Here is a 56,644-nt window from a genome sequence, read left to right on the forward strand (position 1 = left end):
GACATCCGCGATTACCTGCACCTCGGCTGGGGCATGCTGGCCGTGATGCACCCGCCCTGCACCCGGCTCTGCAACAGCGGCGTCCGCTGGCTGCACGAGCCGCCGAAGAACCCGCCCGCTGATGCGAGTGCCGAGGAGCGCGCGGACTGGCCGACCCTCTCGTCAGAGGCGCGCCGCGCGATCATGTGGCGACTGCTGGACGAGGGTGCCGCGCTCTTCACCGCCTGCTGGCAAGCCCCCATCCCGCGCGTCGCGATCGAGAACCCGGTGATGAACCCGCACGGCCGCGCCCGCTTGCCCGCTGACCTGCCGAAACCGCAGATCGTCCAGCCCTGGTGGTTCGGCGAGCCTGCCTTCAAGGCGACGGGCTTCTACCTGCGCGGCCTGCCGCAACTGGCAGCCACGCAGCGGCTGACGCCACCGAAGGCCGGCACGTCCGAGCACAAGGTCTGGAGCGCGATCCACCGCGCGCCGCCGGGCCCAGACCGCTGGAAGATCCGCAGCCGCACCTTCGAGGGCGTGGCCGAGGCCTGCGCCGAGCAATGGGCCGGCACCGTCACCGAAGCAGCCGAGGTGACGGCATGAGCGGCGGCGTCAGCACCGGAGACAGGATCGCCTGCGGATGTGTCGTGCACCAATGGTGTGGGCGGCATGGATGCGCGAAGGCGGCGGCGGCCTCTGCAAGTGTACAAGGACCGCCGGATCAGCACCAGGAGGAGCAATAGAGCATGCCAGCCGCACGCCCCTACACACCAGAAACCCTTGCCGCTCGCTGGGACGTCAGCGCAACGTCGATCCGCAACATGTGTCAGCGGGGCGATCTTAGTCATTTCCGGATCGGGAAGCTGTACCGGATTCCCGCCACAACGGTCGAGGAGGTTGAATGCCAGACATTAGTATTGGGCGGTTCCGGGGAGGCTTTTGCGTCTACTGGCGCGAGGGCGGAAGACGACGACGTCATCAGCTTGAGGCACGCACCCGAGCGGAGGCCGAGCCGGAGGCGCTAGACGTCTATCGCCGCGAGGCCTCCCGGCCAGGAGGCCTGACTGTATCCGAAATTTGGACAGCCTACTGCGACGACTTGGGCGACAAGCCGGCGGCGAAGACACTCGGCTATACTGGGAAGGCGGTCCTCGCGCACTTCGGCAGCTTCCGTCCAGACCAGGTGACGCGTGACCTTTGCCGCGCCTATGCGGTGAAACGCGAGGCCGCAGGACGTTCGCAAGGCACGATCCAGACCGAGCTAGGCCACCTTGCGATGGCTCTTAATTTTGGACGCGCCTCGCTGCGCCAAGCCTCGGCCGGCGACGTGTGGCGGCCGAACAAACCCGCTCCGAAGGATCGATGGCTGACGCATGAAGAGATCGACCGACTTCTGGCCGGGGCCGGCGCGCCGCACATCAGACTTGCGATTCACCTCTTGCTGTCTACCGCCGCTCGGGTTGGCGCCATCCTCGACCTGACGTGGGATCGAGTCGACCTCAACCGCGGCCAAATTGATCTGCGCCTACCTGACAGTCGGACACGGAAGGGCCGCGCCGTGGTTCCAATGAACTCTGGTCTTCGCACCGCTCTGACGGCTGCTCACGATGCCGCGCTATCCGACTTCGTGGTCGAGTATGCGGGCGGCCAGGTGAAGAGCATCCGAAAAGGCTTCGATGGCGCAGTCGAGCGAGCCCAGCTCAAGGATGTCACGATCCACACGCTCCGCCATACTGCCGCGGTGCATATGGCCGCCGCCGGTATCGACATGCGTCGGATCGCGCAGTTCCTCGGGCACACCAACACCGCGACGACCGAACGGGTCTACGCGAGGTTCGCCCCAGACCACCTGGCGGATGCCGCCGAGGTGCTGGACTTCGTGAAGCTGAAGAGGGTTCACTGACCGAACTCAGGTTCAATGAACCGAGGGACACTTTGTATTCAGCTACTTAAATGGCTGATATATTGCGGTAAAAGTGGTGGGTGATGAGGGATTTGAACCCCCGACATCTTCGATGTGAACGAAGCGCTCTACCACTGAGCTAATCACCCATCGGAGCGCCGTTTAGCGGGCGGCGCGGCCCGGCGCAAGCCCTTCACGCGTTGACGAAGCGTCCAATTTAAAGGCGGCCTGCCCGCTTTGACGGCGGAGGGCAGAAAGCCCCCTATTCTCTTGTTGCGAAAGCATTGACGCCAGAGGGGAAAGGGGACGCCATGCCACTTCCTCGACATCCGGAGAGACCGATGCGTTACGCCCTAGCCGCCCTGCCCCTCGCCACGCTTGCCCTGCCGCTGCAGGCCGCCGAACTTCTCGATCCCGAGCCGCGGATCGCGGTCATGTCCGCCTTCGCGCCCGAGTGGCAGGTGCTGCGCGGCGCGCTGGAGGATCCGCAGGATCACATGCTGCATGGCATGACCTTCGTCACCGGCAGCCTCTCCGGCCAGGAGGTCGTGGTGATGCTCTCGGGCGTCTCGATGGTGAACGCGGCGATGACGACCCAGATGGTGCTCGACCATTTCGACATCGAGGCGCTGGTCTTCTCCGGCATCGCCGGCGGTGTCGATCCCGAGCTGTCGATCGGCGATGTCATCGTGGCCGAACGCTGGGGCCAGTACCTCGACGCGGTCTTCGCGCGCGAAACATCTGACGGGGTCTTCGAGATGCCCGGCTGGATGACCTCGGACTTCGACAACTTCGGCATGATCTACACCCGCGACGTCAGCCTCGAGCAGATCGAGGATGGCGGAAAGCAGTTCTGGTTCGAAACGGATCCGACCCTGCTCGAGGCGGCGGCCCGCGCGGCCGAGGGGCTGACGCTCGAGGACTGCGACGCGGAAGAGACCTGCCTGCCCGACGCGCCCCAGATCACCATCGGCGGCAGCGGCGTCTCCGGCCCGGTCTTCGTCGACAACGCGGACTTCCGCCAGCATGCCGCCGATCAGTGGGGCGCCTCGGTGCTGGACATGGAAAGCGCGGCCGTTGCCCAGGTGGCGCAGGTGAACGCGGTGCCGTTCATCGCCTTCCGCTCGCTCAGCGACCTCGCCGGCGGCAGCGCCGAGCCGAACGAGATGGCGACCTTCATGGACCTCGCCGCCGGCAATTCCGCCGCGCTGGTGCAGGCCTTCCTCGCCGAGCTGGACTAAGCGCCCGCGGGCGCCGCATCCGCGGTCGCTGCCGAGTTCAGGGTCCGGGCCCACCGCTCCGTTTCCCGCCGGGTCAGGCGGGTGCGGACGGGGGCGCCGTAAGTGCCCACCGGATCGGCAGCAAGGCCGGGATGCAGCGCCTCGAGCGCGCGGCGCTGCGGCCCCGTCAGGAGGCGCAGCGCCGTCGGCCCCGGATAGAAGCTTTCGCTCGGCACGCCCTCGGCCAGCAGCAGCTGGTGCTGGTCGAGAAGAAGGGTGACATAGGTCACCTGCCGCAGGCCGCGCATGATGCGCACGCCGCGCAGCGCCGTCAGCCCCTTGGCCCGAACCAGCGCCCCCTCGCCCGCAGCGCCCGATGCACCGGGCCAGGCGATGCAATGCTGCGGCGAGATGGCAAGGTCGCGGCGCGGCAGCCCCTGCCCCATGGCGCCGGCACGGATCACGATGGGCCGATGCGCATCCTCCGCCTCCGCGAAGGTCATCTCGCGCCGCAGGATCAAGCGGATCGGCTGCGGGCCGGCATCGACCGTCGTGACCAGATCGCCAACGGAAAGATCCTCGATCGCCACCTCGCCCTGCGGCGTCATCAGCCGCGTCCCGGCGGCATGGCAGACGGGGGCGATGTTCTGGTTGCCGCTTGCCGTGATCTCGACATCGTTACCAGCGGGCGTGAAGTCGATGTCCAGCGTCTGGATCGAGGTGATGCCCTCGAGATCGCCGACCGAATCGTCGACGACCGCGAAGTAGCGCACCGGCCCACCGAAGAGCGGGGTCGCCTCTATGAACACGATCTCGCTGCTGCCGCCGTTGCCCGACAGGTCGCGCTGCGAGGCGCCTCCGTCGTATGTCACGGTGACCACGTCGCCCGAATTGTCCGGGACGGGAAGACGGATCGAATAGGTGATCCCGTCGATCTCGAGACTGCCGCTGTGGGTATTCGCCGTCTCGTTCAGCTCTCCGATGTAGCCGAGGGTGTTGGTCAGGTCCGTGTCGCTATAGGTCGCCGTATCCACCACGCCCAGAATGTCACCCGCGCCGCCGGACGCCGCCGTGTAGAGCGTGTTCGCGGAGATCGAGGACAGCTCGATCAGGTCGTAGATCGGCGTGTAAAAGGCAGGCATGCGACCCTCCGGCGGTGATGCGGAGCGTCAGTGTGGCGGCGGCGGATTGCGATTTCGCTAAGGCCCGGGTTGCCGGTGCGGGGCAAGCGAGCGGCAGGATCCCATAACGGAAAAGGGGGCGCGCCCTCACGGGCGCGCCCCCTCTAACGGTTAGGGCCTGTACTGCGGCGATCAGTGCGTGATCGCCCCGGTCACCGCGTTGCGAACCTCCAGCGCGCGGGCGGCGGCGGCGGCCTCTTCTGCCTCCTCGTCCCACTCGATCGCCTCGGGCTGGCGGATCAGCGCGCGCTTGAGCACCTCGGAGACGTGGGTGACGGGGATGATCTCCAGCCCCTCCTTCACGTTGTCCGGGATCTCGGTCAGATCCTTGACGTTCTCTTCGGGGATCAGGACCGTCTTGATCCCGCCCCGCAGCGCGGCGAGCAGCTTCTCCTTCAGCCCGCCGATCGGCATGGCATTGCCGCGCAGGCTGACCTCGCCGGTCATGGCGATGTCCTTGCGGACCGGGATCTGCGTCAGCACCGAGACCATGGAGGTCACCATGGCCAGACCGGCCGAGGGGCCGTCCTTGGGCGTCGCCCCGTCCGGCACGTGGACGTGGATGTCCGTCGTGTCGAACTTCGTCGGCTTCACCCCAAGGCTGGGGCTGACCGAGCGGACGTAGCTGCTGGCGGCGTCGATGGATTCCTTCATCACATCGCCGAGTGTCCCGGTGGTCTTCATCCGGCCCTTGCCCGGCAGGCGCAGCGCCTCGATCTGCAGAAGATCGCCGCCGACCTGCGTCCAGGCGAGGCCGGTGACCACCCCGATCTGGTCCTCCTTCTCGGCCAACCCGTAGCGATGCCGCTTCACGCCAAGCAGATCCTCGAGGTTATCGGCCGTGACCGTGACCTTCTCGGTCTCCTTCTTGATCAGCTTCGTCACCGCCTTGCGCGCGATCTTCGCCAGCTCGCGCTCGAGGTTCCGCACGCCCGCCTCGCGGGTATAGGTCCGGATCATCTCGGTCAGCGCGGCATCGTCGATCTCGAACTCCTTGGGCTTGAGACCGTGGTTCTTCATCACCTTGGGCAGAAGGTGCTGCCGGGCGATCTCGCGCTTCTCGTCCTCGGTGTAACCGGCGAGCGAAATGATCTCCATCCGGTCCAGAAGCGGGCCGGGCATGTTGTAGGAGTTCGCCGTGGTCAGGAACATCACGTTGGACAGGTCGTATTCGACCTCGAGGTAGTGATCGACGAAGGTGCCGTTCTGCTCGGGGTCGAGCACCTCGAGCATGGCCGAGGCCGGATCGCCGCGGAAGTCCTGCCCCATCTTGTCGATTTCATCGAGCAGGATGAGCGGGTTCGTGGTCTTCGCCTTCTTCAGCGCCTGGATGATCTTGCCGGGCATGGAGCCGATGTAGGTCCGGCGGTGGCCGCGGATCTCGCTCTCGTCGCGCACGCCGCCAAGGCTGATGCGGATGAACTCACGCCCCGTCGCCTTCGCGACGGACTTCCCGAGGGAGGTCTTGCCGACGCCCGGAGGGCCGACGAGGCACATGATCGGCCCCTTCAGCTGCTTGGAGCGCTGCTGCACGGCAAGATACTCGACGATCCGTTCCTTGACCTTGTCGAGGCCGTAGTGGTCGTCGTCGAGGATCTTCTCGGCGGCGCCAAGGTTCTTCTTGGTGCGCGACTTCACGCCCCACGGAATGGCCAGCATCCAGTCGAGGTAGTTGCGCACGACGGTCGCCTCGGCGGACATCGGCGACATGTTCTTGAGCTTCTTGATCTCGGCCTCGGCCTTCTCGCGGGCCTCGGTCGAGAGCTTCGTCTCGGAGATGCGCTTCTCCAGCTCGGCGACCTCGTTCTGGCCGTCCTCGCCGTCGCCCAGCTCCTTCTGAATGGCCTTCATCTGCTCATTCAGGTAGTACTCGCGCTGGGTCTTCTCCATCTGCGACTTGACGCGGGTCTTGATCTTCTTCTCGACCTGCAGGACCGACATCTCGCCCTGCATCAACCCGTAGACCTTCTCCAGCCGCTCCGCGACGGTCAGCGTCTCGAGCAGGTCCTGCTTCTGGCCGACATCGACGCCAAGGTGCCCGGCCACGAGGTCGGACAGCTTGGCAGGCTCGGTCGCCTCGGTGATCGCCGAGAGCGCCTCTTCGGGGATGTTCTTGCGGATCTTGGCATAGCGCTCGAACTCCTGCGCGACGGAGCCGGCAAGCGCACGCACGATCTCCTCGTCGCCCAGCGATTCCTCGAGCGCCTCGACGCGGGCCTGGAAGAAGTTCTCGTTCTCCTCGAAGCCGGCGATGCGCACGCGGCTCTTGCCCTCGACAAGGACCTTCACGGTGCCGTCGGGCAGCTTCAGAAGCTGCAGCACATTGGCGAGAACGCCGGTCTTGTAGATACCCTCGGCATCGGGATCGTCGACGCCGGGATCGACCTGGGACGACAGCAGGATCTGCTTGTCGTCGGCCATCACCTCCTCGAGCGCGCGGACGGATTTCTCGCGGCCGACGAAAAGCGGGACGACCATGTGCGGGAACACCACGATGTCCCGCAGCGGCAGCACCGGATAGGAGGGGCTCATTTGGTCTTCCATTTCGGATGTCCTTGTTCTTGGCAAGACGGCCTGGCCCCGAGGCATCAGCGACCTTGTGGCCGTCTCCTGTCTGGACCCACAATCTGGGGGGTGCGGGCCGGTGTTTCAAGCGGCGCATTGCCACCGCGGGCCGGTGCCTCGGCGCGGGTGCCCGCAACTGTCACGGAGCCCTGCGGTGGCTGTGACCTGCCGCCGCGATGCTGCCGCAGGCGCGGCGCAATGCCGCCTCAGTCGCAGTAGGCTGGGTCCCGCGTCCTGCGGGCCTGCCGCTGCTTGCGGCGCCCCGAGACGCGAAGGGCGGTCCCGAGGGGCCGCCCTTTTCCTGCCTCGAACGGGATCAGCGCCTATTCGGCGGCCTCGAGCGTCGGGTAGTCGGTCAGGCCCTCGCGCCCGCCGCCGTACATCGTCTCGGGGTTCGGCTGGTTCAGCGGCGCATCGCGGCGCAGCCGCTCCACGAGGTCGGGGTTGGCGATATAGGGCCGACCGAAGGCCACGACATCGGCAAAGCCGCTGGAGACGGCCTCGTCGGCCATCGCCTTGTCGTAGCCGTTGTTGGCCATGTAGGGGCCCTTCCACAGCGCGCGCAGCGCCTCGATGCTCTGGCCGTCGGGCAGCTCGCGCGGGCCGCCGGTCGCGCCTTCGACCATGTGCAGATAGGCCAGACCGTAGCGGTTCAGCTCTTCGACGACATAGCCGTAATGGGCCATCGGATCGCTGTCGATGCCGTCGTTCGCCGGGGTGAAGGGCGACAGGCGGATACCGGTGCGGCTGGCGCCGATCTCGGCGGTGACGGCGTCCAGCACCTCGAACAGGATGCGGGCGCGGTTCTCGATGCTGCCGCCATAGGCGTCGGTGCGGCGGTTGGAGCCGTCGCGCAGGAACTGCTCCAGCAGGTAGTTGTTCGCGGCGTGCACCTCGACGCCGTCAAAGCCCGCCTGCTTGGCGCAGCGCGTGGCATGGGCGAAATCCGCGACGAGACGCGGCATCTCGTTTTCCTCCAGCGCGCGCGGCTCGGAGGTTTCGACAAAGCCGCTCTCGACGAAGGTCTTGGCATCGGCGCGGATCGCCGAGGGGGCGACAGGCTGCTGCCCGTCCGGCTGCAGGCTGGTATGGCTGATCCGCCCGACGTGCCAGAGCTGCAGGACGATCTTGCCGCCCGCCTCGTGCACCGCGTCGGTGACCTTCTTCCAGGCCGCGACCTGGCCCTCGGTGTAGATACCGGGGGCAGAGAGGTAGCCCTTGCCCTCGGGGCTGATCTGCGTCGCCTCGGTGATGATCAGCCCGGCGCCGGCGCGCTGGCGGTAGTAGTCGACATGCATCTCGCCGACCTCGTCGGTGGCATTGTCGGCGCGGTTGCGGGTAAGCGGGGCCATGACCACGCGGTTGGCCAGGGCAATGTCGCCCAGGGTGGTGCTATCGAAAAGGGTCTTGGACATCTGTGGGCTCCTGATTGGGCACAGCGCCTCAGATGGGCTCGCGCTGCAGCGCAGCAAGCCCCGCCGCCCCGCGACGCGGCGGCACGGGCCCTCGGGCAGCCAGCGGTCCTGGCAGTCTCGGCTTTTCGCGACGGGTCAAGATGGCCGCCGACCGCTCGCCGCTACTGCCCCGAGAGCATCCGCGCGGTCGAGATGGCATAGCGGTCCGTCATGCCCGAGACGAAGTCCGCCAGCGCATGCAGCGCCGTCTCCGGCCCCGCGACGCCGCGCAGGTCCAGCGACAGGGCGCGCACGACCTGGGCATGATGATCGGGCAAGGCGCCCTTGTCCCAGCCCGCCCGGCCCAGCGCCTCGAGGACCGGCATCACGCCTTCCAGCACCTGGTGAATCACCCGCCGGCCCGACACCTCGAGCCGGGTCTTGCGCGGCGTGGTGAAGATCCGCTCCTGCGCCAGCGCCTCGATCCGGGCGAACTCCCCTGCCCGGTCCGAGGCTTCGATGAGCGAGCGCGAGAAGGTCCCCGCCATGATCGCGGCGTGATTGGCGCAGAAGGCCTCGACGCAGCCCGCGACCGCCGATCCGATCGCCATGGCGCGCAGCATGGCGATGACTTCGCCCGGGCTCTGCCCGGCGGTGTCGCGGTTGGGTCGCCCCGCCAGCTCGTAGAGCGGCTGGTAGACCGCGTCGTAGGGCAGATCGCCCGCGGTGAAGGCGTCTTCGAGATCGACGATGTTGTAGCAGATGTCGTCCGCCGCCTCGACGATGAAGACCAGCGGATGGCGCCGCCACCAGCCCGCCTCGGCCGGCAGGCCGCAACCCTGCGCCACCTCGGCCCAGAGGTCGGCCTCGGCGGCGAAGACGCCGAACTTCTTCAGCCCGGCATAGCCCTTGCGCACATCCTCCGGCAGCGCCGCCCGCGCCGCTGCGGTGACGGGGTACTTCATGAAGGCGCCGAGGGTCGCGTGGCTCAGACGCATGCCGCCGGAATCGCGGTACATCTCCAGCCGCGAGAGGATGCGGAAGCCCTGAGCATTGCCTTCGAAGGCCTCGAACTGCGCGCGCATCGCGGGGTCCAGATCCGCCGCCAGCCCCCTGCCCGAAGCAAAGCGCTCGGCGAACCAGCCGCCGATCGCCGCCTCGCCGGAGTGGCCGAAGGGCGGATTGCCGATGTCATGCGCCATGCAGGCGGCCTGCACGATGCCGGCCAGCGCATGCTCCTCGCCCGGCGCGATTGCGCCTTCGTCGATCAGCCACTGGCCGATCCGCATCGCCAGCGACCGGCCGACGCTGCCGACCTCGACCGAGTGGATCAGCCGGTGGTGGATGTGGTCATGATCGTAAAGCGGATGCACCTGCGTCTTGTTCGCCAGCCTTCGGAAGGGCGCGGAAAAGACGATGCGGTCGTGATCCTGCACGAAGATCGACCGCATCGGCCGCGCCTCGTAGCCGGCATCGCCCAGCCGCCGCGGGCTGAGGAGATCCGCCCAGCGCATGGTCATAGCCGCTCGATGTCCCCTTCGGCGCGCAGCGCGTGGAAGTCCGCTTCGAAGGCGGCAAAGCGCCCCTCGGCGATGGCGCCGCGCATCCCGGCCATGAGGTCCTGGTAGTACTGCAGATTATGCGCCGTCAGCAGCATGCCGGCGATCATCTCGCCGGCGCGCACGACGTGGTGCAGATAGGCGCGCGAATAGCCGCGGCAGGCCGGGCAGGTGCAACCCTCGTCGAGGGGACGCGGGTCCTCGGCATGGCGCGCGTTCCGAAGGTTGACCTGCCCGCGCCGGGTCCAGGCCTGCCCCGTCCGCCCCGAGCGGGTGGGCAGCACGCAGTCCATCATGTCCACGCCGCGCTTGACCGCGCCCAGAATGTCGTCGGGCTTGCCCACGCCCATCAGGTAGCGCGGGCGATCCTCGGGCAGCATGGCGGGGGCGTAGTCCAGAACGCCGAACATCGCCTCCTGCCCCTCGCCCACGGCGAGGCCGCCGATGGCATAGCCCTCGAAGCCGATGGATTTCAGCGCCTCGGCACTTTCCTCGCGCAGCGCGCGCGTCACGCCGCCCTGCTGGATCCCGAAAAGGGCATGGCCGGGCCGGTCGCCGAAGGCCTCGCGCGAGCGCTCGGCCCAGCGCATCGACAGGCGCATCGCCTCGGCCACCCGCTCTTCCGTCGCGGGCAGCGCCGGGCATTCGTCAAAGCACATCACGATGTCGGACCCCAGCAGCCGCTGGATCTCCATCGACCGTTCCGGGGTCAGCACGTGCTTGGAGCCGTCGACATGGCTGCGGAAAGTCACGCCCTCTTCCGTCAGCTTGCGCAGATCGGCAAGGCTCATCACCTGGAAGCCGCCGGAGTCGGTCAGGATCGGCCGATCCCAGTTCATGAAGCGGTGCAGCCCGCCCAGTCGCGCGACACGCTCGGCCCCGGGGCGCAGCATCAGGTGGTAGGTATTGCCCAGCAGGATGTCGGCGCCGGTCTCGGCGACCTGTTCGGGCAGCATCGCCTTGACCGTGGCGGCGGTGCCGACGGGCATGAAGGCGGGCGTGCGGATGGCCCCGCGGGGCGTGTCGATCCGCCCCGTGCGGGCCGCGCCATCGGTGGCGTCAAGCGTGAAGGAAAATCGCATGAGCGCGCTCTAGCCCCCTGCCCCGGCCAGCGCAACGGGCGAGGTTTGCGGCTGCCCCCCGGCGGGGGGCAGCGCCGGGCCGAGGGGGCTCGATGCCCCCGAGGGCCGGCTCCCCCCCCCAGCGGCTATTGCAGCTGCAGCACCACCTCGCGCCGCGCACCGTCCTTCTCCAGCCCCAGCGTCACCTCGTCCCCGACCCGGCGGCGGTCCAGGGCCGCCAGCAGCGCGTCGAGCGTGTCCACCGGCAGCCCGTCCAGCGTCTTGATCACGTCGCCCGGAATGATGCGCCCGTCGCGCGAGAGCTGTGCGTGCGTGATGCCCGCCCGCGCCGCATCGCTGTCCGGCATCACCTCCAGCACCAGCGCACCCTCCAGTCCCTGCCGGTTCACCGCCGCGTTTATCTGGCTGTCGAAGCCCAGCCCCAGCGAGGGCGGGCTGTAGCGCCCGGTCTCGATCAGCTGCGGCACGACCCGCAGCACGGCGCCGACCGGCACGGCAAAGCCGATGCCGGCATTGGCGCCCGAGGGCGAGTAGATCGCCGTCGTCACCCCCACCAGCCGCCCCGAGGCATCGAGAAGCGGCCCGCCGGAATTGCCCGGGTTGATCGCCGCATCGGTCTGGATCACGCCGCGGATGGTGCGCCCGCCCTCTTCCTGAAGATCGCGATCCAGCGCGCTGACGATGCCGGATGTCAGCGTCCAGTCGAGGCCGAAGGGATTGCCGATCGCCAGCACCGATTGCCCGACCTCCAGCCCGCCGGCCTCGGCCAGCGGCAGCGGCGCGGGCAGGTCCCCGGCCGCGATCCTCAGCACGGCAAGGTCATGGCCCGGCGCCGTGCCCACGACCTGCGCATCCAGGCTGCGCCCGTCCGCCAGCTGCACCACCGCGCGCGAGGCGCCGGCGATGACGTGGTTGTTCGTCACCACGTAGCCATCCGCGTTCCACAGGAAGCCAGAGCCGGAGCCGAGCGGACGTTCCCCCACCCGGCGCGAGAAGGGATCGCGCACCTGCGCCGAGGTGGTGATGGCCACGACCCCCTCGCGCGCGGCGCGGAAGACGGCGATGGTCCGCTCCTCCGGCAGGGCGAGCGGCGCCTCGGCGGCGGGCAGCGGCAGGGCCGAGGGGGCGCGCGGCGCGGCGGTCTCCGGGGCCAGTGCCAGCCCCAGCCCGATCCCGGCGGACAATGCCACCCCCAGCGCCAGACCGATCACGAAGACGAGGGAACGGGCAGGCATCGCCGAACTCCGGTTGGAGGCCCCCGCCGCGGCTGCTACCGTCCCGGCGGGGCACCAAAGGCTAGACGTCGATCAGGAGTTACGCTTTGCTTGCACAGCTTTCCACCCGTTTCCAGCGGGGCATCTTGCCCGCGCTCGCCGCTGCCGCGGCGCTCGTTGCCGCCCCGGCGCTGGCCGCGACCTGCGGCAACGACGCCGCCGGCTTCGCCCGCTGGAAGCAGGAGTTCGCGCCAGAGGCCGCCGCCGCCGGCATCGGTCAGGCGGGGCTCAGCGCGCTGGCCAATGCCAGCTACGCGACCCGCACCATCAATGCCGACCGCAACCAGACCGGCGTGAAATACGCGCTGGATGACTTCATCCGCATCCGCCTCGGATCGCTCGACAGCTTCGCCTCGCAGGCGCGGCAGCGGCTGAACCAGAACCCTGCCTTCTACCAGTCGCTGCAGCAGGCCTACGGCGTGCCGCCGGGGATCCTGCTGTCGATCCACGGGATGGAGACCGGCTGGGGCCGCAACATGGGCTCCGAGAACGTCATCAACTCTATCGTGACCATGGCCTACGATTGCCGGCGCAGCGATTTCTTCGTGCCGCATGCGCTGGCCGCGCTGTCGATGGTCGATCGCGGCATGCTCTCCACCGGGCAGATCGGCGCCTTCCACGGCGAGCTGGGGCATACCCAGTTCCTGCCCGGCAACGCCCTGCGCTATGGCCGCGACGGCAATGGCGACGGGCGGATCGATTTCTCGGACCAGTCCGACGCCCTCGCCTCGACGGCCTATTACCTGCAGCAGATGGGCTGGCAGGCCGGGCAACCCTATCAGGAGGGCACGGCCAACTTCCGCGTGCTGAACGAATGGAACGCGGCGACGGTCTACCAGCAGGCCATCGCGCTCAGCGCGCAGCGCATCGACGGCTGAAGCCCTCGGCCCCCTTCGCCCGCACCAAGGGGTGCGGGCGGAGGGGTCCCGCCGGGCCGGCGCGTCCTAGGCCAGGCGGTAGCATTTGCAGATGGCGCCATCTGCAATCCGGTAGGTGCGAAAGCCCATCTTCTCGTAATAGGCCTGCCCCTCGACGTTGGTGGCGCCGATGAAGGCCTCGATCGCCGGCAGCCGCGCCGCCTCTGCCGCCGCACGAGTCGCCTCGAACAAGCGCGATCCGACGCCCCTGCGGCCCGCCTCCGGCGCGACATGGGTGCCGATGAAGCCCCAGCCCTCGGGCGTGCCGTAGCGGTTGCCCGCACTGGTCCGCACCACCGACTGGAAGCCCAGCAGCCCGCCGCCCTCGTCCAGCGCGAGGACGCAGAGGATGCCCTCCGGGTTCTCGATATAGGTGGCGAGGACGAAATCCTCGTCCGCGCGAGAGGTCCGCTTGCCCGCGGAGACCAACGTTCCAAGCATCCTGCTTATGGCCTGCGCGTCGGCCGGCACTGCCTTGCGGATTTCCATGGGGACACCGTCCGAAGGGTCAGGCGTGGCGGGCGGCGCCTTGCGGGCGCCGCCCAGTCTGGTCAGGTCAGCTCAAGCCGCCCCGAGCGCCGCGTCGCAGCGGGCGCACGTGCCGGGATGGGAATGGGTGCCGACGTCGGGAAGCACCTTCCAGCAGCGCTGGCACTTCGTGCCATCGGCCTTCTCGAAGACCGCCGCCACATCCGCGACCTCCGGCAGGCGGAAGGCCTCGGCCGGGGCGGGATCGGTCGTCACCCGGACATCGCTGGTGATGCAGAGATCGGCGAAATCGACGCCGGTCATCGCGGCGGCGATCTCCTTGCTGACATGGACCACCGGCGCGGCCTCGAGGCTGGCGCCGATCACCTTCTCGCGGCGCTGAAGCTCCAGCGCGCCGGTCACGACGCGGCGGGCGCGGCGCAGCTTGCCCCACTTCTCGGCCAGCGCCTCGTTGCGCCAATCCGCCGGCGTGTCGGGGAAGTCCTGCAGGTGGACCGAGGATCCCTCGCCCGGGTTCCGCTCAAGCCAGACCTCTTCCATCGTGAAGACGAGGATCGGCGCCAGCCAGGTCGTCAGCCGCTGGTACAGCAGCTCAAGCACCCAGCGCGCGGCGCGGCGGCGCGGCGTGTCGCCGTCGCAATAGAGCGCGTCCTTGCGCACGTCGAAGTAGAAGGCCGACAGCTCCACCGTGGCGAAATCGAAGACCGCGCGCAGCACGCCTTGGAAATCGAAGGCGGCGTAGCCTTCGCGCACCTCGGCATCCAGCTCGGCCAGACGGTGCAGCACCCATTGCTCGAGCTCGGGCATCTCCTCGCGCGCGACCTCGGGCGTGCCGTCGACGGCGCTGCCGAGGATGAAGCGCAGGGTGTTGCGCAGCCGGCGATAACTGTCGGCGGTCCCTTTCAGGATCTCCGGCCCGATCCGCTGTTCCCCGGTATAGTCGGACTGCGCCACCCAGAGGCGCAGGATATCGGCGCCGTACTGCTTGGTCACATCGTCGGGGGCCACGGTATTGCCGATCGACTTGGACATCTTCATGCCCTTCTCGTCGAGCGTGAAGCCGTGCGTGATGACGTTCCGGTAGGGCGCGCGCCCCGTGGTGCCGACCGACTGCAGCAGGGAGGAGTGGAACCAGCCCCGGTGCTGGTCGGTCCCTTCCATGTAGACATCGGCGATGCCGTCCTCGGAGCCGTCCGCCCGGTCACGCAGCACGAAGGCATGGGTAGAGCCGCTGTCGAACCACACGTCGAGGATGTCGAAGACCTGCTCATAGGCCTCGGGGTCGGCGTCGGTGCCGAGGAAGCGCTCCTTCGCGCCCTCCTTGTACCAGGCATCCGCGCCCTCGGCCTCGAAGGCCTCGGTGATGCGGGCGTTCACCGCCTTGTTGCGCAGCAAGAAATCGGGATCGGTCGGCTTGGCGCCGCGCTTGACGAAGCAGGTCAGCGGCACGCCCCAGGCGCGCTGGCGCGAGAGCACCCAGTCGGGGCGGTTCTCCATCATCGAATGCAGCCGGTTGCGGCCCGATTTCGGGGTCCAGCCGACCTGGTCGATGCAGGTCAGCGCCCGCTCGCGGATGGTCTTGCCGTTCTGGTCCTGCCCGTCGCCCACCGCTTGGTCGATGGCGGCGAACCACTGCGGCGTGTTGCGGAAGATGACCGGCGCCTTGGAGCGCCAGCTATGCGGGTAGGAGTGCTTGATCCGCCCGCGCGCCAGCAGGCCGCCGGTTTCGACCAGCTTGTCGATGACGGCCTTGTTGGCGTCGCCCTCCCAGTCGCCCTTCTTCGCCTTGGCGGCGAGGATGCGCTTGCCGCCGAAGAACGGCAGGTCCTCGCGGTAGGCGCCGTCGTCCATCACGTTGTAGGTGATGACCTCGCTCAGCATGCCGAGGTCGCGGTACAGCTCGTATTCCTCCATCCCGTGGGAGGGGGCGCAATGGACGAAGCCGGTGCCCTCGGTATCGGTGACGAAATCGGCGGCGCGGAAATCGCGCGGCGCGTCCCATTCGCAGTTCGAATTTTCAGCACCGGCAAGCGGGTGGAGGAGCGAGAGACCTTCAAGTTCGGCTGCACCGACACCACGCAAACGCTTCCAATCACCATGGATCAGACGCGCTTTTGAGAAAACATCCTCCGCCAGTTTATCAGCCAAGAGATAGCGTTCGCCTACTTTGGCCCAACATTGTTCGGGTGTGTCTGTGACCTCATAAAGTCCGTAGGAAATGTGTTTACCATATACGACGGCCTTGTTGGACGGGATAGTCCAAGGAGTGGTCGTCCAGATAACTACGTAAGCATCCTCAAGATCGTCAGCTAATTCGAAGTCGTTAACCAGCGGCATGGCGTCGCCCTGCCTCGCTTCGGGAATGAAGATCGTTGGCTCAGCGACCTTGAACTTCACCCAGATCGTCGGGCTTTCCTTGTCGTGATACTCGACCTCGGCCTCGGCCAGCGCGGTCTCTTCGACCGGAGACCACATCACCGGCTTGGAGCCCTGGTAGAGCGTGCCGTTCATGAGGAATTTCATGAACTCCTCGGCGATGACGCGCTCGGCGTGAAAGTCCATGGTCAGGTAGGGATCGGCCCAATTGCCGGTGACGCCGAGGCGCTGGAATTCCTCGCGCTGCACATCCACCCAGTGCCGGGCGAAGTCGCGGCATTCGGCGCGGAACTCCAGCACCGGGACCTCGTCCTTGTCGCGGCCCTTGGCGCGGTACTGCTCCTCGATCTTCCACTCGATCGGCAGGCCGTGGCAGTCCCAGCCGGGGATGTAGCGCGCGTCGCGGCCCATCATCTGGTGGCTGCGCACGATCACGTCCTTGATCGTCTTGTTCAGCGCGTGGCCGATGTGCAGGTGCCCGTTGGCATAGGGCGGGCCATCGTGCAGCGTGAAGGGCCGGCGCCCCTCGGCTTTCTCGCGCAGGCGGTCGTAGACGCCGATCCGCGCCCAGCGCTCCAGCCAGCCGGGCTCGCGCTTGGGCAGGCCGGCGCGCATCGGAAACTCGGTCTGCGGCAGGTTCAGGGTATCGCGGTAATCGGGGGCATCGGCCGCGTCATCGGGCCGGACGGTATCGGAGCACATCGCGCGCTGGTCCTTCGGGTCGTGTCACACTGGAGGGGGCGGCGCGGAGGCTTCCATGCGCCTTGTCCCGGCAGCCCTGATCAGAGCGCCGGGCCCGTAATTCGGGCGATGATGGCGAAGGAACGCATCATGCGCGCCTTATAGGCACGGCATCAGGCCCCGTAAAGCAGCCCCGGCGGCGCCCTAGCGCGGCGTGCCGATCAGCGCGATCATGCGCTTGGCCCCCGCGCTGTCGCTGCGCAGCACCGCGCCCAGCGCCGTGGCATCCGGGTCCAGCAGACCCGCGGCATAGCCTTCGTCCGAGAGCCATGAGGCGGCGAAATCGGTCACGTCGGCTTCTGTCGGCTCCGCCCCGCAGCCGCCGCAGCTGGCCGAAAGCGTGGCAAGGCCGGTGAAGCCGCCCTGCGCCCCCTGCGGAAGGGCTGCAAAGGGATCGCCCAGCGGCGCCTCGATGGCCCCCTCGGGCAGCAGGGCCTCTGCCGAGCTCACCAGCGCCTCGTCCTCGGCAAGGGGCGGCAAATCCCGCTCGGCCCGCGCGGCATTCACCGGCTCCAGCAGCACCGGGGTCGCCCCGCCCTCGAGCGGCGCGCCCTCCGCCTGCCCCGGCCCGGAGAAGTCCTGCACGGCGTAAAGCGCGCCGTCCTCCTGCACGATGCCGAAGCCGAAGCTGGCAAGGCCGGGATCGAGGATGTTCTCGCGGTGCTCGGGGCTGTTCATCCAGCCCTCCTGCAGGGCCTCGATCCGGGCCGCGTCCGGGGCGCCGCAGCCCTCGCAGCGGGCGATGTTCTCGGCCACCAGCAGCATCTCCGATCCGCCGGCGGCGATGAACCTGTCCCGCGGCGTGGTGCCGTCCGGGGCGACATGGGCGTAAAAGCCCTGATCCAGCATCGCCTCGGCATGGTTCTGGGCGATCTCGTCCAGCGTCTCGCCCGCCTCCAAGGGATCCAGCCCCTGCGCCTGCCGGTCTTCGTTCACCAGCGTCAGCGCGTGCTCGCGCAGCCCTTCGAGATCGTCCTGCGCTGCGGCGGGTCCGGCGGCGAGGCAAAGGCAAAGAGCGGTCAGGCGGCGCAGCATGGGCGGGTCTCCTGTCGGGGCCATGACTGGCTGAACCCCGCCGCGGCCCACCCCGTTCCATCACGGGTGCGCAGGGTGCGGCGGCGGCCCTGCCCCGCGCCTAGGCGGGCACGCCGCCCCTTGCCTGCCCCTCGCGAAACACCCCGGCCAGAAGCGCGAGCGCGCCGAAGACCGCGACGGAGGGCCCTGCGCCCATACCCGCCAGGAGCATCCCGAACAGCGGCGCCCCGGCCGTCTGCCCCACGGCGATGGTCAGGAAGCCCACCATCAGCCCTGTCGCCGGACGCTCCGGCAGGGCGCGAAGGCCCCAGATCAGGTAGATCCCCGTCAGCATCACGTAGGCCGCGCCGAAGACCGCCCCGGCGATCAGCGTGACCCCCGGCCCGGGCCCCAGGCCGACGGCCAGGATGCTGACCGCGAGCAGGCCCAGAAAGGCGCGGTGCACCCGGTCGAGGCCGAAGCGGCCGGCCAGCGATCCGGCGAGCGCCCCGGCCAGCCCGCCGATGCCGATGCAGGTCCAGAGCAGCCCGGCCCCCGTCGGCCCCCAGCCAAGCTTGCCTGCCACGAGCTGCCCGCCGAAGGACCAGAGCGCCGTGCTCGCCGCGCCCATCAGGAAAGAGGCGCAGATAAGCCGCAGCACCGGCCCCGTCAGGGCCGGCAGGCCGCCCGCACCGCTGCCGGCCCGGGCAGCCGGAAGCGCGACGGCGGTGACCACCGCCAGCACCAGCGCGATGGCGGCAAAACCCGCGAAGGCCAGACGCCACTGGCCGGTGATTGCCAGGGCGATCGGCCCGGAAAGCGCCACGCCCGCGCTGACCCCGGCATTGATGACGGTATTCGTCAGATCCCGGCGGTCCTGTCGCACGGACCCGGCCACCGCCGCCGCCATCGGCGGTGAGGCGAGGCCCGTGCTCGATCCGGCCAGCACCACCGAAACGGCAAGAAACAGCGGCGATGGGGCCAGAGCGATGCCTGCCATTCCGGCCGCTGCGACGAGGGCGGCCGAGACCGCGACGGCCCTCGCGCCGATCCGCTCCGTCAGCACGGCCGAGGCGAGGATTGCGATGCAGTAGCCGGCGAAGGCACCGCCCGAGATCACGCCGCTCAGCGCCGGCCCGAGGCCGAGCTCACCGTCGATCTGCGGCAGGAATAGGCCGAAGGCGAAGCGGGCGAAGCCGTAGCAGACCGCGATCAGGGCAAAGCCGACAGAGCCGATGCGCAGCGCCGGGCTCATGCCCGCACCCCTTCGACCAGCAGGCCCGCCGCCGCCCGGGCCGCGGTCACGGCCTCGGCCCCGCGGTAGACCGCCGCATGCGTCGCCCCTTCGAAAAGGACCAGCACCTGCTCGGTCAGCGCGGAATCCTCCTGCCCGAGGTCCGCCGCCACGATCTCGCCGATCCGCCGGTGAAAGCGCGCTTTGTGCGCCGCGACCGCCTCCGCGATCTCGGGCGTCTCGCCCCCCGTCTCTGCCCGCGAGCGCAGGAACAGGCAGCCCCGCGTGCCCTCGGCCTGCATCCACGCCTCGAGCGCGGCGAACAGCGCATCGACGCTACGCACCTCGATCCCGGCCATGAAGCGCCTGTCACGCGCCTCCAGCACCTGCGCCATGAGCTGCGCCTTGCTCCCGGCGCGCTTGTAAAGCGTCCGGCTCGACATCTCCGCCGCCTCGGTCAGGCGGTCGATCCCGGTGGCTGTATAACCGTGCCGATCGAACAGATGCTCGGCGGCGGCGATCATCCTGGTGGTCGGGTCCATGGCCTGCGTCCTTCGCTGTGCAGGCCCACATGTAAACCGATCGTTTTACATTGCAAGCGGGCCGCGCCACCCCCCCACCGGTTCCCTGCGCCGCCCCGAGGCTTTAGAGAGGCGGCAGGAGAGCCGCCCATGACCCAGCCCCCAGAGCCGCCGCGCGGCACGCCGCCACCGCCCCGCTTCGATGTCACGCCCGAAGAGATCGCCCGCGTCGTCGCGTGCTTCTATGAAAGGGTGCGCGCCCATCCCGGCCTCGGGCCCGTCTTCGCGGCCCATGTCACCGACTGGCCCGCGCATGAGGCGAAGATCGCCGCCTTCTGGCGAAACGCCATCCTTTTCGAGCAGGGCTATTCCGGCAATCCGCTGGCAGTGCACCGGCGCGCCGGCGACGTGCGGCCGGGCATGTTCATGCCCTGGCTCGCGATGTTCGACGCCACCCTGGCGCAGGAACTCCCTCAGGAGACGGCGCAGGCCTGGTCCGCCCTCGCCCACCGCATCGGGCAGGGCCTGCGCTACGGCGTGACCGAGCGGCAGGTCCTGCCCGGCGGCGTGCCGAAGCTGTTCTAGCGGGTCAGGCTGCCGGCATCCGCGCCTCGACGATCCCGGCGTACCAGGAGCAGCCCGCCGGGATCACCTCGTCGTTGAAGTTGTACTCGGGGTGATGGACCGGCGCAGAGTCGCCGTTGCCGACGACGATATAGGCGCCGGGCCGCGCCTCGAGCATATAGGCGAAATCCTCGCCGCCCATGACCAGCGCCGCCTCCGCGCAGCCGCCCGAGACACCGCGTGCGACCTCGGCGGCGTACTCCGTCTGCTCTTCGGAATTGACCATGACGGGGTAGTTGTTGCGGTAGTCGATCTCGGCCTTGCCGCCCATCGCCTCGGTGATCCCGGCGACGAGGGCCTTGATCCGCCCCTCGGCCATGGCGCGCACACCCTTGTCATGGGTGCGCACCGTGCCGCGCAGCGTGACCTCCTGCGGGATCACGTTGAAGGCGGTCGAGGATGTGGTGAAGGAGGTGACCGAGACGACGATCTGCTCGACGGGGTCGAGATTGCGGCTCGCCACGGTCTGCAGCGCGGTCACCACATGGCTGGCGATCACCGTGGGATCGACGGTCTCGTGCGGCTTGGCGGCATGCCCGCCCTTGCCCCTGACCGCGATCTCGAACTCGTCGGTGCCGGCGAAGAAGGCGCCGGGCCGGATCGCGAACTGCCCCAGCGGCAGGCCGGGCCAGTTGTGCATGCCGTAGACCTCCTGGATGTTCCAGCGCTCCATCATGCCGTCGTCGCACATCACCTTGCCGCCGCCGCCGCCCTCCTCGGCGGGCTGGAAGATGACCACGGCGGTGCCGTCGAAGTTGCGCGTCTCTGCGAGGTACTGCGCCGCCCCCAGCAGCATCGCGGTATGGCCGTCGTGGCCGCAGGCATGCATCGCGCCCGGCGTCTCGCTGGCATAATCCAGCCCCGTCGCCTCGAGGATCGGCAGCGCGTCCATGTCGGCCCGAAGCCCGATGACCTTTCCGGCCGTATCGCTGCGCCCCTTGATCACGCCGACGACGCCGGTGCGGCCGATCCCCTCGACAACCTCGTCGCACCCCATCGCGCGCAGCGTCTCGGCGACGCTGGCGGCGGTGCGATGGGTGTCGAACAGCAGCTCGGGATTGCGGTGCAGGTCGCGCCGCCACTCGGTGATCTGCGGCAGAAGCTCGGCGAAACGGTTCTTGATCGGCATGGCGGCCTGTCCCTCTTGGTCCCTGTCGCCCGGCAGACTGCGCCGCCGCCCGGCCCCGCACAAGACGCCCCCTGTCTCTCAATGACAGCAGGATGTCCCACATACCCTTCCACGAGAAAAAGGTGTCAGCACTTTCCAATAAGGGACTTATCGACCGCAAGCGATACGCCATCTCTCTAGCTTGTGGGCCGCAAAACCCAGTGGATGTGGCGTATTCTTCTGTTGGTGAGTACCATATTGGCAAGGGCATCCTGATAACGATAGGCTACAGCATATTCGTTATCCGTAAGGATCAATCCAGCCTATCTGGCGGTACAGTTTCCTTGGGCCTTATGCTTGCAGTGGAAACTTGGGCTCAAGCGAGAGGTTCCTCTGAAGTGTTTCTTCATTTCACGTCCGGTGAAGAGGCTGATCTAGCCGAGCGCGTTATGATCCCATCGGGCACGCCCAGATAGCTGGAAGCTTCTCCAAGTGGACCAAGCAATTAATTTTTACGCGTGAAGGACATGTCGCTATGAAGCCCCCGCTACCGATTCTTGCCTTTGCACTTTGCGCCTCGTGCGCGGGAATTAAAAAAAAATTATTTCTTTCCCAGAAGCGACTACTTCCTAACCGAAGATGGCTTTACAGCCGATAAGGGGCTCGTAACCCAGGATGTGTCAGACTTCTTCTCTTCATCATGTCCGCCTGATCTTACCGATGATTCTATCGTACAGACGCTTGCTCCATATACGCTTTACCGAGGGGACAGCATCAACGGAGACCAAACCAACTATTATATAACGCTTGGGCGCCTTGTTTGCGTCGCTGCTTTTCCTCATGTGCGGGAACGGTACATTGGCGGGAACAATGCCGTGAGCTTGGGCGATCCAGAAATGTTTCGGTTAAGAGATCACGTTTACGAAATTGGAACTCGCGGCACGCCACCTACGGGCGACCCCGATATGATCCGGTTACGATTTCGCCCCGATCGCGTTAATCTCGATTATGATGTGATCGTAAGCCTCATTGGCGACAGCATCTTCTGGAATGGATCAAAGATCAGATGACCGATCTTTTTCCCAAATATCCCCGCCGGGGGCCCCGGCCCGGACCGGGGCGCGCCTGCCTGCATTTCAGGCCCCGCCGCGACGGCGGCGGCCGGCCGAGCGGGGGCTCGATGCCCCCCGAGGCCGGCCCCCTCAGGCCAGGCGGTCCAGCACCCGCTCGAGAAAGGCCTGCCCGGCCTCGAGCTCGGCGATCTCGATGTATTCGTCCGCCTTGTGCGCCCGGTCGATCTTGCCCGGCCCGCAGACCACCGTCGAATAGCCCGCCGCCTGAAAATGCCCGGCCTCGGTGCCGTAGCTGACGACATGGGTGCCGTTGTCGCCGGTGATCTGCCGCACGAAACGCTCGGCGGCGCCGTCCTCCTCGGGGGCCAGCGGCGGCAGGTCGTAGCGGCGGGCGAGGTCGATGCGGGCGTCGGGGTGCACCGACCTCATCGCCGCCTCCTGCTTGCGCACGGCCTCCTGCACGCGCGGCTCCCAGACCTCGACGCCGTTTCCGGGGACCGGGCGGAAGGTCAGCACGAAGTGGCAGTGCCCGGCGGTGATGTTATGCGCCGTGCCGCCCTCGATCATCCCGACATGCAGCGTCGTCCAGGGCGGCTCGAAAAGCGCGGCCATGCCCTCTGGCTCTTCGGCGGCGAGCCGGTCGTTCCAGAGGTTCGCCCAGTCGATCAACCGCGCCGCCTCCATCACAGCAGAGACGCCGGTATGCATGAGCGAGGAATGCACCTCGACCCCGCGCACATCCACGTCGAAGCCGAAACCGCCCTTGTGACCCGTCACGCAAAGCATCTCCGAGGGCTCTCCGACGATGGCGGCCGCGGCGCGCGGCAGCTCGGCGGCCATGCGCTGCGCCATGGGCGCGGCGCCGATACAGCCGACCTCCTCGTCGTAGGAGAGGGCCAGCTGCACGGGCCGCGCGGTGCCGCGCCGCTGCGCCTCGACGCAGGCCCAGATCGCCAGCGCGTCGAAGCCCTTCATGTCGACCGAGCCGCGCCCGTAAAGCCGCCCCTCGACTTCGGTCAGCACGAAGGGGTCGGTGCTCCAGGGCTGGCCGTCCACCGGCACGACATCGGTATGCCCCGACAGCAGAACGCCCCCTTCGGCTGCCGTGCCGCCCTGCGCGAATAGCGCCGCCTTGTCGCCGGCCTCGTTCGGGACCCGCTGCGCGGTGATGCCATGGCCGGCGAGGTAGCCCTCCACCCAGTCGATCAGCGGCAGGTTGCTGTCGCGGCTGACGGTGGGAAAGGCGACGAGGCGTTCGAGGATCGCGCGGGGGGAGAGGACGTCTGGCATGGGAGGGGCTCCTTTTCGCCCCCAGACTTCGATGCCCCCGCAGCCGCGGTCAAGCGCCGCGGCTCACTCGCGCCAGACCTCCTCGACCCAGGGGGCGGGGCGCAGGTAGTGCCGCAGGTGGCGCAGCGGCGGGTCGGGCCGGTCCTTGTCGAAGAGGCGCCTCAGGTGCTGGCCCGGGCTGCCGGGCTCGCGGTGCGGGTAATGCCCCGCGATGGCATGGCGCGGATGAAAGCCGCCCGGAAAGATCACCAGCCGCGCGTCGCGCGGCAGCTTCGGCGCCAGCGCGTAGTTCAGCGGAAAGGGCCTGCGGCAATGCTGGCGGAAATGGCGCACCCAGCGGGCCGGGAACAGCTTGATCCCGCCCGGCGCGTTGCGGGTGACGAAGCGCTGCTCGAACTCGTAGCGCTCGGCGATGCCCTGCGGATCGGCGGCATAGGCCTCCTGCATCGGCACCAGCTTGCCCACCGGAAAGCGAAAGCAGGAGGTCTGGCCCAGACGCTCGAAGGGCGTGTTCGGATTGCGCGAGAGGACCACGTCCTCCGGCCCGCCGAAGTCGAAGAAGGGATCAAGGCTGCCGGTCACCAGCACGTCGAGATCGAGGAACAGCACCGGCCCCGAAAGGCTGCCCAGCCGCGGCCCCCAGAGACGCGACTTCGGCCATTTGCCCTTGGTGCCGACCGGCATCGGGAAATCGACCTGCGGAAGATCCTCGCACAGCACCTCTGGGCGGACGCCTTCAGCGGTGTCGGTGAAACAGGTGAAGGTGAAGGGCCCCGTGATGTTGCGCGCCACCATGCCGTAAAGCCGGTTGATCCAGGGCGCCCCGTATCTGGTGCCCCAGTTGATGCAGATCACCTGCTTCACGTCCTGTGTCATCGCGCGGATGCCTCTCTTTGCGGCAGACAGGCCCGGACCTAGCCTGCCTCGGCGGCACATTCCAGCCGCGGCGACGCCGCAGCGCGGCAAGGATCGGCGCACTTGCCGGATTGAAGTGAGTCGTTAACGTGAAGGTCGGGACAGGGCCGGTGTCAGACCGAACCCGACAAAAACGCAGCCCCCGGCAGGCAAGGGAGGTTCGGCATGGCGACACAGGCTGAGGCACCGGTTCTGGACGTTCGGAACCTGACGACGGTTTTCCGCACCCGCCGCGGCGAGGTTCACGCCGTGAACGACGTCTCCTTCCACGTCGCCCCCGGAGAGCTTCTGGGCGTCGTCGGCGAAAGCGGCTCGGGCAAGTCGGTGACGATGATGTCGCTGATCGGCCTGCTGCCCACGCCCCCCGCCGAGGTGCGGCGCGGCTCGGTCCTGTTTCAGGGGCGCGACCTGCTGCGGATGCCCGCGCCCGAGCTGCGCCGCGTCCGCGGCGGCGAGATCGGCTTCGTCTTCCAGGACCCGATGACCTCGCTCAACCCGGTCTTCACCGTCGGCCAGCAGATCGCCGAGCCGCTGCGCAAGCATCGCGGCATGGACAAGCGCGCCGCCCGCGCCCGCGCGCAGGAGCTGCTGGAACTGGTCGGCATCCCCGATGCCCGGCGCCGCCTTTCGGATTACCCGCACCAGTTCTCGGGCGGCATGCGCCAGCGGGTGATGATCGCCATCGCGCTCGCCTGCGAGCCAAAGCTCCTGATCGCGGACGAGCCGACGACGGCCCTCGACGTCACGATCCAGGCGCAGATCATCGACCTGATGAAGCGCCTGCGCGAGGAGCTGGGCATGGCGGTGATCTGGATCACCCACGACCTTGGCGTCGTGGCCGGCATCGCCGACCGCGTCATGGTCATGTACGGCGGCGAGGTGGCCGAGCAGGCCCCCACCCGCGCGCTCTTCCGCGAGCCCGCGCATCCCTATACCCGCGCCCTTCTCAAGACCGTGCCGACGGTGCGCGGCGCGCGCGAGCGGCGGCTGACGGTGATCGACGGGCAGCCGCCGATCCTGACCGAACCGCCCAGCCGCTGCCCCTTCCGCGACCGCTGCGCGCAGGCCTGGGGCCGATGCCACCGCGCCGATCCACCCCTCTACCCGGTCTCCGAGGGGCACGACGCCGCCTGCTTCCTGCACGACCCGCAGGCGCAGGGCGCGCGGGAGGCGGCCCATGCTTGACGCCCAGCCGCAGGCGGAGGCGCCCAAGACCCGGATCGAGCGGCCGCTGGTCGAGGTGCACGATCTGACCATGCATTTCCCGATCCATTCGGGGCTGCTGCGCCGCCGCACCGGAGAGGTCCGCGCCGTCGACGGCATCAGCTTTTCGGTGATGGAGGGCGAGACCCTCGGCCTCGTCGGCGAATCGGGCTGCGGCAAATCCACCGCCGGCCGCGCGCTGCTGCGGCTTTACGACATCACCAGCGGCTCCATCAGGATCGAGGGCACCGAGATCGGCGATGCCAGCCAGTCCTACCTGCGCCGCTACCGGCCGAAGATGCAGATGGTCTTCCAGGATCCGCAGGCTTCGCTGAACCCGCGGATGACGGTGGCGGCGATCATCCAGGAGCCGCTGGACGAGCACACCAGCCTCTCGACCCGCGAGAAGCAGCACAAGGTGCTCGAGCTGATGGATGCCGTCGGGCTGAACCGCGCCTTTGCCGGGCGCTATCCGCATGCCTTTTCCGGCGGGCAGCGCCAGCGCATCGGCATCGCGCGGGCGCTCGCGCTCAATCCGAAGTTCATCGTCTGCGACGAGCCCATCGCTGCACTCGATGTCTCGATCCAGGCGCAGGTGGTCAACTTGCTGGAAGACCTGCAGGAACGCTTCGGCCTGACCTACCTCTTCATCAGCCACGACCTGTCGATGGTGCGCCACATCGCGACGCGCGTGGCTGTCATGTACCTCGGCCGGATCGTGGAGCTTGCCCCGCGCGAGCCGCTCTATGCCGAGCCGCTGCACCCCTATACCCGCGCGCTCCTGTCGGCGGTGCCCGAGGCCGACCCCGACGCGGTTCAGGCGCGGGTCATGCTGACCGGCGACGTCCCCTCGCCCGCGAACCCGCCAAAGGGCTGCAATTTCTGCACCCGCTGCCCGGAGGTCATGCCGGTCTGCCACAAGATCGACCCCGCCAGCCGCGAGGTCAGGCCCGGGCGCCACGTCGCCTGCCACCTCTACGATCCGGCGGTGATGGACGGCCCCGAGGATACCGCGCCCGAGCGGCCAGAGGCGGCACAGGCCGACGCCGGCCGGGCGCTTGCCGCCGCCGTGCGGCAGGAAACGACACGAGAAGACGCCGGTAAAGCGGCGCCCGACAATGACGCCGGCCAACCGGCGCAGACAGAGGCCGAGGGCCGATGACACACACCAGGGAGACGACTATGCGATTGAAGACCGCCCTTCTGGGCGCCGCCGCGCTGACCGCGCTGGCACCCGCCGCCATGGCGCAACCGACCGAGCGCGGCGCCTCGGGCCACCTGGGCCTGTTCTACTGGCAGGCGCCCTCCGTGCTGAACCCTTATCTGTCGGCCGGCACCAAGGATCTTGAAGCCTCGTCCCTGATGCTCGAGCCGCTGGCCCGCTACGACGAGAACGGGACCATGGTGCCCTACCTCGCCGCCGAGATCCCGACGGTCGAGAACGGCGGCGTGTCCGAGGATCTGACCTCGATCACCTGGACGCTGGCCGAGGGCGTCCTGTGGTCCGACGGCAGCCCGCTGACCGCCGAGGACGTGCGCTTCACCTGGGAATACTGCACCGCCGAGGGCGGCGGCTGCGCCCAGCTCGCCAAGTTCGAGGGCGTGACCGATGTCGAGGTCGTGGACGACCAGACCGTGACGGTGCGGTTCGACGGCCCGCAACCCAACCCCTACACCGCCTTCGTCGGCTACCAGGGCCCGATCCTGAATCACGAGCAATTCGCCGACTGCCTCGGCCCGGCGGCGCCGCAATGCACCGAGGCGAACTTCGGACCGATCGGCACCGGCCCCTATGTCGTCACCGACTTCCGGCCCAATGACGTCGTCCAGCTCGAGGCGAACGAGAATTATCGCGACGCCTCGAAGCCCTATTTCGCGACCGTGACGATGAAGGGCGGCGGCGATGCCACCGCCGCGGCGCGCGCCGTTCTGGAGACCGGCGAATACGACTACGCCTGGAACCTGCAGCTGGCGCCCGATGTCCTCGAGGGCATGGTCGAGGGCGGCACAGGCCAGCTGAACACCGCCTTCGGCGCCTCGGTCGAGCGGATCGAAGCGAACCTGACCGATGCCTCGCCCGACCTGCCCGAGGGCGAACGCTCTACCGTGGCGCATCCGCATCCCTTCCTCACCGATCCGGCGGTGCGCGAGGCGCTGTCGATGGCCATCGACCGGACGCTGCTGACCGAGATCGGCTATGGCGAGGCCGGCCGCCCGACCTGCGACCTGGTGCCGGCGCCGGAACTCTACGCCTCGGGGAACACCGACTGCATCGAGCAGGATCTCGAGGGCGCGATGCAGATGCTGGAAGAGGCCGGCTATACCGACACGAACGGCGACGGCGTGCGCGAGACCCCCGATGGCGAGCCGCTGGAGATGCTGTACCAGACCTCCACCAACGCCGTGCGCCAGGACTACCAGGCGCTGATCAAGGAGTGGTGGGAGCAGATCGGCTTCTCGGTCGAGCTGCGCAACATCGACAGCTCGGTCTTCTTCGGCGGCGATCCGGGCAGCCCGGACACCTTCCAGCGCTTCTACGCGGACGTCGAAATGTACACCAACACCTTCGACGGCACCGATCCGCAGGCTTATCTCTCGGCCTATACCTGCAACAAGATCCCCTCGCCCGACAGCGCCTGGGTCGGCGAGAACATCAACCGCTACTGCTCCGAGGACTACGACGCGCTGATCGCCGAGCTGGGCGAGACCGCCGATCTCGACGAGCGTGGGCGCATCGCCAAGCAGATGAACGACATGCTCACCAACCAGAGCCACATCATCATCCCGCTCACCGCCCGCGGCGAGCTGTCGGGGGTCGCCAATTCCCTTGGCGGGGTGAAGCTGAACGCCTGGGACAGCGAGCTGTGGAACATCGCCGACTGGTACCGGATCGAAGGCTGATCCTTGGGGCGGCGGGCCGACCGCCTGCCGCCCTGCCCCGTTCCGGGGCCCGCCCCGGTCCCGCCACGCCAGACACGACAAGGCGCAGCCCATGCTCACCTACACCATACGGCGGCTGATCCTGGCGATCCCGACGCTGCTCTTCATCGGCCTCGTGATCTTCCTGCTGCTCGACCTCGCGCCCGGCGATCCGATGGCGCAGATGCCGCTGTCGATCCCGCCCGAGGTGCGCGAGCAGATGCGCGAGGCGCTGGGAATGAACGAGCCCGTCTGGGTGCGCTTCTACCTCTGGCTCTACCAGTTCTTCGTGGTCGAGCCCCAGGTGATCTTCGACGCGATCTTCGGCACCGGCTTCGCCGAGGACAAGCTGAGGATCCTGTCCTGGCAGTTCCGCTCTCCGGTGATGGACATCATCGCCCAGCGGGTGCCGCAGACCCTTTGGGTCGTGGGTCTTGCCTATGTCGTCGGCGTCGTGATCGCCGTGCCGATCGGCATCGTCTCGGCGGTGCGGCAGTATTCCATTTTCGACAACATCGGCACATTCGTCTCGATGGTCGGCTTCTCGGTGCCGACCTTCTTCACCGGGGTGCTGCTGATCGTCATCTTCTCGGTCCAGCTGGGCTGGTTCCCCTCGATCTACGATACCACGCTGGTGGTGACCGGCTGGGACAGCTTCCTCGCGCAGCTGCGGCAGATGGTGATGCCGGTCTTCGTGCTGGCGCTGTACAATGCCGCGCAGATCAGCCGCTTCATGCGCGCCTCGATGCTGGACAACATGGACCAGGACTACGTCCGCACCGCCCGCGCCAAGGGCATGGACGAGCGCGTCGTGGTGCTGCGCCACGTGCTGCGCAACTCGATGATCCCGGTCATCACGGTGATCGCCCTCGGCGTGCCGCAGGTCTTCGGCGGCGCCATCATCACCGAGCAGGTGTTCAAGGTGAACGGTCTCGGCCAGCTGCTGATCACCGCGATCCAGGCGAACGATCTGCCGATGGTGCAGACGCTGACCTTCATGTTCGCCGTGCTGATCGTCCTGTTCAACCTGATCGCCGACGTCCTTTACGGCGTGCTCGACCCGAGGATCCGCTATGACTGACCGCCTCGATGCCGAACCCGCCCGCGGCGCCGACCACGGCACCGAAAGTCTGCACATGGTGCCCGCCGGGGCCGTGCCCGGCGGCATGGCCGCCGAGGGCGGCAGCCGCATCGTCACCCGCAGCCAGTGGTGGGACGTCTGGGACCAGTTCCGCCGCCACAGGGGCGCGATGATCGGCGCCGCCTTCCTGATCTTCATCACCCTCTTCGTGATCTTCGGCCCCTGGATCTGGCGGGTCGATCCCGGCGCGCTCGACATCCGCAACAAGGACTGGCGGCCCGTCTACTTCCTGCTCTGGAACGGCGAGGCGAAAGCCGGCTTCGCCCATCCCCTGGGCACCGACAACCTCGGGCGGGACACGCTGGCCAACCTGATCCAGGGCGGGCGCGTCAGCATGGCCGTCGGCTGGGCCGCGATGCTGCTGAGCCTGATCCTCGGCACCGCCATCGGGGTGCTCGCGGGCTACTTCCGGGCGCTGGACGGCCTTCTGATGCGGTTCACCGACCTCGTCCTCGCGCTGCCGATCCTGCCGCTGCTGCTGGTCATGATGCTGCTCTTCCGCGAGCCGCTGCGCGGCGCCTTCGGCCCCGAGGCGGGCATCTTCATCCTGATCGTGACGGTGATCGGCATCACCTCGTGGATGCAGGCGGCGCGCATCGTGCGCGGCGACGTGCTCGCGCTGAAGGAGCGGGAGTTCGTGCTGGCCTCGCGCTCCATCGGCACGCCCGCGCACCGGATGATCGGGCGGCACATCCTGCCCAACGTGATGTCGCCGATCATGGTCTCGGCCACGCTGGGTCTGGCCAATGCGATCATCACCGAAAGCGCGCTGTCCTTCCTCGGGCTCGGCTTTCCGTCGGACTTCCCGACCTGGGGCAAGCTGCTCTTCGACAGCGTCGACCGCATGGCGGACTACCCCGAGAGGGTGATCTGGCCCGGCCTCGCGATCTCGCTCACGGTGCTGAGCGTGAACTACATCGGTGACGGGCTGCGCGACGCGCTCGATCCGCGTATCCGCGGGCAGTAGCGGGGCCGGGCAGCACGCCGTGGAGGCGGCGGTGCTGCCGGCGCTCGCGGCCTAGGCCTGCTCGGCCGGCATCTGCACCACCAGCCCGTCGAGCGCATCCGTCACCTTGATCTGGCAGGTCAGGCGCGAGCGGGCGGGATCGGGCTCGTAGGCGAAATCGAGCATGTCCTCTTCCATCGCCTCGCGGGCGGGCAGCTTCTCGACCCAGTCCGGTGCCACGTAGACATGGCAGGTCGAACAGGCGCAGGCGCCACCGCAATCGGCCTCGATGCCGGGAATGCCGTTGTCGCGCGCGCCCTCCATCACGGTCAGGCCATTGGCGACCTCCACGACATGCTCCTTGCCGCCGTGCTCGATGTAGGTGATGCGTGCCATGCTGGGCCTCCTTCGCCGTGCGGTGCAACTGTTACGGGCCCGCCCCCGCCGCCGCAAGCGGGAGCCTGCGGGGTGGCGGCGACCTTGGGCGCTGAACGTCTCCCTTGAACGCGCACGTCCTGCCAAAGATCGGACTGGGACGATCGGCCACATCGAGCACGAGGTTTGCACGATTCCCGCGGATCGAATGAAGGGGCGGCAGGACGGCACTCTCATGCCAGCAACCGCGCCGAGGTCACGGGCTGAACCTGCAAACGAGCCACTGCGCAACAAGGTTTTCCGACGCGCTCGCGGGTGCTTTTTATCCCGGCGTCGCAGCGCTAGGATTCGCTCAGGTTGCATGCATACAGGCTGCCGGCGGCCGAACCTTTGACAAGGAGCAATCGAATGCTGAACCGACTTGGCCCCGTGGTCATAATCGTGGCATCGGCCCTGGCCGTGGGATGCGGGCTCTATGCCTACTTCGCACCGCTGACCGGCGTGACCGGCACCTGGGGGCCGCTTGCCGCGAGCTTCGGCGCGCTGTGCCTGCTGATCGCCGGGGCGCTGCTGCTGCGCCGCGGCCATCGCGGCCTGCGGGTGCTGCTGCTGGTGCTCATGGCGCTTGGCCTCGTGCTGACCGCCTTCGCCACCTTTCTTCTGCACCAGTGGGTGATGCTGGTTGCGCTGGGGCTCTGCGCCCTTGGCTGGCTCATCGCCCTGACCGGACCCAAAGGAGCCACGGCATGATCTCCCTCCTTCGCAGCACCGCCGTGCTGGCCCTTCTCGCGGCGCCCGCTGTCGCGCAGGACGCAGCGCCCGCGCCAGAGCAAGAGGCACCGTCCGACACCGCACCCCAGGCGCCCGTGACCTCCGAGGATGCCGCACCCGAGGATGCGGCCGAGGCGCCGGCCGCGCGCCAGCCCTCGGACGCCCGCGTGCCGCCTGCGGGCACCGACTGGACGAGCTTCCACGGCCAGGTTTCGGGGGCGAAATACTCGCCCCTCGACCAGATCACGCCGGAGAACGTCTCCGGGCTGGAGCTTGCCTGGCGGATGCATACCGGCGACGTCTCGGACGGGTCGGGCGATCTGCCCGCCACCGTCTGGTCGGCCACGCCGATCTACGCCAACGACATGCTCTATATCGGAACGCCCTTCTACCGGGTGCTGGCGCTCGATCCCGCGACGGGCGAGGAGATCTGGTCCTTCGACACCCAGTCGACGCTCAAGGCGCTGACCCAGCCCGCGCTGAAGAACCGCGGCGTCGCCTACTGGGAGGCGGAGGCCCCGCAGGAGGGCGAGGCCTGCCAGAAGATCGTCTATCTCGGCACGATGGACGCGCGCCTCTTCGCGGTGGACGCCGACACCGGCGCGCCCTGCGAGGGCTTCGCCGATGGCGGCGTTCTGGACGTGAACCAGTGGAACACCGTCAACGACCGCTGGCCCCTGTCGCTGCTGCAACCGCCGACCATCGTCGGCGATCACGTGGTGATCGGCTGGGCCGGAAATGACTGGGACTGGGCCGAGGCGCCTCCGGGCTCCGTCTTCTCGGTGAACGCCCAGACGGGCGAGCTGGAGTGGACCTTCGACACCATCCCCGCGGATATCCGCGCGCAGACCGGCACCGCCAACGTCTGGACCGCGATGAGCGCCGACGAAGAGCGCGGCATCGTCTACCTGCCGGTCGCCTCGCCCTCGCCCAACTACTGGGGCGGCAACCGCACGGAATCGATCCCCTACGCCACCTCGACCACCGCGCTGGACGTCGAGACCGGCGAGGTGATCTGGTCGCGGCAATGGGTGCATCACGACATCTGGGATTACGACATCAACTCGGCGCCGACGCTGATGGACATCACCGTCGACGGGGAGGATATCCCGGCGCTGATGCAGGCCACCAAGATGGGCTTCCTCTTCGTGGTGAACCGCGAGACCGGAGAGGACGTCTGGCCGATCGAGGAACGCCCCGTTCCCGCCGGCGATGTCGAGGGCGAGGTCTACTCCCCGACGCAGCCCTTCCCGACCGTCCCCGCGCCGCTGATCGACCAGTCGACCCTGCCGCCCGTCTGGGCGCTGGCCGACATCGCGTCCCTCGGCGCCTGCTCCGACCTCTGGGACCGCATGGTCTACGAGGGCATGTACCAGCCGCCGACCACCGAAGGCGCCGGGGCCGGCGCCTATCCCAACAGCGCGGGCGTCGTGCAATGGGGCGGCGTGGGCTTCGATCCGGAGCAGCAGATCGCCGTCGTGAACCTCAGCCACGTGGTCCAGCACATCAAGCTCTGGCCGCGCGCGGAATACGAGGCGCAGCAGGGCGAGGCCGGCACGGGCGAAAGCGGGTTCCACCCGCAGACCGGCGCGCCCTTCGGCATGTCCCTGCAGAACGCGATCAACGGCCTCGGGATGCCCTGCTGGGAGCCGCCTTTCGGAGAGCTGATGGCCATCGACATGACCACCGGCGAGACGATCTGGCGCGAGCCCTTCGGCATGTCCCAGCGCTACGGCTTCTACATGCCGGAACGCTGGGGTTCTCCGACGATCGGCGGCCCGGCCCTGACGGCCGGCGGGCTGATCTTCATCGGCGCGACGATGGACGGCATGGTCCGGGCCTACGACCTGGCAAGCGGGCAGGAGCTCTGGAGCGACCTGACCGAGGCGCCCTCGGTCTCGAACCCGGCGATCTACGAGCACGAGGGCCGGCAGTACGTGGCCTTCATCTCCGGCGGCAACTCGATCCTGAAGCCTTCCGTGGGCGACATGGTCTCCGTCTACAGCCTGCCGGATTGACCGTCCAAGGGCGCGCGTCACTGCGCGCCCAACCCTCCAACCCGGTCTTCAGGTCGGACGGAGCAGAGCTAGCTGCCTCAACTTCTGGCATTTCCAATCGAAAGGGGCCCGAGACGGACCAGTCGTAGCGCAGAAGACGCGCCGCCTGGCGAGCAGCCGCGCCTGTCGGCCCTGACGCGATTCCGTCGTCGACCGTCCAGTCCGACAGGACCTTTAGATCTGTCGTTCAGCCACAGCGCGGCATCGAACGCGTCCAGCCCGCGACGACCTTGCGGCACCCTACCCCGCCGCAGCCGCTATCGGCCCTTAGCAGCCATTCGCCGGTCGGTACATCGCTGCAGCGCAGCTTCACCAATCCGCACGTTCGCGCAGCGCGCAGCATCTCCATCACCCCAATGAACGCTTTGCGGACGAAGCCGCCGTTCGTACACGTGCCCGACCCGCTTAGTGAGCATTCGACCCGGGTATCTGCGTCGATCTATTTGGAAGGATGGGTACCGAGCTGCGTCGGAGATTACGGTGCTTCGCCAAGGTCCTCAGTCATCCAGCGGGCTTCCTCCATCGCGCTTCGCCCAAAGTGTCTTCGGAAGTCGCGACTGAACTGGGAGGCACTCTGGTAGCCGACCTTCGTCGCAACACTGGCAACGGAGCCGTGGTTGCGCGTGATCATCAGCCGTGCCTCGTGCAGGCGCATTGCCTTGATATAGCGGACCGGCGAGGTGCCTGTCAGCTGCTTGAAGTGAGCGTGATAGCAGGGAATGCTCATCCCGGCCGCGGCGGCCAGATCGGGCACCGAGAGGCTGGTGGTGAAGCTTTGCCGGATCCGCCCCAAGCTTTCGACTATGCGTCCGGAGGGCCCACCTTGGCGCAGAGCAGCCCGAAGGGCACCGCCCTGCGGCCCGACGAGCACGCGGTAATGCAGCTCCCGCAGCAGCCCCGGGCCCAGGATCTCCCCTTCCTGCGGATCCGCAAGCGCGGCTAGGACCCTGCCCAGAAGCTCATGCATCCGAGCGTCCATGCGGCTCGAAACGAGGCTCCGGGCCTGCGCTGGCACCGTCTTTCCCACGGCGTCAAGCGCGACGGCGATTTCGGCGGCAAGTTGCAGATCGAACTCGAGATAGAGCGCCAGCAAGGGCCGATCGGGATCAGCCTGGGAGGCCATGCGGAACGGCACGGGAACCGAGACGGCAAGATAGTGATCGGCATCGTAGCGATAGACATTCCCGTCCAGAAAGCCCTGCTTGGCGCCCTGCAGCACAAAGACCGCGCCGGGCCGGTAGAGGACCGGGACGTCCTCGAGGACGGTTTCCGAGCGCAGAATGCGCAGGCCGGGCAATGCCGTTCGGTTGTACCCCGCGCTAGGCGCGAGCTCTGATGCCTGGGCGAGGAAAGTGCTGTTTTTCATAGGATCGGGCAAACCTGCGAGAGGATCAGCCGTGTTCGGCATGGTCGATCCAGACAATCTGTCAATTCACCAAACCACGCAAGCGAGGGCCTCTTCATGTCAGGCAAGACTTTCTTCATTACCGGCGCCAATTCGGGGTTCGGATATGCAATCGCCCGCGCGGCTTTGAAAGCCGGACACAAAGTGATCGGCACGGTCCGCTCCGATGCAGCGCGGGCCTCGCTCCTCGAACGCCTTCCCGACGTTCATCCGATTCTTTGCGACGTCACCGATTTTGATCGTATCGACGCGGTGGTCAGCCGAACGGAGGCAGACTTCGGCCCGGTCGATGTCCTCGTGAACAATGCCGGTTATGGGCACGAGGGTGTGCTGGAGGAATCCACCCTGTCCGAGTTGCAGCGAAAGTTGGACGTCAACGTCTTCGGAGCGGTCGCGGTGGCCAAGGCCTTTCTGCCCCGGTTTCGCCAGCGCCGAGCCGGTTTGATCCTTAACGTCACTTCGATGGGAGGTCTGATCACAATGCCCGGGATCGCCTATTACTGTGGTAGCAAGTTCGCCTTGCAGGGCATCTCCGAGGTCATGCGCAGCGAGATGGCGCCATTCGGGGTGCATGTAACGGCACTCTGCCCCGGCTCCTTCCGCACCGACTGGGCAGGTCGATCCATGGTTCGGAGCGAACGCTCCATCAGCGATTACGACAGCATCTTCGACCCGATCCGCCAAGCGCGGCGGAAAAAGCACGGTGCTCAGCTCGGCGACCCCGATAAGCTGGCCGAAGCCGTTCTCGGCCTCGTGATGTCGGACACTCCCCCGCCGCAGCTCCTGCTCGGCAGTGACGCACTCGGCCTTGTCCGGAACCGGCTTCAGGCAATGCTCGAGGAAATCGATGACTGGAAGGCCGTCACCTGCTCCACCGACGGCTGAAAGCACGCGACGACCGTTTAACTTCGGGCCCGGAGCCGCTAAGTCACCGGGCTCGACTTCGCCTTTTGAAGCACAGGTCAAGATCGACTGCTCTGGGTCCATGCGGACATGCGGCAGCGCAGGAAGACGGGAGCATTCATGATCAACTTCCCCGTCGCTGACGGCCCTAACCGGACGTTCGACCCCCTGTCCGACCCCGGTTGCTTTTGGCCCGAAGCCGCCGTTCGAGCTCCTGATCAAGCGCAGCCGCTATCGGCCCAAAGCGGACATCTAGCGTCCAGATTGGCCGCGACCGCTTCCGGCCCAAACCGATCATTTTCCAGGATCACCATTGCCGCAGCGCGGCTTCCCCATACCGGACCTTCATGGCACCGCGCAGCATAGTCCAGGGCCCAGAGGTCAGCAGTGCGGACAAAGCAGACCTCCGCTGCGCATGGGTCAATGTCCGGTTCGGCGAGCCGTTCAACAAACGGTAGTTTTTGAAACCTTGTGCGGACCTGGTGAACAGCTCATTTCGAACTTTCCCAAGAAAACGGTGTCACAAGTTGTTTCGAGCGCCTTTAAACTCGGATCATGGGCAGGCACCCAAAGGTTGACGAACTGTCAGCGGTTTTTCGGCGTTAGCATGCGCCTCTTGTTCTGAAATGAACCCGACACGTGCCATCTCTGAAAGAACAAAATTGCGTCTCGATATTGCTCGGTCGCGCTCTCTAATTGGATGGAAAGCGGACGGCGCTTTCGGTATCCCTGCGAGAAATGCAGCTTCGTGAAGTTCTAAATCGATTGTGTTTTTTCCAAAATAGGCTGGCCCTGCCTGATCGATGCCAAAACACCCTTGGCCAAGAAAGACACGGTGAACATACCAATCCAGAATCTCTTCCCTCTCAAGCGTCTGAGAGAGCGCAAATGAAATGACACGTTTGTTGGGAAAGCTCGGCTCTGGATACCACCCGGCAACAAATAGAGGGATTGTCGATCGGCTAATAGACCTTTCAAAAAAGGTACGATCTTCAGCCGCTACGAAAGCGTTTACAATCATAGCCGGTGCGGATGACCAGTCAGTCGCATCCAGCTCATATGCTGACCGGATTGCATCGGGCTCAAGAAAGGGAAATGTGTCGTCAGCAAGCGCGGCGGTTGAAACTGTAAAAATGGCTGCCGCTAGAAAAATTCTGGAATTAGATGTTATCAACGACCGCCCCTTTATTCGCGTTTTAGACCAACACTGGCTTTAAAATTTCTCTCAAATCAATGGCCGCCTCGCCGGCACAGCGGGCCTTGTTCATATGCCAAGAACGTTCGTTTGTGGCACAAACCCAAACCACCTCAGTCCAAGCTGTCAAAAACCTCGTTTAATATTCGAGTGGTCACTGAAGGTTTTAGGTCGTTCTAAAAGTAACGGACATTCTTGCATAGCGCAACATCGGTCAAAGAGGGCTCAAACCGGAGTTGCGGCGGCGCAGCAGGGGTCAGCACCTGGTCGCCCCTCGCGCGTCGTCCGCTCCCGGCCCATTGCGGACCTTCGAGCCCCTTCCCAGCCGCGGTCGCTATCGGCCCTTAGCGGACCTTCGGGACCCTGCCCCGTCGGAGCTGCTATCAGGTCATTGCGGATCTTCGGGCCACTGCCCCGTCGCAGCCGCTCTCGGCCCTTAGCGGACATCTACGGGCTTGGCTGGACTGGTCTGCTCCCGGCCCTTAGTGGACCTTCCGGCCCCTGCCCCGCCGCAGCCGCTATCGGCCCAAAGCGGACATTTGGCGTCCAGATTGGCCGCAACCGCTTCCGGCCCTCAGCCGACCTTGGCCCGGCTCACCGTTGCCGCAGCGCGGCTTCCCCAAACCGGACCTTCATTGCGTCCCGAAGCATCGTCCAAGGCCCCGAGGTCCGCAGTGCGGACTAAGCTAGCTTTCGCCCTCGCCGTGTGGAGGCAGATACCCTTGTAGCGCTTGCTGAGGCAGCAAGCGCAACTCCGACGCCCAACCAAGCAATATTCCGTCATCTGTGAGGGGCGCGGGCGGTATCTCCTTCGCGCGGATCGCACTTCCCAATAAGCTGTAGCAAGTATATATTTTTCTGGCTTGTGGATGGTGCCAGATAAACCTGTGTTCAAATGCCTCTGTTCTATCTGCGTCAGCACGAATGTTTTCAAAGCAGTTAGATGAAAGGCAGGTTTAATTGTCGGGAACTACTAAAATTCTAGCTCAAGAGTCGCTCATGTGTGGCTTGCGAAGATTACCTATCGCTGGACCAGCTGTAGAGGTCGTGGAAAACGTTGCAAGGCGTCGAGAGATGGCCGCCTTACATGCTCGAATCGAATCAGTAGAGATTGAAATGAGCAACTGGAGCATCGCAATGCGCGATCTAGTGCGACAAACTATATCTGATGCAATGCAGGAACTATCAAAGCCTAACGCTGACGGCGACACTCTTACAAGCGTGATCCGCGAGCTCAGAGAGATGAACGAGCATGGATACCACGCCGCTCTTTTTGAGGGATTGTTTAAGACGAGCGCGCACTATACGGCATTAATGCGTCAACCCGAAAACTATGGCCTCATCTTGGACGACAGAAGTTCTTTGCCACGTGGAACAGTTCCAATTCTTCTTGAGTTGGACAAGACTCGACTGGTTGCTCTCCCGCCAGCATCTATTGCCCTGCTTCTTTCTTCGGCCGTCGGGATTAGGTCTCGATTGATAGTTTCAGAGGATATCTGGGCCATTCCTGCAGATCGAAAAAGTATATGGGAGCTTCAGCCTGAGGAAACTTATCTTAACCCGCCGATCAAATACTCATGCCCGGAATGCAATCGGCCCTGCAACCCCCCTATTATTGATGGAATGGATAGGTCCATCTGGGACTGCCCACACTGCGGAAGACTTCAATATAATAATACAACCTTTAACCACCCGATTTTTCAAAATTGGCCTAAGCCAAAATAGATTTCCCCCATGGAGGGATCGCCCATCCCAATCGATGTGTGTTCCCGATCTTAGAGGCCGCCGGCGTCCACATCAACTTTGAGCTATGTTGAAACACGACACGGAGACTAAAGTGATCTCTTCGCACAATTCTGCTCGTTACGTTCCCAGAGGCATCGGTCTTTTTGGGTTCGAAGCGGGCCTGCGGCGTCGCAGCCGGTCGGGCACCTGGCGGACCGTAACGACCGTTGCTTCCGGCCCTAGGCGGCCATTCCGCACCCTACCCGGCCCCGGCCGCTATCGGTCCTCAGCGGACCTCAGCCCCCTACCCGGCCGCGGTTATTCTCGGCCCTGACCTGCCGCTCGCCAGCATACCACTGCCACCGCGTGGCTTCCCCAAACCCGACTATCATGCCATCCCGTAGCATCGATTTAAAGACAGAGATCCACAGCACGGAGGGAAGCAAGCATTCGCTTTGGGAGTAGATATGGCGAAATTGATACCGATCTTCTATGCACTGAACCACGCGCAGATTCTTATCGACTACCAGAACTAAACCAAGCTCGGCACATGCGCCTTAGCTTAAGCTTGGGCAACCGAAAAGCCAAATATCTCAGGTCTTTGCGATGAAACATCAAATGACAGGAAACGCTGGGCTGTTTCACATCGCGTGGGAACTGACGCGCCGCGGTTGGATCGTGATGCCCACCGTTCGGAATGCTCGTGGCGCTGATCTTTATGCAGCACCATTCGACAACGAAGAAGCCGTTATTCCGATCCAATCCAAGGCATTGTCAAAGCGTGCGGCGGTTCCGTTGGGGACAGACCTCGGTCGCCTGAGATCGCCATGGTGGATCATCACCTTGGGCGCAAACGATGACAATCCGGTTTGTTATGTTTTGACGCTGGACGAAGTGAAGACACTGGCATCGCGAGACAACGGAAAGAACCGAGCATACTGGCTTGAGGCAAAGGACTACAGAAAACCCGAATTCCGCGAGGCTTGGCATCGGCTAACATAAACGGGCCACCATCAATCGAGCAGCTAACATACAGCCTTTCTACAAGGTATGGCGAAATCACCTTGGAGCAGGCGTGCGGCAGCGTCGTCCTGAACACCCGCGAGTCTCGGTTGTCCTGAAACTTCCCGGCCCGAAGCTGCCGTTTCGAAGCCCGGTAAGGGAAGTCCGCTCGGGGACTGAAACTGCAGGTGATCGACTATCCGCATCAACGATCTGCGGAGTTGCGGCAGGGCTTTCGGCCCGGCAGCGAGCGAAGCCTCGACCTCTCACCGTTGCTCAGGCCAGCTCATGGCCTGACAAGCTCTGCCACGGTGAGAGCGGCGAGACGCTCTTCGAAGACCTGCCGCGCCGACTGAAGTGCGTCATTCGTGGCCGTGTTCGCGGCCCGGGCCAGCAGGCATGTGGGCTGGTCCTCGTCAGGAGCGATCGCAAAGAGCTCCGGAGAGCCGAGGGCGCTGTAAAGATCCAGCAGGGAGATCTCGCTCAAGGACCGGGACAGGCTCCATCCGCCGCCATGCCCCTTGGTGGAGGTGAGCAGCCCCGCCTCTCGCAGCCCGGCAAGGGTGCGGCGCACGACGGTGGCGTTGGTTCCAAGCATCATGGCGATCTCCTCAGAGGTCGCCGGGCGGTCCATGTCGGCCAGATGCAGCAAGGCATGCAGGACGCGGGGAAGACGGCTGTCGGTTCGCATGGCACCTCTCATGATACTTTCGATGATGCGAGAATTGATCGCCCACCGATTACGTGTCATACGATGTTACGAAAGATTCGACCCAGATACCAGAGTTCAGACATGACCGTGCCCACTCCGCGGGCCCGATGGCTTGCCATGGGGTTCCTCTGCCTTGGCAGCTTCATCAACCTCCTCGACGTGACCATCGTCACCGTCGCCCTTCCGCGCATTCAGTCCGACCTGGCGGCCACGCCGACACAGCTGGAATGGGTGGCGGCGATCTACGTGCTGGCGCTGGCGGCGGGGCTTTTGCCCATGGGACGGTTCGGGGACAGCTGGGGGCGCAAGCACCTCTTCATCTGGGGGATAATCGGCTTCACCCTCGCCTCCGCGGCCTGCGCAGGGGCGTCGAGCATCACCATGCTGATCACCGCGCGCCTGGCGCAGGGGCTGTCAGCGGCGGTGATGGTGCCGCAAGTGCTGGCCATCCTGAACGTGACCTTCCCGCCAGAGGAGAAGGCCCGCGTCTTCGGCCTGTTCGCGGCGGTGTCCAGCCTTGCATCGGTCGCCGGACCGGTGCTCGGTGGCGGGCTCATCGCGCTCGATCCCTGGGGCCTGGACTGGCGCGCCATCTTCATCGTGAACCTCCCCTTGGGGATCCTGGCCGTCCTGGGCGCGATGCTCACGGTGCCAAGAGACCGAGGCCTGTCGCAGGCGGTGGACTGGACCGGCACGGCGCTCTTCGCGCTGACGACGGTCTGCCTTGTCCTGCCCCTGGTCGAGGGGCGTGCGATGGGCTGGCCATGGCCGATCCTCGCACTCCTTGTCGCATCCATACCGCTGGCCGGATTGACCCTGCGCCACATGCTGCAGCGGGATCGTCGCGGCCGGACAGCCCTGATCCCCGGCAGTCTCTTGCTGAATGCCGCCTTCCTGCAGGGCCTCTGCCGGGTCGTCTTCGTGTTCTCCGGCATTCCCGGCTTCTTCCTCGTGCTGACGGTCTACCTGCAGTCGATCCTCGGCCTGACGCCGCTGCAAAGCGGGCTTTCCACGGCAGCCTTTCCGGTGGGGGTCATGGCGGCCTCGATGAATGCGAGGCGCCTGGGCGATTGGCCGCTGCCGCGACGGATCGGGGTTGGCGCGGGGCTCCTCGTGGCGGGCATGGTGCTGACGGCCCTGGTGCTGCTGCAGGTCGGAGCCGGCCTTGCGCCCTGGCACCTTACCGTCCCACTCCTTGTCTGCGGCCTCGGGATGGGAACGGTCGTGGTGGCCCTGTTCCAGTCCGTGATGGCGACGGCCGCCACGGCAGACTCCGGCGCGGCTTCGGGCGCCTTGCAGGCGTTCCAGCAGATCGGGGCGGCGCTGGGTATCGCGATCGTCGCCGGCATCTACTTCGGCCTTTCGGCGAGGGAGGCTCCTCTCCCTGCCATGATTGCCGCCTGTCTTTATCCGATGATCCTCTTCGCGCTCCTTGGCCTGGGCAGCCTGCGCAAAAACGGAAGGAAAACCACGTGACGCCGACCATACTCGAGAGCGACACCGCGGAGAGCTTCTGGGATCGCCACTGGTCCGGCATGACCCGGCCGAGCAGTGGAACCCCCTCAGCAGCGCTGGAGCGCCTCGTCGCCGGGCGCCCTGCCGGCCGCGCCGTCGACCTTGGCTGCGGGCGTGGCGACGATGCGATCTGGCTTGCGAGAAACGGATGGCAGGTGGTTGCCGTCGATGTCTCGCAGGCAGCCCTCGATACGGTGAGGCGCAGCGCCGAGGCCGCCGGGGTCGGAAGGCAGATCACCTGCTCGCGTCACGACCTTTCCACAATGCTGCCCGACCGCCCGTTCGATCTGGTTCTGTCGATGTTCACCCATACGCCGCTGGAGTTTGACCGTACCGCCCTGCTTCGCGCCGCGGCGACCCTCGTGGCGCCAGGGGGCCTTCTTTTGATCGCGGGGCACGGAAGCCTTGCGCCTTGGGCCTGGAGCGATCCGGAGATACAGCTCCCCAAGGCGCAGGACGTGGCTGACGCCCTGGCGCTGCCCGATTGGACCGTGATCGAGATCGCGGACCACCCGCGCGAGGCGCGCGGTCCCGATGGCCAGGTTGCGCAGGTGCTTGACAGTGTTACCGCCCTGGAACGCCCAGTCGGTTAGGCGTTTCAGCTAAGGCCGAGGAGCGCGATTTCCGCCCCGGGATGCAGGGAGTTATCCTCCTTTCAACAGGGACTTCGCGTCACCAGTCGGCATCATACTCGCAGTCACCCCAGCAGCACCTCGCTTCGGCCCTAGCTTTCGCGAAATCTGTACCCGATCCCCGGCTCGGTGAAGATCCAGACCGGATCGGCCGCGCTGTCGCCCAGCTTGGCGCGCAGCTGGCGGATGAAGACGCGCAGGTACTGGCTGTCCTCGGCATGGGCGGGCCCCCAGACCCGCTGCAGCGCCATGCGCTGCGTGACCAGCCGCCCGGCATGCGAGGCCAGCAGCCAGAGCAGGTCGAACTCCTTCGGTGTCAGGGAAAGGGGCTGGCCGCCCAGGCGCACGGAATGCTGCGCCGCGTCGAGCAGCAGGTCGCCGATCTCGATCCGGGCGGCGGTCTCCGTCTCGGCGGTCTTGTTGCGCAGCAGTGCCCGCAGCCGGGCGAGCAACTCTCGTGTGCCGAAGGGCTTGGTGACGTAGTCCTGCGCCCCGAGATCGAGGGCGGCGACCTTCTGGTCTTCTTCCGCGCGGACCGAGAGCACCAGCACGGGCACCTCGGACCAGCCGCGGATCTCGCGCAGGACCTCGGTGCCGTCGCGGTCCGGCAGGCCGAGGTCGAGGATCACCGCATCGGGCGCGCTCGTCGCTGCCCGGCCTGCCCCCTCGCGGGCCGTGGAGGCCTCGGTCACGGCATGGCCCTCGGCCTCCAGCGCGATCCGCAGGAAGCGCCTGATCTGGGGTTCGTCGTCGATGACGAGAATGCGGGCCATCACAGCTCCGGGTTGGAGAGCGGCAGCCTGAGAACGATGGTCGTCCCGCTGCCGCCCGACGTCGTGGCCTCTGCGCGGATGCGGCCGCCATGAGCCTCGACGATGCCCCGCGCGATGGCAAGGCCGAGGCCGGTCCCCGCCCGCTGCGCATCGCCCGAGGCGACGCGGTAGAACATCTCGAAGACCCGGCTGCGCGCCTCGGGCGGGATACCTGGCCCGTGGTCCGCGATCGCCAGCTCCATCGCCGCGCCGTCGACCCGCGCCGTCATCGCGATCGCCGTGCCCGCCCGCGCATGCTTGGCGGCGTTGTCGAGCACGTTGACCAGCACCTGTTCGATCAGGATCGGATCGACCTCGATGCTGGGCAGGTCCTCGGGGATCGTTACCGCCACCTCGAGATGCGCCAGCACCCCGCGCAGGCGGCGCCGCGCATTGCCGACGATCTCCGACAGGTCGGCGGCCACCCGGCGCGGGGTCAGCGCGCCGTGGCTGAGGCGCGTCATGTCGAGAAGGTTCTGGATGTAGCGATCCAGCCGCTCCCCCTCCTCGCGGATGGTGACGGCCAGTTCCTGGCGCAACTCCGGCGCAAGCCCCACCTCCGGCTCGGAGAGGGAGGAGGCCGCGCCGATGATGCTGACGAGCGGCGTGCGCAGGTCGTGACTGACCGAGGACAGCAGCGCCGAGCGCAACCGCTCCGTCTCGGACGAGAGGCGCGCGGTCTGCAGCGCCTCGTTCAGGTCGGTGCGCTCGAAGGCGAGAGCGAGCTGGCTGGTAAAGGCCTCGAGCAGGCGGCGATCCTCGGCATCCGGCCGGTGCCCGTCGCCGGACCGCAGGCCCAGCGCGGCCAGCACCCCCTCGCCGGCGCGGACGGGCAGGAACAGCCATTGGCTGGACGACAGGGTGTCGGTGCCGCGGCCCGAAGGCTCCCCCTTCTCGAGGGTGTAGCGCCCCGCGGTCAGGTCGCGCATGTCCAGCGGCGTGGCGCCGGCATCCGCGGCGATGGTGTCGATCCGGCCGTCCTGCTGCCGCAGCATCAGCGCCGTCAGATCCATGGCAGTGGCGATCTGCTCGATCCCTGCGCGGGCCACCGCCTCGGACGAGGGGGCGACGGCGATCCGGCGGGCGAAATCGTGCAGGATGGTGATCCGCGTCACGCTGTCGCGCAGCGCCAGGGCCCGCGCCCGCAGCCGGGCGGCGAGGTTCCCGGTGACGATGGAGGCCACGAGGAACAGCCCAAGCGTTACCAGCTCTGTCTGGCGCATGACGCGGAAGGTCAGGCGCGGCTCGGTGAAGAGGAAGTTGTAGCCCACGAAGCCGAGGGCCGAGGCCGCGATGGAGGGGCCGAGGCCGTAGATCGAGGCGACGACGATCACGCCGGTCATGAAGACCAGCGAAAGCGCCGTGACGGGCAGCACCGCCTCGAGCGCCATGGCCGCCGCCGTGAAGGCCAGCATGACCAGCATCGCGCGCAGGTAGGTCCCTGCCCCGGCCTGCGGCGCCCAGAGCGCGGGGCGGCGCGTGGCCCTCGGCCCCTCCTGCGCGGGATCGGCGATCAGGGTGATCTCGAAATCGCGTGCGCCCTCGACCGTTCTGGCGGCGACATCCTCGCCCAGGCGCAGGCCCGCCCAGCCCCGCTCGCGCCCCCGTCCCAGCACGATCCGGCTGGCGTTGATGCGCCTCGCATGTTCGAGGATGGTGGCGGCGACGCTGTCGCCAACGCGCAGCGTCGTGGTCTCGGCGCCCAGACGCTCGGCCAGCAGCAGCGCGGCGGCAAGGCGGTCGCGCTCTGCCCCGCCCATGGCGTCGCTGCGGTCGGTGGCGACATGCAGCGCGACCCAGCCCACCCGCGCGCGGTCGGCCATCCGCTTGCCCGCGCGCAGCACCTCGCCCGAGGCCGGGCCGCTGCCGAGGCAGACGAGGATGCGTTCCTGCACCGGCCATGGGCCGCTGGTCGCGGTGGAGCGCATGTGCCGCATCAGCTGCGCATCCACCCGGTCGGCGGCGGCGCGCATCGCCAGTTCGCGCAGGGCGGTCAGGTTGCCCTTCGAGAAGAAGTTCTGCACCGCCCGCGCCGCCTGGTCCTGCACGTAGACCTTGCCGGCGCGCAGGCGCTCCAGCAGATCCTCGGGCGGCAGGTCGATCAGCTCGATCTCGTCGGCCTGCTCAAGCAGGCGGTCGGGCACCGTCTCGCGCACCTTCACGCCCGAGATGCGGGCCACGCGGTCGTTCATCGTCTCGAGGTGCTGGACGTTCAGCGTGGTATAGACGTCGATCCCGGCGGCGAGCACGTCCTCCAGATCCTGCCAGCGCTTGGCATGGCGGCTGCCGGGGACGTTGCTATGGGCCAGCTCGTCGATCAGCGCGAGGTCGGGGTGCCTCTCGATCAGCGCCTCGAGGTCCATCTCGTGCAGGATCCGCTCGCGGTAGAGGTGCGAGCGTTTCGGGATCACCTCGAGGCCGGCGAGCAGGCTTTCGGTCTCGATGCGGCCATGGGTCTCGACCACCCCGGCCACCACGTCCAGCCCCTCGGCCGCCCGGCGCCGCGCCGTCTCCAGCATGGCGTAGGTCTTGCCGACGCCCGGCGCAGCGCCGAGGAAGATCTTGAGCCTGCCGCGCCCGCTGCCGCCCGCCTCTTCGAGAAGCGCATCGGGATCGGGGCGCGTCTCGCGCGGGGCTGTCATGTCACCCGGCGTCCCGCGGCAGGGCCGCGTCGAGCGCGCGGTTCGCGCCCAGCACGTCGACATGCGCCGGCCCGAAAAGGCCGAGCCAGGGGCCGGTCGTCGCCTGATCGAGGATGCGCAGCACCTCGGCCGTCTCGGCGCCGCGCGCCGCGGCGATGCGCGCCGCCTGCCCGCGGGCATTCTCGGGCGAAATGTCGGGATCGAGCCCGCTGGCCGAGGCGGTGACAGCATCGAGCGGCACTGCCTTCTGCCCCGTCTCGCGGCGCCAGTCCGCCGCGCGATTCTGCACCGCCTCCAGCAGGGCGGGTGCGCTTGGGCCGAAGTTCGATGCGCCGGCGGCAGCGGCATCGTAGTCCACCGCCGAGGGACGGGGATGCAGGTACTCGGGCGCCGCGAAGGCCTGACCGATGAGGGCGGAGCCGACGACCCTGCCCTCCTGCTCGACAAGGCTGCCGCTCGCGCGCCAGGGCATGGCGGCCTGCGCGATGCCGGTCAGCGCGAGGGGATAGGCAAGGCCTGTCATCAGGGTCATCAGGGCCAGAAGCACCAGGGCGGGGCGAAGGATCGTGGTCATGACTGCTTACCTCAGACGAGAGCGAGGGCAACGACGATCATGTCGATCGCCTTGATGCCGAGGAACGGAACGACGAGACCGCCGAGCCCGTAGAGAAGAAGGTTGCGGCGCAGCAGGGCCGAGGCCGAAACCGGGGCATAGCGCACCCCGCGCAGGGCCAGCGGGATCAGCGCCACGATCACCAGCGCGTTGAAGATCACCGCCGAGAGGATCGCGCTTTCGGGGCTCGACAGCCCCATGAGGTTAAGGGCCGCCAGCCCCGGATAAGCCCCGAGGAACAGCGCCGGCAGGATGGCGAAATACTTCGCCGCATCGTTGGCGATGGAAAAGGTCGTCAGCGCGCCGCGGCTGATCAGCAGCTGCTTGCCGGTCATTACGATCTCGATCAGCTTCGTCGGATCGCTGTCGAGGTCGATCAGGTTACCGGCCTCCTTGGCCGCGGGCGTGCCCGAGTTCATCGCGACGCCCACATCCGCCTGCGCCAGCGCCGGCGCGTCGTTGGAGCCGTCGCCGCACATCGCGACCAGACGGCCCTGCGCCTGCTCGTCCCGGATGCGCTGCAGCTTCGCCTCCGGCGTGGCCTCGGCCATGAAGTCGTCGACCCCGGCCTCGGCGGCGATGGCGGCGGCGGTCAGCGGGTTGTCCCCGGTGATCATCACCGTGCGCACACCCATGGCCCGCAGCTCGGCGAAGCGCTCGCGCACGCCGGGCTTGATGATGTCCTTGAGGTGGATGGCGCCGAGGATGCGGTCGTCCTGGCTAACCAGAAGCGGCGTCCCGCCCGAGCGGGCGATGGCCTCGATGCGGCCGGCGAGGACGGGGTCGGGCTCGGCCCCGGTATGCCGGAGGATGGCATCGGTGGCGCCCTTGCGGATCATCGTCCCCTGCTCGAGATCGACGCCGGAAAGCCGCGTCTGCGCCGAGAAGGCGACATGGGCGCTGATCTCGGCGCGGGGCAGCGCATCGCCCAGCAGGCGCGCGGCCAGCGCGACCACGGACTTGCCCTCGGGCGTGTCGTCGGACTGGCTGGCCAGCCAGGCAGCCTCGGCCAGCCGCGCCTCGCCCACCCCCTGCGCCGGGACGAAGGCATCGGCCATGCGGTTGCCGAAGGTGATGGTGCCGGTCTTGTCCAGCAAAAGGACATCGACGTCCCCCGCCGCCTCGACCGCGCGGCCCGACTTGGCGATGACATTGGCCTTCACCAGCCGGTCCATCCCGGCGATGCCGATGGCCGAGAGCAGCCCGCCGATGGTCGTGGGGATCAGCGTCACGAAGAGCGCGGCAAGGAACACCACCGGGATCGAGGTGCCGGAATAGCGGGCAAAGGGTTCAAGCGTCACGACGACGAAAAGGAAGATCAGCGTCAGCCCGGTCAGCAGGATCGACAGCGCGATCTCGTTCGGGGTCTTCTGCCGCTCGGCCCCCTCGACCAGGGCGATCATCCTGTCGATGAAGCTTTGCCCGGGGTCCGCCGTGACCCGGATGACCAGCCAGTCCGAGACCACCGTGGTCCCCCCCGTGACCGAGGAGCGGTCGCCCCCCGCCTCGCGGATGACGGGCGCGCTTTCGCCGGTGATGGCGCTTTCGTTGACCGAGGCGACGCCCGCCACGGCCTCTCCGTCGATGGGGATGAGGTCGCCCGCCTCGACCAGCACGATCTGGCCCTTGCGCAGCTCGGCCGACGAGACAGCCTCGGCGCTGGCATGCGGAGCCTCGGCGGAGGGAAGGCGCTTGACCCGCGTCTCCTGCCCGGTGGCGCGCAGGGAATCCGCGCGGGCCTTGCCGCGCCCCTCGGCCAGGGCCTCGGCGAAATTGGCGAAGAGCACGGTGATCCAGAGCCAGAGGGTGATCTGGATCGTGACGCCGCCACCCGTGCCCGCCGCGAGATCGCGGCAGGCGAGCAGCGTCGTCAGGGCGGCGACGACGGCGGTCACGAAGATGACCGGGTTGCGAAGAAGCAGGCGGGGCGACAGCTTGGCGAGGCTTTGCCGCGCGGCGGTCGTGTAAAGGCCGCGGGGCGCGGCCGTCTCGGGGCGGGACATGGGTATCGTCCTTGGATGAAAGCATGGGGCGGGGCCGGCAAGCCCCGCCAGTCAGGTCAGGGGCGCGCGCCGGCCACGAGGCTCAGCTGCTCGGCGATCGGGCCTAGGGCCAGCGCCGGGAAGAAGGTGAGCCCGCCGAGGATCACGACCGTCACGATCAGCAGCACCACGAAAAGCGGCCCATGCGTCGGGAAGGTGCCCGCCGTCGGCGCGGCCGGCGCCTTGGCCGAGAGGGAGCCCGCGATGGCGAGCATCGGCAGGATGATCGCGTAGCGGCCCAGCAGCATGGCGATGCCCTGCAACGTCGTGTGGAAGGGATCCGACGCGCCGAAGCCGCCGAAGGCCGAGCCGTTGTTGCCGGTCGCCGAGGCATAGGCGTAAAGCACCTCGGACAGCCCGTGCGGGCCGGCCTCCTGCACCGCCGCCAGCGCCTGCGGCACGATCACCGTCAGCGCCGAGAAGACGAGGATGCCCAGCGGCATCGACAGGAAGGCGAGGACGGCAAGGCTGACCTCCCGCGCCTCGATCTTCTTGCCGAGGTACTCGGGCGTGCGCCCCACCATCAGCCCGGCAAGGAAGACCGCGAGCACGACGTAGAGGAGCATGCCGTAAAGCCCCGCGCCGACGCCGCCGAAGATCACCTCGCCGATCATCATGTTCACCAGGAACACGAGGCCCGAGAGCGGCATGAAGCTGTCGTGCATCGCGTTGACCGACCCGTTCGAGGCCGCCGTCGTCGCCGCGCCCCAAAGCGCCGAGAGTGCCGCGCCAAAGCGCATTTCCTTGCCCTCGAGGTTCGCGCCGGTGGTGTTGGTGATCTGCGCGATCAGCGGGTTGCCCGCCGCCTCGGACCACAGGACCACGGCCAGCCCGGCGACGAACAGCAGCCCCATCGCCGCAAAGAGGGCGAGGCCCTGCCGCCGGTCGCCGACCATCCGCCCGAAGGCAAAGCAGAAGGCCACCGGGATCAAGAGGATGCACAGGCTCTGGAGCATGTTCGACGCCACGGTCGGGTTCTCGAAGGGATGCGCCGCGTTCACGCCGAAGAAGCCGCCGCCGTTGGTGCCCAGCTGCTTGATGGCGATCTGGCTGGCCGCCGGACCGCGCGCGATCACCTGATCGGCGCCTTCGAGGCCGGTTACGGTCACGGCGCCCGAGAGGGTTTGCACCACCCCCTGCCCGACGAGGATCAGCGCGACGACCAGCGACAGCGGCAGCAGCACGTAAAGGACCGAGCGCGTCATGTCGGCCCAGAAGTTGCCCAGCCGCCCCTCGCCGCGGCAGGCCAGCCCGCGGATCACGGCGACAGCGACGGCCATGCCGGTCGCGGCCGAGGCGAAGTTCTGCACCGTCAGCCCCATCATCTGCGACAGGTAGGACAGCTGGACCTCGCCCGAGTAGGCCTGCCAGTTGGTATTGGTGACGAAACTCGCGGCGGTGTTGAAGGCCAGATCCGGCGCCATCGCCGCCACGCCCGCCGGGTTCAGCGGCAGGACGCCCTGAAGCCGCAGCAGGGCATAGAGAAGGGCGAAGCCCGCGGCATTAAAGGCCAGCACGGACAGGGCATAGGCCCTCCAGGACTGCCCCTCGGCGGGGTCGATGCCCCCGAGGCGATAGAGCGCCCCCTCAACCGGCGAAAGGACGGGGGTCAGCAAGGTCCGCTCGCCCCGGTAAAGCCGCGCCATGTAGCGCCCCAGCGGGACGGCCAGCGCAACGAGCACGGCGAGATAGAGAAGAATGGATAGAAGCTCGCGTGACATGGGCTCGCCTCAGAAGTCCTGCGGTCGCAGCAGGACCGCCAGAAGATAGACGAGAAGGCCCGCCGCCACGGCGAGGCCAAGGACGATATCGAGCATGGGGGGCGCTCCTACAGGCGGGCCATGGCCGGCACGGCGGCCGCGAAGCCCCCGAACGACAGCAGGGCCAAGAGGAGATACAGAAGGTCGGTCATCACACGCTCCGGTCTGGTGGATGCGCGAGATGTGGGCCCCGCCCCCGTAAGGGCGCCATGCCGAATCCGGGGATGCGGCGTAAGGACCTCGTAAAGACAGCGGCGTCATGCGCCGGGCCATGGCCGCGCGCCGGCATGGCGTCTGGTTCTGCGCGCGTGGCAGCTGTGCCTTCGTGAATGTCGCCGAAGTAATGACGTGGAGTGACGATGGACCATCAAGCGACGTCGTCTGGGGGGCTGCTTGTGGGACCAAGCACCCTGCCACCAAATCGAACTCTATTTAGCAGGAACTTGGCACCAGAAATTGGTGCGGACGGTGGGAATCGAACCCACACGGCCTATGGCCCACGGAGTTTAAGTCCGATGCGTCTACCGTTCCGCCACGCCCGCAACGCTCTCGTCCTAGGCGCAGCGACGGGCGGCGTCCAGCCGAAGCTGCGCCGGCGCGCTTGACCCTTCGGCGCCGCCGCCCACCTCCAGCCTCATGCTGCCGATCCGCGATCACAACCCCGGGCCGTCCTGGCCCCTCGTCACCTGGGGGCTGATCGCCGCCAATCTCGCGGTCTGGCTCTGGACGCTCTGGGCCTATCCGGACGGCACCGTCGGCTACCTCTATGCGCGCGCCGCAATGATCCCGCTGCGCCTCAGCGAGGGGACGGGCTGGGGCACGCTGGTGACGGCGCTCTTCCTGCACCAAGGCGTGCTGCACATCGGCTGGAACATGCTGTTTCTGCATATCTTCGGCGGCGGGATGGAGCAGGCGCTGGGGCGCGGGCGCTTCGCCCTGCTCTACAGCGCCTGCGGGATCGGCGCGATGCTGGCCGAATACCTTGCCGCGCCCTTATCGACCGCGCCGGTGATCGGCGCCTCGGGCGCAATCGCCGGGGTCATGGGCGGCTACCTGCTGCTCTTCCCGCGCGGGCGGATCGACATCCTGGTCTTCACGGTGGTCTTCAACCGCATCGTCCCGGTCCCCTCCTGGGCGCTGCTGGTGCCCTGGTTCGCGCTGCAGATCCTGGGCGGGCTGGGCCATGGCACGGAGGCCGGCGGCACCGCCTACTGGGCCCATGCCGGTGGCTTCGTGCTGGGCGCGCTGCTGGTGGTGCCCGCCTTCGCGGCGCGCGGCGGCCCGCGCTGGTGGCGCGAGACCCATGGCCATCCGCCGCATCCCAAGGCACGCTACCGCCATGTCCGCACCCGCATCCCGACCGTAAGGCGCAGCCGATGACCGAAAGCCCCACCCGCCTCACCTGCCATTGCGGCGCCGTCGAGCTGCGCCTGCGCCTTGCAGACGGGCTGAACACCGCCCGCCGCTGCGATTGCTCCTTCTGCCGGCGCAGGGGCGCCGCCACCGTTACCGTGCGCCGCGGCGATCTGGAGGTGGTGAAGGGGGCGGAGGCGCTGACGCTCTACCAATGGGGGACGATGACGGCAGAACACTGGTTCTGCGCGCGCTGCGGCATCTACACCCACCACCGCCGCCGCTCGAACCCCGAGGAATACGGCGTGAACCTCGGCGCGCTCGAGGGGGTGAACCCCAGCACGCTCGGCCCGATCCCCTGGAACGACGGCGTGAACCACCCCTCGGATCGCTGACACCGGCCAGCGGCGCGAGGCGGGGCCGGCTGCCGGGCGCCTCGGCCCGCTCTGGCGCGCGCGCAGCGCGCGCCCTTCGGCGCCCGGCCCGGGCCGCCCGAAGGGCGGTGCGGGCCGGGCGCAACCCCTTGGGGCTCAGGCCTCGCGCGACCGGATGATCTTGGCGAAGCGCTCGAAGATATCGGCATTGGCGGCGATCAGGTCGCCGTGCTCCAGCGGCTGGTGCCCCTCGCGGATCGGCCCGATGAAGCCGCCCGCCTCGGTCACGATGATCAGCCCGGCGGCGATGTCCCAAGGGCTCAGCTCGCGCTCCCAGAAGCCCTCGTAGCGGCCGGCGGCGACATAGGCGAGATCGAGCGAGGCAGAGCCGAAGCGGCGCACGCCGGCGGTCTCGGGCAGTAGCCGCGCCAGATCCTGCAAGGTGGCGGGCAGCGTCCGCTTGCCGGCAAAGGGCAGGCCGGTGGCGAAGACGCTCTCGATCAGGCGGGTCCGGCCCGAGACGCGGATGCGCTTTTCGTTGACCCAGGCGCCCTCGCCCTTCTCGGCATGGAACATCTCGTCCTTGACCGGATCGTAGATCACCCCGGCGACGATCTGGCCCTTGTGCTCGAGCGCGATCGAGATCGCCCAATGCGGCAGCCCATGCAGGAAGTTCGTAGTGCCGTCGAGCGGATCGACGATCCAGCGCCGGGTCGGGTCCTCGCCCTCGCGCGGGCCGCCCTCTTCGCCGAGGAAGCCGTAGGAGGGGCGGGCCTCGCGCAGCGCGTCGAGGATGGTCTGCTCGGCCTGCCGGTCGGCGCGGGTGACGAAGTCGCCCGGCCCCTTGGCGCTGACCTGAAGCTGCTCGACCTCCGAGAAGTCCTTCAGCAGGGCTCGCCCTGCCCGGCGCGCCGTCTTCATCATCACGTTGAGATTCGCGCTGAACGCCATGCCGGCCTCTTCCTGCTGTCGCCCGATGAGGCGGGGTGTGGGGGTGCCGCCCGCTCTTATCGGCGGCGCGGGGGCGAGGCAAGCCGCCCGTGCGGCGGCCCCGCGCCGTCAGCCCCCCTCCCCGCGCTCGCGTTATCCGGGCATTGAGGAAACCGCGCTAGCCTGCGGGCCCCGTCCCCTGCCCCCGGAGCTGCCGTGCCCTCACGCCTGCTGTCCTCTGCCCGCTTCGAGGCCGCCGCTGCGCTGCGCCTCGGGCACGAGCGGCGCGCCATGCGCCTGGTCATGATGGCGCTGTTGCTGGCGATCTGCGCGCTGGCCGGCTACCGTCTGGCGCTGCTGCCCTTCGCCGCCGCCGTCCTGCTGCTCGAGGCGGGGCCGGTGCTGATGCATCGGTGGCTGAAGGCGGTGCAGGCCCCCTCCGGCCCGCCCGAAACGCGGCTGATCCTGCTATGCGTGACGCTGCGGGTGACGGTGACCTGCGGCCCGGTGCTGCTGCTGGCGGCGCAGCCCTCGGTGCCCTTCATGCTGACCGGTGCGATCTGGCTCTGCGGCAGCTTCACCGCCATCGCCAATGCCTTCATCTCGATGCCGGTCTTCAACCGGGTGCAGCTCTCGGCGCTAGTGGCGCTGGCGGCGGCGATGTTTGCGCTGATCGCGCTCGCCGCGCCGCAGCAGGTGGAGGCCGTCTGGCACTGGGCGGTGCCGGCGCTCGTCATGGCGCTGTTCTGCCGCCACACGATGATGGGCACGCTGCTGCGCAAGCAGGGCCAGCGCGTCAGCAGCGAAGAGGAGGAGGCCGTGCAGGCGCGGCTGCGCGCGCTCGAGATGAAGGCCCGGCTCGATCCGCTGACCGGCCTGCTCAGCCGGCCCGCCTTCGACGAGGAGCTGCAGGCGCTGCTCTCGAACCGCGCGACGGGCGAGCGCATCGCGGTGCTGCTGATCGATCTCGACGGCTTCAAGCCGATCAACGACACCTACAGCCACGAGGCCGGCGACCGCGTCCTGGTCGAGATCGGTCGCCGCCTCTCGGCGCTGGCCGGCGAGGACGGCGTGGCCGGGCGGCTGGGCGGCGACGAGTTCATGCTCGCCTTCAGCGGCATCGCCAGCGAGGCGACGGCCCTGCGGCTGGCGCAATACGCGATGAAGGAGGCCTGCGCCCCGGTAAGCTGGGGCGGGACCGCCCTGCGGCTGGGCGCCAGCATCGGCGTCGCCCTCACCGGCTCTGGCCAGGCCGGCGATCTGGCGACCGTCGCCGCCCTCTGCGCGGCCGCCGATCAGGCGATGTACCGGGCCAAGGCCGATCCCGAACGCTCCATCGTCGTGCACGACGGGCGCCTGCAGGACCGCGCCCGGGCACCCGAACGGGCGGCGCTGGAAGAGGGGCTGCGCAGCGGCGCGATCCGGCCCTTCTACCAGCCGAAGGTGCGCCTCGACAGCGGCAGGCTGCACGGCCTCGAGGCGCTGGTCCGCTGGCAGCACCCCGAGCGCGGCCTGCTGCCGCCCTCGGCCTTCCTCGGCGCGATCGAGGAGCGCGGCTTGCAGGGCGAATTCATGGCGGCGATGGCGCGCGCCGTGCTCGCCGATATCTCGGCCCTGCTGGCCGAGGGGCTCGATCCCGGGCAGGTCTCGCTCAACGTGACCGAGATCGCGCTGGCGACGCATAGCGGCATGGCCGATCTGCGCGCGGCCCTCAGGGCGCATCCGCAGGCACTGCCGCACCTGACGCTTGAGATCACCGAGGACGTCTTCATCGCCCGCTCCGGCCACCTCATCCTCGACAGCATCGAGGCGCTGCGCCGCGAGGGGCTGCGCATCAGCCTCGACGATTTCGGCACCGGCTACGCCTCGCTCGAGCATCTGCGCCGGATCGAGTTCGACGAGCTGAAGCTGGACACCGCGCTGGTGCAGGACCTCGGCCAGCATCACGCCGCCGAGGTGCTGGTGAACGCCGTGATGTCGATCGCCTATGGCCTTGGCATCGACGTCATCGCCGAAGGGGTCGAGACCGAGCAGCAGCACGCGATGCTGCTGGCGCTGGGCTGCCGCTATGCCCAGGGCTACCGCTTCGGCAAGGCCATCGACCTGCAGTCGCTGCGTGTCAGGATGGAAGCGGAGCGGGCCCTGCCCGATGCCCCCGGCGTCGCCGAGCTTCGGCTCTAGGCGCCCGCAGCCTCAAGGGTCAGCCCCTCGCGCCCGGCGAGGTCGGTGAAGAACTGCCAGGCCACCCGGCCCGAGCGGCTGCCCCGCGTCGCCTGCCATTCGATCGCTTCGGCGCGCAGACGATCCTCGGCCACCTCGAGGCCATAGGCCGCGCAGTAGCCCCGGATCATCGCAAGGTACTGGTCCTGGTCGCAGGGATGAAAGCCCAGCCACAGCCCGAAGCGGTCCGAGAGAGAGACCTTCTCCTCGACCGCTTCCGAGGGGCTGATGGCGCTCGAACGCTCGTTCTCGATCATCTCGCGCGGCATCAGGTGGCGCCGGTTCGATGTGGCGTAGAGCACGACGTTGTCGGGCCGCCCCTCGATGCCGCCGTCGAGCACCGCCTTCAGCGCCTTGTAGTGCTGGTCGTCGTGGCTGAACGACAGGTCGTCGCAGAAGAGGACGAAGCGCTGGGGCGCGGCGCGCAGCAGCGCAAGGCAGCGGCCGATGCTGGGCAGGTCCTCGCGCTGGACCTCGACAAGCTTCAGCTCTTCATGCTCTGCCGCAAGAGCGCCATGCACCGCTTTGACAAGGCTTGATTTTCCCATGCCTCGCGCACCCCAGAGAAGGGCGTTGTTGGCGGCCATGCCGGCCGCGAAGCGGCGGGTATTCGCGACCAGCGTATCGCGCGCCCGGTCGATGCCCTTCAGCAGCGGCAAGTCCACCCGCGCCACCCGGGGCACCGGGATCATCCGGTCGGGATCAGGCTCCCACAGCCAGGCGGGGGCCGAGGCGAAGTCCGGCGCGGGCGCGGGCGCCGGGGCCAGCCGCTCCAGCGCGGCGGCGATGCGGCTCAGGGCCTCCTCGCTCATGGCTGCTCGTCCTCGTCGTCGTCCACCCAAAGCCCCTCGGCCCGCAGCCGCGCCTCGCGCTTGCGCTCGATCCGGGCGACGAGCCAGATCGACACCTCGTAAAGCGGGTAGACCGTGACGAAG

At 67.6% G+C, this 56,644-nt stretch carries 49 protein-coding genes and 2 tRNA genes (1 of these 51 cut by a window edge); 22 read left to right on the top strand and 29 right to left on the bottom strand.

Features of this window, described 5'->3' with window-relative positions:
• From DFP88_RS11925 to DFP88_RS11935, 3 genes are all read left to right on the top strand, one after another.
• The coding region (locus DFP88_RS11925) for a hypothetical protein (protein ID WP_110814861.1) at positions 1–585 on the top strand (585 nt) is incomplete at its 5' end.
• A gap of 143 nt (positions 586–728) precedes the next feature.
• The gene (locus DFP88_RS17535; RefSeq protein ID WP_146227487.1) at positions 729–1,007 is read left to right on the top strand and encodes a helix-turn-helix domain-containing protein; all 279 of its coding nucleotides are present in this window, start codon (positions 729–731) and stop codon (positions 1,005–1,007) included.
• Between the two features lie 74 nt (positions 1,008–1,081).
• Positions 1,082–1,885, top strand: a complete 804-nt coding sequence (locus DFP88_RS11935) for a tyrosine-type recombinase/integrase (protein ID WP_245904804.1) — start codon at positions 1,082–1,084, stop codon at positions 1,883–1,885.
• 74 nt (positions 1,886–1,959) lie between these two features.
• Here DFP88_RS11935 and DFP88_RS11940 read toward each other — a convergent pair.
• Positions 1,960–2,034, bottom strand: a tRNA-Val gene (locus DFP88_RS11940).
• Positions 2,035–2,226: 192 nt separating this feature from the next.
• Between DFP88_RS11940 and DFP88_RS11945 the strand changes: the two genes are divergently transcribed.
• Positions 2,227–3,126: a 5'-methylthioadenosine/S-adenosylhomocysteine nucleosidase gene (locus DFP88_RS11945; protein ID WP_110814865.1), complete on the top strand. Its 900-nt coding sequence runs from the start codon at positions 2,227–2,229 to the stop codon at positions 3,124–3,126.
• On the opposite strand, the gene DFP88_RS11950 is transcribed toward DFP88_RS11945, so the two are convergent.
• The 6 genes from DFP88_RS11950 to DFP88_RS11975 form a co-directional block, all read right to left on the bottom strand.
• Positions 3,123–4,247, bottom strand: a complete 1,125-nt coding sequence (locus DFP88_RS11950) for a Hint domain-containing protein (RefSeq protein WP_110814867.1) — start codon at positions 4,245–4,247, stop codon at positions 3,123–3,125. The two genes, DFP88_RS11945 and DFP88_RS11950, sit on opposite strands and share 4 nt — an antisense overlap.
• Before the next feature lie 171 nt (positions 4,248–4,418).
• Positions 4,419–6,830, bottom strand: coding sequence for an endopeptidase La (lon, locus tag DFP88_RS11955; RefSeq protein WP_110814868.1), 2,412 nt, complete (start codon positions 6,828–6,830; stop codon positions 4,419–4,421).
• Positions 6,831–7,174: 344 nt separating this feature from the next.
• Positions 7,175–8,266 (bottom strand): alkene reductase, encoded by a 1,092-nt coding sequence (locus DFP88_RS11960; protein WP_110814870.1) that lies wholly within the window; start codon positions 8,264–8,266, stop codon positions 7,175–7,177.
• A 161-nt stretch (positions 8,267–8,427) separates the two neighbouring features.
• Positions 8,428–9,765 (bottom strand): dGTP triphosphohydrolase, encoded by a 1,338-nt coding sequence (gene dgt, locus DFP88_RS11965; protein ID WP_342767721.1) that lies wholly within the window; start codon positions 9,763–9,765, stop codon positions 8,428–8,430.
• The gene (gene tgt / locus DFP88_RS11970; protein WP_110814872.1) at positions 9,762–10,886 is read right to left on the bottom strand and encodes a tRNA guanosine(34) transglycosylase Tgt; all 1,125 of its coding nucleotides are present in this window, start codon (positions 10,884–10,886) and stop codon (positions 9,762–9,764) included. Before tgt ends, dgt begins: the two co-directional genes overlap by 4 nt.
• 125 nt (positions 10,887–11,011) lie before the next feature.
• Entirely contained in the window at positions 11,012–12,121 is a 1,110-nt protein-coding gene (locus DFP88_RS11975) for a S1C family serine protease (protein WP_110814874.1), read from the bottom strand.
• Positions 12,122–12,207: 86 nt separating this feature from the next.
• Here DFP88_RS11975 and DFP88_RS11980 point away from each other — a divergent pair, with 86 nt between their 5' ends.
• Complete coding sequence (locus tag DFP88_RS11980; protein ID WP_425450836.1) at positions 12,208–13,038, top strand: lytic murein transglycosylase; 831 nt, start codon at positions 12,208–12,210, stop codon at positions 13,036–13,038.
• Between the two features lie 66 nt (positions 13,039–13,104).
• On the opposite strand, the gene DFP88_RS11985 is transcribed toward DFP88_RS11980, so the two are convergent.
• The 5 genes from DFP88_RS11985 to DFP88_RS12005 all read right to left on the bottom strand — a co-directional run bounded on the left by DFP88_RS11985 (position 13,105) and on the right by DFP88_RS12005 (position 19,473).
• Entirely contained in the window at positions 13,105–13,518 is a 414-nt protein-coding gene (locus DFP88_RS11985; protein ID WP_245904805.1) for a GNAT family N-acetyltransferase, read from the bottom strand.
• A 120-nt stretch (positions 13,519–13,638) separates the two neighbouring features.
• Entirely contained in the window at positions 13,639–16,644 is a 3,006-nt protein-coding gene (gene ileS / locus DFP88_RS11990) for an isoleucine--tRNA ligase (protein WP_110814877.1), read from the bottom strand.
• A gap of 183 nt (positions 16,645–16,827) precedes the next feature.
• The gene (locus DFP88_RS11995; RefSeq protein ID WP_181418632.1) at positions 16,828–17,718 is read right to left on the bottom strand and encodes a CAP domain-containing protein; all 891 of its coding nucleotides are present in this window, start codon (positions 17,716–17,718) and stop codon (positions 16,828–16,830) included.
• A 100-nt stretch (positions 17,719–17,818) separates the two neighbouring features.
• Positions 17,819–18,952, bottom strand: a complete 1,134-nt coding sequence (locus DFP88_RS12000) for an MFS transporter (RefSeq protein ID WP_110814881.1) — start codon at positions 18,950–18,952, stop codon at positions 17,819–17,821.
• Positions 18,949–19,473, bottom strand: a complete 525-nt coding sequence (locus DFP88_RS12005) for a TetR/AcrR family transcriptional regulator (protein WP_110814883.1) — start codon at positions 19,471–19,473, stop codon at positions 18,949–18,951. Before DFP88_RS12005 ends, DFP88_RS12000 begins: the two co-directional genes overlap by 4 nt.
• Positions 19,474–19,602: 129 nt before the next feature.
• Between DFP88_RS12005 and DFP88_RS12010 the strand changes: the two genes are divergently transcribed.
• On the top strand, positions 19,603–20,037 hold the full coding sequence (locus DFP88_RS12010) for a group III truncated hemoglobin (protein WP_110814885.1): 435 nt from the start codon (positions 19,603–19,605) through the stop codon (positions 20,035–20,037).
• A 4-nt stretch (positions 20,038–20,041) separates the two neighbouring features.
• Here the strand turns inward: DFP88_RS12010 and DFP88_RS12015 are convergent, their stop codons facing one another.
• On the bottom strand, positions 20,042–21,205 hold the full coding sequence (locus DFP88_RS12015) for a M20 aminoacylase family protein (protein WP_110814886.1): 1,164 nt from the start codon (positions 21,203–21,205) through the stop codon (positions 20,042–20,044).
• A 92-nt stretch (positions 21,206–21,297) separates the two neighbouring features.
• On the opposite strand from DFP88_RS12015, the gene DFP88_RS16885 reads away from it, so the two are divergent.
• Both DFP88_RS16885 and DFP88_RS16890 read left to right on the top strand, forming a co-directional pair.
• A complete protein-coding gene (locus DFP88_RS16885) occupies positions 21,298–21,660 on the top strand; it encodes a hypothetical protein (protein WP_146227491.1) in 363 nt (120 codons plus the stop codon).
• Between the two features lie 81 nt (positions 21,661–21,741).
• Complete coding sequence (locus DFP88_RS16890; RefSeq protein ID WP_146227493.1) at positions 21,742–22,254, top strand: hypothetical protein; 513 nt, start codon at positions 21,742–21,744, stop codon at positions 22,252–22,254.
• 132 nt (positions 22,255–22,386) lie between these two features.
• On the opposite strand, the gene argE is transcribed toward DFP88_RS16890, so the two are convergent.
• The gene (gene argE / locus DFP88_RS12020; RefSeq protein ID WP_110814888.1) at positions 22,387–23,547 is read right to left on the bottom strand and encodes an acetylornithine deacetylase; all 1,161 of its coding nucleotides are present in this window, start codon (positions 23,545–23,547) and stop codon (positions 22,387–22,389) included.
• Between the two features lie 63 nt (positions 23,548–23,610).
• Positions 23,611–24,423 carry a glycosyl transferase gene (locus DFP88_RS12025; RefSeq protein ID WP_110814890.1) on the bottom strand — a complete coding sequence of 271 codons (813 nt, stop codon included), beginning with the start codon at positions 24,421–24,423 and terminating at the stop codon, positions 23,611–23,613.
• Positions 24,424–24,627: 204 nt separating this feature from the next.
• Here DFP88_RS12025 and DFP88_RS12030 point away from each other — a divergent pair, with 204 nt between their 5' ends.
• The 5 genes from DFP88_RS12030 (at position 24,628) to DFP88_RS12050 (ending at position 30,692) form a co-directional block, all read left to right on the top strand.
• Positions 24,628–25,647: an ABC transporter ATP-binding protein gene (locus DFP88_RS12030; protein WP_110814892.1), complete on the top strand. Its 1,020-nt coding sequence runs from the start codon at positions 24,628–24,630 to the stop codon at positions 25,645–25,647.
• A complete protein-coding gene (locus tag DFP88_RS12035; protein ID WP_110814894.1) occupies positions 25,640–26,827 on the top strand; it encodes an ABC transporter ATP-binding protein in 1,188 nt (395 codons plus the stop codon). Before DFP88_RS12030 ends, DFP88_RS12035 begins: the two co-directional genes overlap by 8 nt.
• A 20-nt stretch (positions 26,828–26,847) precedes the next feature.
• Positions 26,848–28,566, top strand: a complete 1,719-nt coding sequence (locus DFP88_RS12040) for a peptide ABC transporter substrate-binding protein (RefSeq protein WP_110814896.1) — start codon at positions 26,848–26,850, stop codon at positions 28,564–28,566.
• 91 nt (positions 28,567–28,657) lie between these two features.
• Positions 28,658–29,665, top strand: coding sequence for an ABC transporter permease (locus tag DFP88_RS12045; RefSeq protein WP_110814898.1), 1,008 nt, complete (start codon positions 28,658–28,660; stop codon positions 29,663–29,665).
• 85 nt (positions 29,666–29,750) lie between these two features.
• Positions 29,751–30,692, top strand: a complete 942-nt coding sequence (locus DFP88_RS12050) for an ABC transporter permease (RefSeq protein WP_245904820.1) — start codon at positions 29,751–29,753, stop codon at positions 30,690–30,692.
• 51 nt (positions 30,693–30,743) lie between these two features.
• Here DFP88_RS12050 and DFP88_RS12055 read toward each other — a convergent pair whose 3' ends face one another.
• Positions 30,744–31,067 carry a 2Fe-2S iron-sulfur cluster-binding protein gene (locus DFP88_RS12055; RefSeq protein WP_110814900.1) on the bottom strand — a complete coding sequence of 108 codons (324 nt, stop codon included), beginning with the start codon at positions 31,065–31,067 and terminating at the stop codon, positions 30,744–30,746.
• A 387-nt stretch (positions 31,068–31,454) separates the two neighbouring features.
• Between DFP88_RS12055 and DFP88_RS12060 the strand changes: the two genes are divergently transcribed.
• Complete coding sequence (locus DFP88_RS12060; protein WP_110814902.1) at positions 31,455–31,796, top strand: hypothetical protein; 342 nt, start codon at positions 31,455–31,457, stop codon at positions 31,794–31,796.
• Complete coding sequence (locus DFP88_RS12065) at positions 31,793–33,835, top strand: pyrroloquinoline quinone-dependent dehydrogenase (RefSeq protein WP_110814904.1); 2,043 nt, start codon at positions 31,793–31,795, stop codon at positions 33,833–33,835. The genes DFP88_RS12060 and DFP88_RS12065 overlap by 4 nt, the downstream gene beginning before the upstream one ends.
• 514 nt (positions 33,836–34,349) lie before the next feature.
• On the opposite strand, the gene DFP88_RS12070 is transcribed toward DFP88_RS12065, so the two are convergent.
• A complete protein-coding gene (locus DFP88_RS12070) occupies positions 34,350–35,240 on the bottom strand; it encodes an AraC family transcriptional regulator (protein WP_110814906.1) in 891 nt (296 codons plus the stop codon).
• A gap of 96 nt (positions 35,241–35,336) precedes the next feature.
• Here DFP88_RS12070 and DFP88_RS12075 point away from each other — a divergent pair, with 96 nt between their 5' ends.
• Positions 35,337–36,164: an oxidoreductase gene (locus DFP88_RS12075; RefSeq protein ID WP_110814908.1), complete on the top strand. Its 828-nt coding sequence runs from the start codon at positions 35,337–35,339 to the stop codon at positions 36,162–36,164.
• Between the two features lie 571 nt (positions 36,165–36,735).
• Here the strand turns inward: DFP88_RS12075 and DFP88_RS12080 are convergent.
• Positions 36,736–37,356 carry a transglycosylase domain-containing protein gene (locus DFP88_RS12080; protein WP_146227495.1) on the bottom strand — a complete coding sequence of 207 codons (621 nt, stop codon included), beginning with the start codon at positions 37,354–37,356 and terminating at the stop codon, positions 36,736–36,738.
• A 2,352-nt stretch (positions 37,357–39,708) separates the two neighbouring features.
• On the opposite strand from DFP88_RS12080, the gene DFP88_RS12085 reads away from it, so the two are divergent.
• Entirely contained in the window at positions 39,709–40,104 is a 396-nt protein-coding gene (locus DFP88_RS12085) for a hypothetical protein (RefSeq protein WP_181418633.1), read from the top strand.
• Between the two features lie 286 nt (positions 40,105–40,390).
• Here the strand turns inward: DFP88_RS12085 and DFP88_RS12090 are convergent, their stop codons facing one another.
• Entirely contained in the window at positions 40,391–40,795 is a 405-nt protein-coding gene (locus DFP88_RS12090; protein ID WP_110814911.1) for an Rrf2 family transcriptional regulator, read from the bottom strand.
• Positions 40,796–40,933: 138 nt separating this feature from the next.
• Between DFP88_RS12090 and DFP88_RS12095 the strand changes: the two genes are divergently transcribed.
• Entirely contained in the window at positions 40,934–42,292 is a 1,359-nt protein-coding gene (locus tag DFP88_RS12095) for an MFS transporter (RefSeq protein WP_110815234.1), read from the top strand.
• Positions 42,289–42,924, top strand: a complete 636-nt coding sequence (locus DFP88_RS12100; protein ID WP_110814913.1) for an SAM-dependent methyltransferase — start codon at positions 42,289–42,291, stop codon at positions 42,922–42,924. The genes DFP88_RS12095 and DFP88_RS12100 overlap by 4 nt, the downstream gene beginning before the upstream one ends.
• A gap of 131 nt (positions 42,925–43,055) precedes the next feature.
• Here DFP88_RS12100 and DFP88_RS12105 read toward each other — a convergent pair whose 3' ends face one another.
• The 7 genes from DFP88_RS12105 to DFP88_RS12135 all read right to left on the bottom strand — a co-directional run bounded on the left by DFP88_RS12105 (position 43,056) and on the right by DFP88_RS12135 (position 51,374).
• Entirely contained in the window at positions 43,056–43,736 is a 681-nt protein-coding gene (locus DFP88_RS12105) for a response regulator (RefSeq protein ID WP_110814915.1), read from the bottom strand.
• Complete coding sequence (locus tag DFP88_RS12110) at positions 43,736–46,417, bottom strand: sensor histidine kinase (protein WP_110814917.1); 2,682 nt, start codon at positions 46,415–46,417, stop codon at positions 43,736–43,738. Before DFP88_RS12110 ends, DFP88_RS12105 begins: the two co-directional genes overlap by 1 nt.
• A 1-nt stretch (position 46,418) precedes the next feature.
• Entirely contained in the window at positions 46,419–46,991 is a 573-nt protein-coding gene (kdpC, locus tag DFP88_RS12115; protein WP_110814919.1) for a potassium-transporting ATPase subunit KdpC, read from the bottom strand.
• An 11-nt stretch (positions 46,992–47,002) separates the two neighbouring features.
• Positions 47,003–49,033, bottom strand: a complete 2,031-nt coding sequence (kdpB, locus tag DFP88_RS12120) for a potassium-transporting ATPase subunit KdpB (protein WP_110814921.1) — start codon at positions 49,031–49,033, stop codon at positions 47,003–47,005.
• A gap of 56 nt (positions 49,034–49,089) precedes the next feature.
• On the bottom strand, positions 49,090–50,793 hold the full coding sequence (gene kdpA / locus DFP88_RS12125; RefSeq protein WP_110814922.1) for a potassium-transporting ATPase subunit KdpA: 1,704 nt from the start codon (positions 50,791–50,793) through the stop codon (positions 49,090–49,092).
• 9 nt (positions 50,794–50,802) lie between these two features.
• The gene (locus DFP88_RS17540; protein WP_425450837.1) at positions 50,803–51,105 is read right to left on the bottom strand and encodes a potassium-transporting ATPase subunit F; all 303 of its coding nucleotides are present in this window, start codon (positions 51,103–51,105) and stop codon (positions 50,803–50,805) included.
• A 184-nt stretch (positions 51,106–51,289) separates the two neighbouring features.
• A tRNA-Leu gene (locus tag DFP88_RS12135) sits at positions 51,290–51,374 on the bottom strand.
• Positions 51,375–51,468: 94 nt separating this feature from the next.
• Here DFP88_RS12135 and DFP88_RS12140 point away from each other — a divergent pair.
• Both DFP88_RS12140 and DFP88_RS12145 read left to right on the top strand, forming a co-directional pair.
• A complete protein-coding gene (locus DFP88_RS12140) occupies positions 51,469–52,212 on the top strand; it encodes a rhomboid family intramembrane serine protease (protein WP_110814926.1) in 744 nt (247 codons plus the stop codon).
• On the top strand, positions 52,209–52,580 hold the full coding sequence (locus DFP88_RS12145) for a GFA family protein (protein ID WP_110814927.1): 372 nt from the start codon (positions 52,209–52,211) through the stop codon (positions 52,578–52,580). Before DFP88_RS12140 ends, DFP88_RS12145 begins: the two co-directional genes overlap by 4 nt.
• Before the next feature lie 135 nt (positions 52,581–52,715).
• On the opposite strand, the gene DFP88_RS12150 is transcribed toward DFP88_RS12145, so the two are convergent.
• Positions 52,716–53,510: an inositol monophosphatase family protein gene (locus tag DFP88_RS12150; RefSeq protein ID WP_110814929.1), complete on the bottom strand. Its 795-nt coding sequence runs from the start codon at positions 53,508–53,510 to the stop codon at positions 52,716–52,718.
• A 195-nt stretch (positions 53,511–53,705) separates the two neighbouring features.
• Here DFP88_RS12150 and DFP88_RS12155 point away from each other — a divergent pair, with 195 nt between their 5' ends.
• Entirely contained in the window at positions 53,706–55,670 is a 1,965-nt protein-coding gene (locus DFP88_RS12155; RefSeq protein WP_110814931.1) for a putative bifunctional diguanylate cyclase/phosphodiesterase, read from the top strand.
• Here DFP88_RS12155 and DFP88_RS12160 read toward each other — a convergent pair.
• Positions 55,667–56,521 (bottom strand): ATP-binding protein, encoded by an 855-nt coding sequence (locus DFP88_RS12160; RefSeq protein WP_110814933.1) that lies wholly within the window; start codon positions 56,519–56,521, stop codon positions 55,667–55,669. The genes DFP88_RS12155 and DFP88_RS12160 overlap by 4 nt on opposite strands.
• Positions 56,518–56,644 carry the final stretch of a twin-arginine translocase subunit TatC gene (gene tatC, locus DFP88_RS12165; protein ID WP_110814935.1) on the bottom strand. Its footprint extends 776 nt past the window's final position, so 127 of the gene's 903 nt are visible here — the last part of the coding sequence; the start codon falls outside the window, past its right edge; the stop codon is at positions 56,518–56,520. The genes DFP88_RS12160 and tatC overlap by 4 nt, the downstream gene beginning before the upstream one ends.

This window comes from Pseudoroseicyclus aestuarii, assembly GCF_003217255.1.
In the GTDB taxonomy this organism is placed as follows: domain Bacteria; phylum Pseudomonadota; class Alphaproteobacteria; order Rhodobacterales; family Rhodobacteraceae; genus Pseudoroseicyclus; species Pseudoroseicyclus aestuarii.

What these genes read in the sequence shown, in the direction of transcription:
- DFP88_RS12095 (WP_110815234.1), top strand. Translation starts at nt 40,934, where the DNA reads ATGGGGTTCCTCTGCCTTGGCAGCTTCATCAACCTCCTCGACGTGACC.
- DFP88_RS17540 (WP_425450837.1), bottom strand. Translation starts at nt 51,105, where the DNA reads ATGGCCCGGCGCATGACGCCGCTGTCTTTACGAGGTCCTTACGCCGCA.
- DFP88_RS12070 (WP_110814906.1), bottom strand. Translation starts at nt 35,240, where the DNA reads ATGAAAAACAGCACTTTCCTCGCCCAGGCATCAGAGCTCGCGCCTAGC.
- DFP88_RS12150 (WP_110814929.1), bottom strand. Translation starts at nt 53,510, where the DNA reads ATGGCGTTCAGCGCGAATCTCAACGTGATGATGAAGACGGCGCGCCGG.
- lon (WP_110814868.1), bottom strand. Translation starts at nt 6,830, where the DNA reads ATGGAAGACCAAATGAGCCCCTCCTATCCGGTGCTGCCGCTGCGGGAC.
- DFP88_RS12160 (WP_110814933.1), bottom strand. Translation starts at nt 56,521, where the DNA reads ATGAGCGAGGAGGCCCTGAGCCGCATCGCCGCCGCGCTGGAGCGGCTG.
- DFP88_RS12105 (WP_110814915.1), bottom strand. Translation starts at nt 43,736, where the DNA reads ATGGCCCGCATTCTCGTCATCGACGACGAACCCCAGATCAGGCGCTTC.
- DFP88_RS12030 (WP_110814892.1), top strand. Translation starts at nt 24,628, where the DNA reads ATGGCGACACAGGCTGAGGCACCGGTTCTGGACGTTCGGAACCTGACG.
- DFP88_RS12140 (WP_110814926.1), top strand. Translation starts at nt 51,469, where the DNA reads ATGCTGCCGATCCGCGATCACAACCCCGGGCCGTCCTGGCCCCTCGTC.
- DFP88_RS12065 (WP_110814904.1), top strand. Translation starts at nt 31,793, where the DNA reads ATGATCTCCCTCCTTCGCAGCACCGCCGTGCTGGCCCTTCTCGCGGCG.
- DFP88_RS16885 (WP_146227491.1), top strand. Translation starts at nt 21,298, where the DNA reads ATGTCCCACATACCCTTCCACGAGAAAAAGGTGTCAGCACTTTCCAAT.
- dgt (WP_342767721.1), bottom strand. Translation starts at nt 9,765, where the DNA reads ATGACCATGCGCTGGGCGGATCTCCTCAGCCCGCGGCGGCTGGGCGAT.
- DFP88_RS12025 (WP_110814890.1), bottom strand. Translation starts at nt 24,423, where the DNA reads ATGACACAGGACGTGAAGCAGGTGATCTGCATCAACTGGGGCACCAGA.
- DFP88_RS12055 (WP_110814900.1), bottom strand. Translation starts at nt 31,067, where the DNA reads ATGGCACGCATCACCTACATCGAGCACGGCGGCAAGGAGCATGTCGTG.
- DFP88_RS12090 (WP_110814911.1), bottom strand. Translation starts at nt 40,795, where the DNA reads ATGCGAACCGACAGCCGTCTTCCCCGCGTCCTGCATGCCTTGCTGCAT.
- DFP88_RS12005 (WP_110814883.1), bottom strand. Translation starts at nt 19,473, where the DNA reads ATGGACCCGACCACCAGGATGATCGCCGCCGCCGAGCATCTGTTCGAT.
- DFP88_RS11960 (WP_110814870.1), bottom strand. Translation starts at nt 8,266, where the DNA reads ATGTCCAAGACCCTTTTCGATAGCACCACCCTGGGCGACATTGCCCTG.
- DFP88_RS17535 (WP_146227487.1), top strand. Translation starts at nt 729, where the DNA reads ATGCCAGCCGCACGCCCCTACACACCAGAAACCCTTGCCGCTCGCTGG.
- DFP88_RS12015 (WP_110814886.1), bottom strand. Translation starts at nt 21,205, where the DNA reads ATGCCGATCAAGAACCGTTTCGCCGAGCTTCTGCCGCAGATCACCGAG.
- argE (WP_110814888.1), bottom strand. Translation starts at nt 23,547, where the DNA reads ATGCCAGACGTCCTCTCCCCCCGCGCGATCCTCGAACGCCTCGTCGCC.
- DFP88_RS12040 (WP_110814896.1), top strand. Translation starts at nt 26,848, where the DNA reads ATGCGATTGAAGACCGCCCTTCTGGGCGCCGCCGCGCTGACCGCGCTG.
- DFP88_RS12035 (WP_110814894.1), top strand. Translation starts at nt 25,640, where the DNA reads ATGCTTGACGCCCAGCCGCAGGCGGAGGCGCCCAAGACCCGGATCGAG.
- DFP88_RS12110 (WP_110814917.1), bottom strand. Translation starts at nt 46,417, where the DNA reads ATGACAGCCCCGCGCGAGACGCGCCCCGATCCCGATGCGCTTCTCGAA.
- DFP88_RS11950 (WP_110814867.1), bottom strand. Translation starts at nt 4,247, where the DNA reads ATGCCTGCCTTTTACACGCCGATCTACGACCTGATCGAGCTGTCCTCG.
- DFP88_RS12000 (WP_110814881.1), bottom strand. Translation starts at nt 18,952, where the DNA reads ATGAGCCCGGCGCTGCGCATCGGCTCTGTCGGCTTTGCCCTGATCGCG.
- DFP88_RS11975 (WP_110814874.1), bottom strand. Translation starts at nt 12,121, where the DNA reads ATGCCTGCCCGTTCCCTCGTCTTCGTGATCGGTCTGGCGCTGGGGGTG.
- kdpC (WP_110814919.1), bottom strand. Translation starts at nt 46,991, where the DNA reads ATGACCACGATCCTTCGCCCCGCCCTGGTGCTTCTGGCCCTGATGACC.
- DFP88_RS12045 (WP_110814898.1), top strand. Translation starts at nt 28,658, where the DNA reads ATGCTCACCTACACCATACGGCGGCTGATCCTGGCGATCCCGACGCTG.
- DFP88_RS12010 (WP_110814885.1), top strand. Translation starts at nt 19,603, where the DNA reads ATGACCCAGCCCCCAGAGCCGCCGCGCGGCACGCCGCCACCGCCCCGC.
- kdpB (WP_110814921.1), bottom strand. Translation starts at nt 49,033, where the DNA reads ATGTCCCGCCCCGAGACGGCCGCGCCCCGCGGCCTTTACACGACCGCC.
- ileS (WP_110814877.1), bottom strand. Translation starts at nt 16,644, where the DNA reads ATGTGCTCCGATACCGTCCGGCCCGATGACGCGGCCGATGCCCCCGAT.
- DFP88_RS12050 (WP_245904820.1), top strand. Translation starts at nt 29,751, where the DNA reads ATGGCCGCCGAGGGCGGCAGCCGCATCGTCACCCGCAGCCAGTGGTGG.
- kdpA (WP_110814922.1), bottom strand. Translation starts at nt 50,793, where the DNA reads ATGTCACGCGAGCTTCTATCCATTCTTCTCTATCTCGCCGTGCTCGTT.
- tgt (WP_110814872.1), bottom strand. Translation starts at nt 10,886, where the DNA reads ATGCGATTTTCCTTCACGCTTGACGCCACCGATGGCGCGGCCCGCACG.
- DFP88_RS11945 (WP_110814865.1), top strand. Translation starts at nt 2,227, where the DNA reads ATGCGTTACGCCCTAGCCGCCCTGCCCCTCGCCACGCTTGCCCTGCCG.
- DFP88_RS12085 (WP_181418633.1), top strand. Translation starts at nt 39,709, where the DNA reads ATGAAACATCAAATGACAGGAAACGCTGGGCTGTTTCACATCGCGTGG.
- DFP88_RS12145 (WP_110814927.1), top strand. Translation starts at nt 52,209, where the DNA reads ATGACCGAAAGCCCCACCCGCCTCACCTGCCATTGCGGCGCCGTCGAG.
- DFP88_RS11995 (WP_181418632.1), bottom strand. Translation starts at nt 17,718, where the DNA reads ATGCTGCGCCGCCTGACCGCTCTTTGCCTTTGCCTCGCCGCCGGACCC.
- DFP88_RS12075 (WP_110814908.1), top strand. Translation starts at nt 35,337, where the DNA reads ATGTCAGGCAAGACTTTCTTCATTACCGGCGCCAATTCGGGGTTCGGA.
- DFP88_RS11985 (WP_245904805.1), bottom strand. Translation starts at nt 13,518, where the DNA reads ATGCTTGGAACGTTGGTCTCCGCGGGCAAGCGGACCTCTCGCGCGGAC.
- DFP88_RS12060 (WP_110814902.1), top strand. Translation starts at nt 31,455, where the DNA reads ATGCTGAACCGACTTGGCCCCGTGGTCATAATCGTGGCATCGGCCCTG.